Annotated in this window: 46 protein-coding genes, 3 tRNA genes and 1 pseudogene (1 of these 50 running past the window's edge); 37 read left to right on the forward strand and 13 right to left on the reverse strand. The window is 52.4% G+C overall.

Annotation, left to right across the window (positions count from 1 at the left end; translation table 11 throughout):
* Positions 1-282 precede the first annotated feature (282 nt).
* Positions 283-1,698 (forward strand): glutamate--tRNA ligase, encoded by a 1,416-nt coding sequence (gene gltX / locus IM313_RS17175; RefSeq protein ID WP_045631029.1) that lies wholly within the window; start codon positions 283-285, stop codon positions 1,696-1,698.
* Positions 1,699-1,750: 52 nt separating this feature from the next.
* On the opposite strand, the gene IM313_RS17180 is transcribed toward gltX, so the two are convergent.
* Positions 1,751-2,134, reverse strand: coding sequence for a YfeC-like transcriptional regulator (locus IM313_RS17180; protein ID WP_032644902.1), 384 nt, complete (start codon positions 2,132-2,134; stop codon positions 1,751-1,753).
* Position 2,135: 1 nt separating this feature from the next.
* Complete coding sequence (locus IM313_RS17185) at positions 2,136-2,498, reverse strand: YfeC-like transcriptional regulator (protein ID WP_047368054.1); 363 nt, start codon at positions 2,496-2,498, stop codon at positions 2,136-2,138.
* 217 nt (positions 2,499-2,715) lie between these two features.
* Between IM313_RS17185 and IM313_RS17190 the strand changes: the two genes are divergently transcribed.
* From IM313_RS17190 to IM313_RS17200, 3 genes are all read left to right on the forward strand, one after another.
* Positions 2,716-2,791, forward strand: a tRNA-Ala gene (locus tag IM313_RS17190).
* A gap of 41 nt (positions 2,792-2,832) precedes the next feature.
* A tRNA-Ala gene (locus IM313_RS17195) sits at positions 2,833-2,908 on the forward strand.
* Between the two features lie 214 nt (positions 2,909-3,122).
* Positions 3,123-5,312, forward strand: coding sequence for an EAL domain-containing protein (locus tag IM313_RS17200; protein ID WP_045631031.1), 2,190 nt, complete (start codon positions 3,123-3,125; stop codon positions 5,310-5,312).
* 42 nt (positions 5,313-5,354) lie between these two features.
* Here IM313_RS17200 and IM313_RS17205 read toward each other — a convergent pair whose 3' ends face one another.
* On the reverse strand, positions 5,355-6,542 hold the full coding sequence (locus tag IM313_RS17205) for a NupC/NupG family nucleoside CNT transporter (RefSeq protein ID WP_008501591.1): 1,188 nt from the start codon (positions 6,540-6,542) through the stop codon (positions 5,355-5,357).
* Between the two features lie 346 nt (positions 6,543-6,888).
* Here IM313_RS17205 and IM313_RS17210 point away from each other — a divergent pair, with 346 nt between their 5' ends.
* Complete coding sequence (locus tag IM313_RS17210) at positions 6,889-8,127, forward strand: Nramp family divalent metal transporter (protein WP_192971233.1); 1,239 nt, start codon at positions 6,889-6,891, stop codon at positions 8,125-8,127.
* Positions 8,128-8,158: 31 nt separating this feature from the next.
* On the opposite strand, the gene IM313_RS17215 is transcribed toward IM313_RS17210, so the two are convergent.
* Both IM313_RS17215 and mgrA read right to left on the reverse strand, forming a co-directional pair.
* Positions 8,159-8,497: a DUF2502 domain-containing protein gene (locus IM313_RS17215; protein ID WP_041908820.1), complete on the reverse strand. Its 339-nt coding sequence runs from the start codon at positions 8,495-8,497 to the stop codon at positions 8,159-8,161.
* Positions 8,498-8,624: 127 nt separating this feature from the next.
* A complete protein-coding gene (mgrA, locus tag IM313_RS17220) occupies positions 8,625-9,623 on the reverse strand; it encodes an L-glyceraldehyde 3-phosphate reductase (RefSeq protein ID WP_192971234.1) in 999 nt (332 codons plus the stop codon).
* A 185-nt stretch (positions 9,624-9,808) separates the two neighbouring features.
* On the opposite strand from mgrA, the gene ipdC reads away from it, so the two are divergent.
* The gene (gene ipdC, locus IM313_RS17225; RefSeq protein WP_028013983.1) at positions 9,809-11,467 is read left to right on the forward strand and encodes an indolepyruvate decarboxylase; all 1,659 of its coding nucleotides are present in this window, start codon (positions 9,809-9,811) and stop codon (positions 11,465-11,467) included.
* Here ipdC and IM313_RS17230 read toward each other — a convergent pair whose 3' ends face one another.
* Positions 11,468-12,703, reverse strand: coding sequence for an ion channel protein (locus tag IM313_RS17230; protein ID WP_041908826.1), 1,236 nt, complete (start codon positions 12,701-12,703; stop codon positions 11,468-11,470).
* A 205-nt stretch (positions 12,704-12,908) separates the two neighbouring features.
* On the opposite strand from IM313_RS17230, the gene glk reads away from it, so the two are divergent.
* Entirely contained in the window at positions 12,909-13,874 is a 966-nt protein-coding gene (gene glk / locus IM313_RS17235) for a glucokinase (RefSeq protein ID WP_028013981.1), read from the forward strand.
* Positions 13,875-13,912: 38 nt separating this feature from the next.
* Here glk and IM313_RS17240 read toward each other — a convergent pair whose 3' ends face one another.
* A complete protein-coding gene (locus IM313_RS17240) occupies positions 13,913-14,644 on the reverse strand; it encodes a LytTR family DNA-binding domain-containing protein (RefSeq protein WP_192971235.1) in 732 nt (243 codons plus the stop codon).
* A gap of 1 nt (position 14,645) precedes the next feature.
* A complete protein-coding gene (locus tag IM313_RS17245) occupies positions 14,646-16,352 on the reverse strand; it encodes a sensor histidine kinase (RefSeq protein ID WP_041908832.1) in 1,707 nt (568 codons plus the stop codon).
* Positions 16,353-16,738: 386 nt separating this feature from the next.
* Here IM313_RS17245 and alaC point away from each other — a divergent pair, with 386 nt between their 5' ends.
* Positions 16,739-17,977, forward strand: coding sequence for an alanine transaminase (alaC, locus tag IM313_RS17250; protein WP_028013978.1), 1,239 nt, complete (start codon positions 16,739-16,741; stop codon positions 17,975-17,977).
* A 50-nt stretch (positions 17,978-18,027) separates the two neighbouring features.
* On the opposite strand, the gene ypdK is transcribed toward alaC, so the two are convergent.
* Together ypdK and lpxP are read right to left on the reverse strand one after the other, a co-directional pair.
* A complete protein-coding gene (gene ypdK / locus IM313_RS22795; RefSeq protein WP_099458937.1) occupies positions 18,028-18,099 on the reverse strand; it encodes a membrane protein YpdK in 72 nt (23 codons plus the stop codon).
* A gap of 358 nt (positions 18,100-18,457) precedes the next feature.
* Positions 18,458-19,378, reverse strand: coding sequence for a kdo(2)-lipid IV(A) palmitoleoyltransferase (gene lpxP / locus IM313_RS17260; RefSeq protein WP_028013977.1), 921 nt, complete (start codon positions 19,376-19,378; stop codon positions 18,458-18,460).
* A gap of 12 nt (positions 19,379-19,390) precedes the next feature.
* On the opposite strand from lpxP, the gene IM313_RS17265 reads away from it, so the two are divergent.
* The 28 genes and pseudogenes from IM313_RS17265 (at position 19,391) to IM313_RS17395 (ending at position 55,192) form a co-directional block, all read left to right on the forward strand.
* The gene (locus IM313_RS17265) at positions 19,391-19,528 is read left to right on the forward strand and encodes a hypothetical protein (RefSeq protein WP_162196518.1); all 138 of its coding nucleotides are present in this window, start codon (positions 19,391-19,393) and stop codon (positions 19,526-19,528) included.
* Between the two features lie 643 nt (positions 19,529-20,171).
* Positions 20,172-20,669 (forward strand): type VI secretion system contractile sheath small subunit, encoded by a 498-nt coding sequence (tssB, locus tag IM313_RS17270; RefSeq protein WP_041908834.1) that lies wholly within the window; start codon positions 20,172-20,174, stop codon positions 20,667-20,669.
* Between the two features lie 32 nt (positions 20,670-20,701).
* Positions 20,702-22,246, forward strand: coding sequence for a type VI secretion system contractile sheath large subunit (gene tssC, locus IM313_RS17275; RefSeq protein ID WP_049000936.1), 1,545 nt, complete (start codon positions 20,702-20,704; stop codon positions 22,244-22,246).
* Between the two features lie 17 nt (positions 22,247-22,263).
* On the forward strand, positions 22,264-23,604 hold the full coding sequence (gene tssK / locus IM313_RS17280; protein WP_049000934.1) for a type VI secretion system baseplate subunit TssK: 1,341 nt from the start codon (positions 22,264-22,266) through the stop codon (positions 23,602-23,604).
* Positions 23,601-24,290, forward strand: coding sequence for a type VI secretion system protein TssL, short form (tssL, locus tag IM313_RS17285; protein WP_041908837.1), 690 nt, complete (start codon positions 23,601-23,603; stop codon positions 24,288-24,290). Before tssK ends, tssL begins: the two co-directional genes overlap by 4 nt.
* Positions 24,287-25,993 (forward strand): OmpA family protein, encoded by a 1,707-nt coding sequence (locus IM313_RS17290; RefSeq protein ID WP_048959739.1) that lies wholly within the window; start codon positions 24,287-24,289, stop codon positions 25,991-25,993. The genes tssL and IM313_RS17290 overlap by 4 nt, the downstream gene beginning before the upstream one ends.
* A 5-nt stretch (positions 25,994-25,998) precedes the next feature.
* Complete coding sequence (hcp, locus tag IM313_RS17295; RefSeq protein WP_192971236.1) at positions 25,999-26,490, forward strand: type VI secretion system effector Hcp; 492 nt, start codon at positions 25,999-26,001, stop codon at positions 26,488-26,490.
* A gap of 159 nt (positions 26,491-26,649) precedes the next feature.
* Positions 26,650-29,304, forward strand: a complete 2,655-nt coding sequence (gene tssH / locus IM313_RS17300; protein ID WP_049000925.1) for a type VI secretion system ATPase TssH — start codon at positions 26,650-26,652, stop codon at positions 29,302-29,304.
* Positions 29,301-31,020: pseudogene (vgrG, locus tag IM313_RS17305) on the forward strand (type VI secretion system tip protein VgrG); the annotation flags it as partial. The gene tssH and the pseudogene vgrG, both read left to right, overlap by 4 nt.
* A complete protein-coding gene (locus IM313_RS22800) occupies positions 31,017-31,673 on the forward strand; it encodes a DUF2345 domain-containing protein (protein WP_370528517.1) in 657 nt (218 codons plus the stop codon). The pseudogene vgrG and the gene IM313_RS22800, both read left to right, overlap by 4 nt.
* Before the next feature lie 9 nt (positions 31,674-31,682).
* Positions 31,683-32,543 (forward strand): DUF4123 domain-containing protein, encoded by an 861-nt coding sequence (locus tag IM313_RS17310; protein WP_192971238.1) that lies wholly within the window; start codon positions 31,683-31,685, stop codon positions 32,541-32,543.
* Between the two features lies 1 nt (position 32,544).
* On the forward strand, positions 32,545-35,133 hold the full coding sequence (locus tag IM313_RS17315) for a T6SS effector BTH_I2691 family protein (protein ID WP_192971239.1): 2,589 nt from the start codon (positions 32,545-32,547) through the stop codon (positions 35,131-35,133).
* A 1-nt stretch (position 35,134) separates the two neighbouring features.
* A complete protein-coding gene (locus IM313_RS17320) occupies positions 35,135-36,112 on the forward strand; it encodes a DUF6708 domain-containing protein (RefSeq protein ID WP_192971240.1) in 978 nt (325 codons plus the stop codon).
* Positions 36,113-36,294: 182 nt separating this feature from the next.
* Positions 36,295-38,892, forward strand: a complete 2,598-nt coding sequence (locus tag IM313_RS17325) for a T6SS effector BTH_I2691 family protein (protein ID WP_192971241.1) — start codon at positions 36,295-36,297, stop codon at positions 38,890-38,892.
* A gap of 2 nt (positions 38,893-38,894) precedes the next feature.
* Entirely contained in the window at positions 38,895-39,923 is a 1,029-nt protein-coding gene (locus IM313_RS17330; protein WP_049000916.1) for a DUF6708 domain-containing protein, read from the forward strand.
* Positions 39,924-40,034: 111 nt separating this feature from the next.
* A complete protein-coding gene (locus IM313_RS17335; RefSeq protein WP_192971242.1) occupies positions 40,035-41,075 on the forward strand; it encodes a hypothetical protein in 1,041 nt (346 codons plus the stop codon).
* Complete coding sequence (locus tag IM313_RS17340; RefSeq protein WP_192971243.1) at positions 41,072-41,338, forward strand: PAAR domain-containing protein; 267 nt, start codon at positions 41,072-41,074, stop codon at positions 41,336-41,338. The genes IM313_RS17335 and IM313_RS17340 overlap by 4 nt, the downstream gene beginning before the upstream one ends.
* A complete protein-coding gene (locus IM313_RS17345; RefSeq protein ID WP_192971244.1) occupies positions 41,338-42,549 on the forward strand; it encodes a hypothetical protein in 1,212 nt (403 codons plus the stop codon). Before IM313_RS17340 ends, IM313_RS17345 begins: the two co-directional genes overlap by 1 nt.
* Before the next feature lie 388 nt (positions 42,550-42,937).
* A complete protein-coding gene (locus IM313_RS17350) occupies positions 42,938-46,120 on the forward strand; it encodes an ImcF-related family protein (RefSeq protein ID WP_370528516.1) in 3,183 nt (1,060 codons plus the stop codon).
* On the forward strand, positions 46,120-47,721 hold the full coding sequence (gene tssA, locus IM313_RS17355) for a type VI secretion system protein TssA (RefSeq protein WP_049000907.1): 1,602 nt from the start codon (positions 46,120-46,122) through the stop codon (positions 47,719-47,721). Before IM313_RS17350 ends, tssA begins: the two co-directional genes overlap by 1 nt.
* 41 nt (positions 47,722-47,762) lie before the next feature.
* The gene (tssF, locus tag IM313_RS17360; RefSeq protein ID WP_192971245.1) at positions 47,763-49,517 is read left to right on the forward strand and encodes a type VI secretion system baseplate subunit TssF; all 1,755 of its coding nucleotides are present in this window, start codon (positions 47,763-47,765) and stop codon (positions 49,515-49,517) included.
* Positions 49,481-50,566, forward strand: a complete 1,086-nt coding sequence (tssG, locus tag IM313_RS17365; RefSeq protein ID WP_192971246.1) for a type VI secretion system baseplate subunit TssG — start codon at positions 49,481-49,483, stop codon at positions 50,564-50,566. The genes tssF and tssG overlap by 37 nt, the downstream gene beginning before the upstream one ends.
* Entirely contained in the window at positions 50,544-51,089 is a 546-nt protein-coding gene (gene tssJ, locus IM313_RS17370) for a type VI secretion system lipoprotein TssJ (protein WP_192971247.1), read from the forward strand. Before tssG ends, tssJ begins: the two co-directional genes overlap by 23 nt.
* Positions 51,089-51,544 (forward strand): type VI secretion system baseplate subunit TssE, encoded by a 456-nt coding sequence (gene tssE / locus IM313_RS17375; protein WP_049000899.1) that lies wholly within the window; start codon positions 51,089-51,091, stop codon positions 51,542-51,544. The genes tssJ and tssE overlap by 1 nt, the downstream gene beginning before the upstream one ends.
* Before the next feature lie 14 nt (positions 51,545-51,558).
* Positions 51,559-52,029 (forward strand): hypothetical protein, encoded by a 471-nt coding sequence (locus tag IM313_RS17380; protein ID WP_049000952.1) that lies wholly within the window; start codon positions 51,559-51,561, stop codon positions 52,027-52,029.
* A gap of 65 nt (positions 52,030-52,094) precedes the next feature.
* Entirely contained in the window at positions 52,095-52,493 is a 399-nt protein-coding gene (locus IM313_RS17385; RefSeq protein ID WP_186434848.1) for a hypothetical protein, read from the forward strand.
* Between the two features lie 75 nt (positions 52,494-52,568).
* Positions 52,569-53,813 (forward strand): GIY-YIG nuclease family protein, encoded by a 1,245-nt coding sequence (locus IM313_RS17390; protein WP_192971248.1) that lies wholly within the window; start codon positions 52,569-52,571, stop codon positions 53,811-53,813.
* 44 nt (positions 53,814-53,857) lie between these two features.
* Entirely contained in the window at positions 53,858-55,192 is a 1,335-nt protein-coding gene (locus tag IM313_RS17395) for a VasL domain-containing protein (RefSeq protein ID WP_192971249.1), read from the forward strand.
* 51 nt (positions 55,193-55,243) lie between these two features.
* Here the strand turns inward: IM313_RS17395 and IM313_RS17400 are convergent.
* Together IM313_RS17400 and IM313_RS17405 are read right to left on the reverse strand one after the other, a co-directional pair.
* Positions 55,244-55,315, reverse strand: a tRNA-Arg gene (locus IM313_RS17400).
* Between the two features lie 75 nt (positions 55,316-55,390).
* Entirely contained in the window at positions 55,391-56,320 is a 930-nt protein-coding gene (locus IM313_RS17405; RefSeq protein WP_192971250.1) for a formate/nitrite transporter family protein, read from the reverse strand.
* 315 nt (positions 56,321-56,635) lie between these two features.
* Between IM313_RS17405 and mlaA the strand changes: the two genes are divergently transcribed.
* On the forward strand, positions 56,636-57,388 hold the full coding sequence (mlaA, locus tag IM313_RS17410) for a phospholipid-binding lipoprotein MlaA (RefSeq protein WP_028013975.1): 753 nt from the start codon (positions 56,636-56,638) through the stop codon (positions 57,386-57,388).
* A gap of 44 nt (positions 57,389-57,432) precedes the next feature.
* Here mlaA and fadL read toward each other — a convergent pair whose 3' ends face one another.
* A protein-coding gene (gene fadL, locus IM313_RS17415) for a long-chain fatty acid transporter FadL (RefSeq protein ID WP_041908871.1) crosses the window boundary here: on the reverse strand, positions 57,433-57,671 show its 3' end. The gene runs 1,042 nt beyond the window's last position; only the last 239 of its 1,281 coding nucleotides appear in the window; its start codon lies off the right edge, out of view; its stop codon occupies positions 57,433-57,435.

Raw genomic sequence — 57,671 nt, forward strand, 5'->3', positions numbered from 1 at the left:
CTCTACCAACTGAGCTAATCACCCCCGCTGTGTGGAGTCGCATTATAGGGAGAGTTGAAAATGAGTCAACGCATTTTCTAAAGTTTTTATTCGTTCGTCGTAAAATTAAACAAAACGATCGCAAAACGGGCGGTGGCGCATGATTTCTAAACAAAAACAGCAAACTCCGCCACGATAAAGGGATCGACATTGAGGAATCCCCCCACAGTGATAGAATATTGCCCATCGTTTTTTCCCCGGGATTTGCCGATTGCCGGCATCTTTATAACGTAAGGCCATTTCATGAAAATCAAAACTCGCTTCGCGCCGAGCCCGACAGGCTATCTGCACGTCGGTGGTGCTCGTACTGCTCTCTATTCCTGGCTTTTTGCACGCCACAACCAAGGTGAGTTCGTGCTGCGTATAGAAGATACCGATCTTGAGCGCTCCACGCCGGAAGCAATTGAAGCCATTATGGATGGTATGAACTGGCTGAACCTGCAGTGGGACGAAGGCCCGTATTTCCAGACCAAACGTTTTGACCGCTATAACGCTGTTATTGATGAGATGCTGGTCGCGGGCACGGCGTATAAGTGCTACTGCTCCAAAGAGCGTCTGGATGCGCTGCGTGAAGAGCAGATGGCGAACGGTGAAAAACCGCGTTATGACGGCCGCTGCCGCCACGACCACAGCGAGCATGCCGCTGATGAGCCATGCGTGGTGCGTTTTGCTAACCCGCAGGATGGCTCGGTGATTTTCGACGACCAGATCCGTGGCCCGATCGAATTCAGCAACCAGGAGCTGGACGATCTGATCATACGCCGTACCGACGGTTCCCCAACCTATAACTTCTGCGTCGTGGTTGATGACTGGGATATGGAAATTACCCACGTTATCCGTGGTGAAGACCATATCAACAATACCCCACGCCAGATCAACATCCTGAAAGCGCTGAATGCACCTGTTCCGGTCTATGCGCACGTCTCCATGATCAACGGCGACGACGGTAAAAAGCTGTCTAAACGTCACGGTGCGGTCAGCGTCATGCAGTATCGCGACGACGGCTATCTGCCGGAAGCGCTGCTGAACTATCTGGTGCGTCTGGGCTGGGCTCACGGCGACCAGGAGATCTTCAGCCGCGAAGAGATGATCGAACTGTTCTCTCTGAGCTCTGTGAGCAAATCTGCCAGCGCATTCAACACCGACAAGCTGCTGTGGCTCAACCATCACTACATCAATACCATGCCGCCGGAATATGTGGCGACTTACCTGCAGTGGCACATTGAGCAGGCAAACATTGATACCCGCACTGGCCCTGAGCTGGCGGACCTGGTAAAACTGCTCGGCGAGCGCTGCAAAACGCTGAAAGAAATTGCCGAAAGCTGCCGCTACTTCTATGAAGAGTTTGATGAGTTCGACGCTGACGCCGCGAAGAAGCACCTCCGCCCGGTTGCGCGTCAGCCGCTGGAAGTGGTGCGTGACAAGCTTGCTGCGCTCACCGAGTGGACCGCTGAAAATGTGCATCACGCCATTCAGGCGACCGCAGACGAACTGGAAGTGGGCATGGGCAAAGTCGGTATGCCGCTGCGCGTTGCGGTGACCGGCGCGGGTCAGTCTCCGGCTCTGGATGTGACTGTCCATGCCATCGGCAAGTCACGCAGCGTGGCGCGCATCAACAAGGCGCTGGATTTTATTGCAGAACGTGAAAATCAGCAGTAATTAAGCCATCTATAAGAAAAACGGCAGGGTATCCTGCCGTTTTTTTTGCCTTTTATTCGGCAATACCCAGACGAGCAAGAAAACCGCGTATGCCTTCGCGCTTCAGTAAGGTATCCAGACGCTGCTGTTCAAGCTCAGTCATACTCTCCAGCGTTTCGATAATGCCCGGACGCAGACGTGAAGGCTGTTCATTGTAGGATGAGGCCACCTCAGCCAGATGATAAACCGCCTGGCGGTTACGGATAGCCGGGAGGCTCATAATATGTTCCTTCACGCGTGCATCAACGTGAATGAGCCGCGCCCGACCGCCTTTTACGCCATTGAGTCCTTCGGTTTTCCACCCCTGCTGCCGTATCCAGCGATTTACCGTTTGTCTGGCAACACCCAAATTCTCCGCCAGCTCTTCCGTGGTCATTTTGCTACGTAGTCTTTTCATATTAATTCTGGTCGCGAATCCCTAAACGTTGCAACAAACCGGTAATCCCTTCCCGCAATAGCAGCGATGTCAACTGCTTCTGCTCTTCCGGCGTCATTTCATTGGCCAGCGTCAGGAGTAGGGTATGAAGTGAACCGTCAGTGCTGATGCCGTCAGGCACAGCGGATGTTTCCGTTGCCCGGCGTGCGCTGCGGATAAAGTCACGCACCTTTTCGTTCACATGCACCAGACGCGCTTTACCCCCCTGGACACCGGGCTTAGGCGACGTTATCCAACCCTCTTTGCGTACCCATTTATTGATGGTCTGTCGGCTATAGCCAGTGAGCAGGGCTAACTCTTCCGGCGTCATTCGTTCCTTGATCATGCAATTTCCTGAATATTCGTGGGGTTAATTAACGGCTCATTTTATAGCACCGTTTTACGTGAAAACGTGACAGGCTTAACTCATGACTGCGAGCAGGCTCGCAAAGTGATTCATTTGCATGATTTTTCGGCGATTGAACCGCGGCTATTGATTTTGCCGTTGACACTCCGCGGCGGAATTCATATTATGCCGCCCGTCAACATGACAGCTTTACGATGGGGCTATAGCTCAGCTGGGAGAGCGCCTGCATGGCATGCAGGAGGTCAGCGGTTCGATCCCGCTTAGCTCCACCAAACTCTGAACCCAACAGAGTGCGGTTAGTAAAGTAACATGTGGGGCTATAGCTCAGCTGGGAGAGCGCTTGCATGGCATGCAAGAGGTCAGCGGTTCGATCCCGCTTAGCTCCACCAAAATTTTAAACCCTCGTCAAAAGACGAGGGTTTTTTTTATGTTTTTGTAACACCCCTAAACGTATTTTGTTGCCAAAATGGTTTTTTTCCATATCCCACCTCAACCGAAATCAATAAATCAGTCTATAAATAGACTTCAACTTGATTCGCGTAATTAATAAACCTATTATCCATGCGGTCAATGATATGAATGGATAATAATCTCCCCAGCTTAATGAATAGAAAATCGTATAATAATGTAAAGATATTTATAATTGCTCTGGCGATCTGTCTGATTGCGGTTCCCGTTTCCCGTTATCTCTCCCCGCGTGCAATTGTTAATGAACACGACGTTTATTTAGCGTGGCTCCCGTTAAGCGTTATGCTGGCGATTATGCTGTTATTGGGGCGCCGCGGTATTCTGCCTATTCTGATAAGTTTTATGGTTGCTAATATATTTAACGTTAATTTAGCACCGCTACAATATTCAGTATTACTGTTCTGTCAGACTTTCTCCGTATTCGCTGCCTGCGGTGTTCTGCGCCTTCTGCTGGGCCGGCGCTGGCGCTACTGTATGCCCAACAGGCACATTGGGTTACGCATATTTTGGCTCGGCTTTATGGTGCCGATAGGCATTAAAATGTCGATGTATCTCGCTGGCTATTTCTTTGATTTTCCGGTCACAATCTCAACTTTCTTCGGCGAAGGAACGGTAATTTATAACGTTGTTGATATTCAAAGCCTGATATGCGCGGCGATGATTTTTACCATGATGTTCTATTATCCTTTAAGAATGATTATTAATCCTCGTTATGCCATCAAGTTCTGGCGGCGAAGTGTGAAGCCCGTGTTTTTACACAAGAAATCATTATATATATTCGTCTGGCTGATGCTGTTAATCGCCATCATCGCAATTTTATGTGCGCCTTTTGAGTCGCCTGTTATTGCGGGCTATTTGATGCCGATTATTTTCATTCTCTTTACGTTAGCGATTAGCCGTCTGAGCTACGCGCTTATCTCTCTGCTGTGGGCCACCTCTGCGCTTCTGCTGTTGACCTACAACTACAACTTTCTAAACGGAGTGGAGTCGGGCCATTCGCTCTCCTTTATCCTGTCGGTACTGATCTCTTTTGCTATCTGCCTGCTTTATATGTCGCGTATCTATCAGCGAAGCGAATGGTTGAAGCAGGGCTGGCAGGACAGAGCGCTCACCGATCCGCTGACCGGATTACCCAACATTCGTGCGCTGGAAGATTTTCTCCTCGACCACCCGGATGCCAAAGTGTGTTGCCTGAGAATGGATAATCTGGAGTTTTTAAGCCGCCATTACGGCATTCTCATGCGGGTGCACTGCAAACGAATGATCACGTCCTCTCTCCAGCCGCTGTTGCAAAAAGATGAGACGCTTTTCCAGCTGCCGGGAAGCGAGCTGGTGCTGGTATTGCTTGGGCAGGGAACGGCCGAGCGCCTCCAGCATATGGTTGATCGGCTGAACAGCCGTAAGATTTTCTGGAACAATACCGGGCTGGATATCGAATTTGGCGCGTCCTGGGGAATGGTCGAAAACGGTGAGAAACTGCACCACACGCTGGGGCAACTGAGCTGGCTGGCCGAGCAATCCTGCGGAGCGCACAACGTTCTTGCGCTGACGAATAGCCTGGAAGCTGCATCAGGACAAACAACGGAGCGTGTCCTGATGCTGGCGCGGATTAAGCACGCCCTGGAGGCGGGGCAGTTCCATTTGTATGCGCAGCCGATCCAGAAGGCGGACGGTAGCGGGTACTACGAAATTCTGGCGCGTATGGAGAGCGAGGGCGAGATCATCACCCCTGACCGCTTTATTCCGCTGATTGCCCAATTCAACCTCAGCCACCGGTTTGATATGTGCGTCATGGAAAAATTACTGCTGTGGCTGCGCGATCACCCAGCGACGCAGGCTGGCGCCCGTTTCTCTGTCAATCTGATGCCGCTTACGCTGATGCAAAATGAGGTGGCGACTGAGATTTGTGCGCTCTTTGAACGGTACGGCGTTGCGCCTCAGGCTGTCGTGATTGAGATCACCGAAGAGCAGGCCTTCTCCAATTCCGGCTGCAGCATCCACAATATTCAGCAGCTGCGGGATTACGGTTTCAGGATTGCCATCGATGATTTTGGTACCGGCTACGCCAACTACGAGCGTCTGAGACGCCTGCAGGCAGACATCATTAAAATTGACGGCTGCTTCGTGAAAGATATTTGTACTGATGATATGGACGCAATGATCGTCCAGTCGATATGTAATCTGGCGAAGACGAAATCACTGTGCGTGGTGGCCGAATATGTTGAGACGCCAGCGCAGCGGGAGATGCTGTTACGCTTCGGCGTGGACTATCTCCAGGGCTACCTGATAGGCAAACCCAAACCGCTGGAAGAATTGCGGGCATAAAAAAACCGGGAGCAAGTCTCCCGGTTTTTTTTACGGTAAACGTTACAGAACCAGCGCAGCAATAGAAGCTGACAGGACGCTCACCAGGGTGGAGCCGTAAACCAGTTTCAGGCCAAAGCGAGAAACCACGTTACCCTGTTCTTCGTTCAGGCCTTTAATCGCACCGGCGATAATACCGATGGACGAGAAGTTCGCGAAGGAGACCAGGAATACGGACAGAATGCCTTCCGCACGTGGAGAGAGCGTGCTGGCGATTTTCTGCAGATCCATCATCGCAACGAATTCGTTAGAAACCAGTTTGGTCGCCATGATACTGCCCACCTGCAGCGCTTCATGAGCCGGAACACCCATCACCCATGCGACAGGGTAGAAGATGTAGCCCAGGATGCCCTGGAAGGAGATGCCCAGCACTGCGGCGAACAGGGCGTTCAGTGCGGAGATCAGGGCGATAAAGCCGATCAGCATCGCGGCTACGATAATCGCCACTTTGAAACCGGCCAGGATGTACTCACCCAGCATTTCGAAGAAGCTCTGACCTTCGTGCAGGTTAGACATCTGGATGTTCTCTTCGCTGGCGTCAACGCGATACGGGTTGATAAGCGACAGAACGATAAAGGTGCTGAACATATTCAGAACCAGCGCTGCAACCACATATTTTGGCTCCAGCATGGTCATGTACGCGCCCACGATAGACATGGAAACGGTAGACATCGCGGTTGCCGCCATGGTGTACATGCGGTTACGGGACATTTTGCCGAGGATATCTTTATACGCGATGAAGTTCTCAGACTGACCGAGGATCAGGGAACTTACGGCGTTGAAAGATTCCAGCTTGCCCATGCCGTTTACTTTGGATAACAGGAAACCAATGCCACGAATAACGAACGGCAGAACGCGGATGTGCTGCAGAATACCGATCAGCGCGGAGATGAAGACGATTGGGCACAGTACCTTCAGGAAGAAGAATGCCAGACCTTCGTCGTTCATTTTACCGAAGACAAAGTTTGTCCCTTCGTTGGCAAATCCGAGCAGTTTTTCGAACATTTCGGAGAAGCCTTTCACGAAGCCGAGGCCTACGTTGGAGTTCAGGAAGAACCACGCAAGTAAAACTTCAATGACCAGCAGCTGGACAACATAACGAATACGAATTTTTTTGCGGTCTGTGCTGACCAGCAATGCGAGTGCAGTAACGACAACAAGTGCCAGGACAAAATGAAGGACGCGGTCCATATTTGCTCCAAATATGAGGCAGGTTTAATTTTCGTGCACATTCTATGTAACAACCGAAAAGAAAACGAGATCAGGGACACACTATAGTTACATCCTGTGACGAGTCTCAAAATTAGTGATCCACAATACATTTTTGTTATGTTAGGTAAATGAGTGAAAAGTTAAGTTTGTGTGCTACGCTTCACAAATGACCGCGCATTTTCACATTCTGTGATGTCGCACCACCTGCCCATCTATTGTTCTTAGCTATCAGAGAAATCATTTTAAACTCTCTAAATGATCTTGATAATCATTATCACTTTGATAGCATTAAACATAGCAAAGGCTATATTTCCAGAGGCAGATAATGACAAACAGTCGCGTAGAGGGTAGCAGTGGTAGAGCCGCGCGCAAGTTGCGGTTCGCATTAATGGGACCTGCTTTTATTGCTGCCATCGGCTATATCGATCCGGGTAATTTTGCGACCAATATTCAGGCCGGGGCCAGTTTCGGCTATAAGCTGCTGTGGGTGGTCGTCTGGGCAAACCTGATGGCGATGCTGATTCAGATGCTCTCTGCAAAACTGGGGATTGCCACGGGTAAAAACCTGGCGGAGCAAATTCGCGACCATTATCCTCGTCCGGCGGTGTGGCTCTACTGGGTTCAGGCGGAAATTATCGCCATGGCAACCGATCTCGCTGAATTTATCGGGGCAGCGATCGGCTTTAAGCTGATTCTGGGCGTGTCGCTGTTACAGGGAGCGGTGCTGACCGGGATTGCCACATTCCTGATCCTGATGTTACAGCGTCGGGGGCAAAAACCGCTGGAGAAGGTCATTGGTGGCCTGCTGCTGTTTGTTGCTGCGGCGTACATCGTCGAGCTGATTTTCTCACAGCCGAATCTGGCGCAGCTCGCAAAAGGCATGGTGATCCCAAGCCTGCCAACCTCGGAAGCGGTTTTCCTGGCCGCCGGGGTACTTGGGGCGACCATTATGCCGCATGTCATTTATTTGCACTCCTCGTTAACCCAGCATCTGCACGGCGGGACGCGTAAAGAACGCTACTCGGCAACCAAATGGGATGTGGCAATCGCCATGACCATCGCGGGTTTTGTGAATCTGGCGATGATGGCCACCGCAGCCGCCGCTTTCCACTTTAACGGTCATACTGGTGTCGCCGATCTCGACCAGGCTTACCTCACGCTGGAGCCGTTACTGAGTCATGCTGCTGCCACGATATTTGGTCTGAGCCTGGTTGCAGCCGGTCTCTCCTCCACGGTGGTGGGGACGCTGGCAGGGCAGGTGGTGATGCAGGGATTTGTTCGCTTCCATATTCCATTGTGGGTGCGTCGTTTTATCACCATGCTTCCGTCGTTTATCGTGATTCTGATGGGGCTCGATCCAACGCGAATTCTGGTGATGAGCCAGGTGCTGCTGAGCTTTGGTATTGCGCTGGCGCTGGTGCCGCTGCTGATTTTCACCAGCAATAAAACTCTGATGGGCGAACTGGTTAATACGACGCTGGTGAAACGGGCCGGGTGGGCCATCGTGGTGGTCGTCGTGGCGCTGAACTTGTGGTTGTTGGTGGGAACCGCGCTGGGTCTTTAACAAAAAAGGAGCCGCAGGGGCTCCTTTTGGATTAGTGATGATGGCCGTGACCATGACCTTTGCCGCGACCCCAGCCGCGACGGTCGTCACGATCCCGCCAGCCTTCACGGTAACCGCGCTCATAGGCGTTGTCTTTATACCAGCCGCGGTGTCTGCCGTTGTCATGTTTCCACCAGCGATCGCCGCGCCACTCATAGTGACGATGCCAGTAATCACGGTCGCGCCAGTAGCCACCGTCCCAGTATCTGCCGTAGTCGTCACGATCGCCAATTTGTAATTTTACTGATGGCAACAGGGTGATTTCGCCAGCAGTGGCGACCAGCGGGGCTGAAGCCAGTAATACCGCTGCAAGAATCAGTGACCTGAACATACTCTTTCTCCTTCACGATCGGGGCCTTCGTGGGGCCTGTTAACGCAATATTACGAGTTGGTAAAGGCTCGTTTCATCGCCTCAACTCCGAATTCCCGAGGAAGAGCACTTTTTGCTAAAAGTGGTTTTATTTTGAACTGCTCAGGATCTGGTCAATTAGAGAAAGTTCTTCTGCGGTAAACTGGCGGTTTTCCAGCATACCCACGGCATCATCAATCTGAGCCGTTTTGCTGGCCCCGATTAGCACCGACGTGACCTCCTCATGGCGTAACACCCAGGCAAGCGCCATCTGCGAGAGTTTCTGGCCGCGGCTTTCTGCCAGGGCGTTTAGCTGGCGCACCTTCTCAAGCTTCTCTTCGGTGATCTGTTCAGGGTTAAGGAATTGACTGCCGCTTGCCGCACGGGAATCGGCGGGAATACCATTAAGATACCGGTTGGTCAACTGTCCCCCTGCCAGCGGCGAGAAGGGAATACAGCCGACCCCTTTTTCCTGCAGAACATCCAGCAAACCCTCTTCCGGCGCACGTTCGAACATCGAGTATTTCGGCTGGTGGATCAGGCAGGGCGTGCCCAGGTCATTCAGGATATCAATCGCTTTTCGCGCCAGCTCGGCAGGATAGTTGGATAACCCGACATACAGGGTTTTGCCCTGGCGCACAAGATGGTCAAGCGCTTTCATGGTTTCCTGCAGCGGCGTTTCCGGGTCAGGACGGTGATGATAGAAGATATCGACATATTCCAGCCCCATGCGCTTCAGGCTTTGATCGAGGCTTGCCAGCAGATATTTGCGCGATCCCCAGTCGCCGTAAGGGCCGTCCCACATGGTATATCCCGCTTTCGTGGAGACGATCAGTTCGTCGCGCCAGGGCAGGAAATCCTCCTGCAAAATACGGCCGAAATTACGCTCGGCAGACCCCGGCGGGGGACCATAGTTATTGGCAAGGTCGAAATGCGTAATACCCAGATCGAACGCGCGCTGTAAAAGTTGACGGCTATTTTCGATAAGCGTAGCGTCACCAAAATTATGCCACAGCCCCAGCGAGACCGCGGGCAACCTGATTCCGCTTCGCCCACAGCGGCGATACTCCATTGTCTGATAACGATTTTTGTCCGGCTGATAACCCATTTGTATGACCTCTCGTGCTGAAGAGAAAAATCAGTGTATACGTTTACATTAACGTGAAAAAAAGCAGCATAGCCCAGCATTTTTTGTAAAGCATTCTTTCCATAGCCTTCTTATCGCCAATTCTGGACAGCCATCACGCTTATTTAATACTCAAAGTGAGGTCAACATCAGAAGGATACCTGTTTATGCGTACCCCGTACTGCGTCGCCGATTACCTGCTGGACCGTCTTACAGATTGTGGAGCCGATCATCTGTTTGGCGTGCCGGGCGACTATAACCTGCAGTTTCTCGACCACGTAATAGACAGCCCGGACATCTGCTGGGTGGGCTGTGCCAACGAGTTAAACGCCTCTTATGCCGCTGACGGATATGCCCGCTGTAAGGGCTTCGCCGCGCTGCTGACGACGTTTGGCGTCGGCGAATTAAGTGCCATGAACGGCATTGCGGGCAGCTATGCCGAGCACGTTCCGGTGCTGCATATTGTTGGTGCGCCGGGGATGGCGTCTCAGCAAAGGGGGGAACTGCTGCACCATACGCTGGGCGATGGTGAGTTCCGTCATTTTTACCATATGAGCGAGCCGATCACCGTTGCACAGGCGATCCTGACCGAACAAAACGCCTGTTATGAAATCGACCGGGTACTGACGACGATGCTCCGGGAACGTCGCCCCGGCTATTTGATGTTACCTGCCGATGTGGCAAAAAAAGCCGCTACGCCGCCTGTAAACGCTCTCACGCTTCGGCATGCCCATGCCGATAGCGCCTGCCTGAAAGCGTTCCGGGATGCTGCGGAGCGTCAACTGGCAGCGAGTAAGCGTACCGCGCTGTTAGCGGATTTTCTTGTCCTGCGCCATGGGCTGAAGCACGCGCTGCAGAAGTGGGTGAAGGATGTGCCGATGGCGCATGCCACGATGCTGATGGGCAAAGGCATATTCGACGAACGTAACGCCGGTTTTTACGGCACCTACAGCGGTTCGGCCAGTGCCGGTCCGGTAAAAGAGGCGATAGAGGGGGCGGATACGGTGCTGTGCATCGGCACGCGTTTTACCGATACTCTGACGGCCGGGTTTACCCATCAGTTAACGCCTGCACAGACGATAGAAGTCCAGCCTCATGCCGCCCGCGTCGGCGATATCTGGTTTACCGGCATCCCGATGGCCCAGGCCATTGAAGCGCTGCTGGAGCTGTGCAAACAGCATATTCACGATAAGCCTGTTCCGGCATCGCACAGCGCGATGAATTTCCCTCAGCCGGACGGCTCACTTACGCAGGAGAATTTCTGGCAAACGCTGCAAACGTTTATTCGCCCGGGAGACATCATCCTGGCCGATCAGGGCACCTCGGCCTTCGGCGCGATTGACCTGCGTTTGCCTGCCGACGTGAATTTTATCGTCCAGCCGCTGTGGGGCTCGATCGGCTACACCCTGGCCGCGGCGTTCGGTGCGCAAACGGCATGCCCGAACCGGCGGGTGATTGTGCTGACGGGGGATGGCGCGGCACAGCTGACCATTCAGGAGCTCGGGTCAATGTTGCGTGATAAACAACATCCCATCATTCTGGTGCTCAACAACGAAGGATACACGGTTGAAAGGGCAATTCACGGGCCTGAACAGCGTTACAATGACATTGCGCTATGGAACTGGACGCAAATCCCGCAGGCCCTGAGCCTCGATCCTCAGGCCCAGTGCTGGCAAGTCAGTGAAGCGGAGCAGCTCGCGGACGTGCTGGAAAAAGTGGCGCACCACGAGCGGCTCTCGCTAATTGAGGTGATGCTGCCAAAAGCGGATATCCCGCCGCTGCTGGGAGCGATTACCAAAGCGCTGGAAGCGCGCAATAGCGCCTGATTATTTGTCGTTTCGCCAGGCCATCATCATCGGTTTGCCCGCCAGCAGGAGCCAGGCGGGCAACATCACGATGCAGAGCAGCGGGAACAGCGTCGAATCCGGCACCACCACCGCCGCCATAAACAGGCTCAGCCATGCATCGCGCGTCACCACCAGTACCAGCCCCAGAATAGAGCAGGATACGGTAATCGCCGCCGGAACCGCGTCGACATGCTCGTGCAGCATCAGCCCCAGCGCCACGCCGACAAACACCGCCGGGAAGATACGCCCGCCGCGGAAACCGCACGCTGCAGCAACGACAAGCGCCGCCAGCTTGATGACGGCAAACAACAGGTAATCGGACACGCTAAACACCTGGCTGAAGGCCAGCTGCTGCATCTCGTCCAGACCTTTGAACAGGGTCACCGTTCCGCCAATTGCCCCTAAAACACCCAGGATTAGCCCCCCTGTTCCCAGAATCAATACCGGATGTTTGAGTTTATGCACCAGCCGGTGCAGGCGCGGAAGACACCATACCGCCACCATGCCCAGCGCGATGGCGATCGCGACGACGATGGCGCCGCTGAATATATCTGCAATCCGCATCTCTCCGTAGTGCGGCAGAGAGAGGGAAAAATGGGGATGGAAAAACAGGCTTGTCGTCAGCGCGCCGGCAGCCGCGGCCATCAGTGGAGCGAACAGCTTATCCCAGAGTGGGACGTCGTTATCACTGGCCAACGTCTGAGAAAAGATCAGGGCAGCAGCGACAGGCGTGCCAAAAAGCGCCCCGATGGTGCCTGCGGAGGCGAGGATGGTCCAGTCCAGCGCGCCGACGCGAGGCAGAATGCGTGCGCCGAGGAACACCGCCAGGCCAATATTCACCGCCATAATCGGATGCTCGGGCCCCAGGCTGACGCCGCCCGCCAGGCCCACGATCAACGCGACGATCAGCCCCGGCAGTGCAGAGGGGGGAACCGGAGCGCCAATCAGAGGTTCCAGCGCCGGGTCCGGTCCGGCGTGGCCGGGACTGAAACGGATCGCCAGACCCACCGCAATACCGGTTAACGTCAGCATCAGGATGATCCACGCCGAAGAATCCGCGGTGACCCCCAGTTTTGCCGGAAGCGCTGTCCATAAGAGAGTTTGCAGCACCGACGCGATTTTCATCACGACGATAAGGACCAGGCTTGAGGCCACGCCAATGATCAGCGCCGGAATTGCCAGCAACAGCATGGTTCTGGCTCGCGGGTGGAGCATGATGATTTCCTTGTACAAAATGCAATGACGTTACTTTGCATATTAAGCCTTATGGCAATAGTGCAAAAGGTGCTGAAACGGTAAAGTTATTCTGTGACGAAGATCGATAATCCACGGGCATTCACCTTCCGGTCGTTGTTGTTATCACGCCTTGAATTTACAGTGTCCGAAAGATTTATTCTGACTTTAGCGGAGCAGTAGAAGAATGACAAAGTATGCTTTGGTAGGCGATGTGGGCGGCACGAACGCGCGTCTCGCATTATGCGATGTAAGTAGCGGTGAAATTTCCCGGGCGAAGACCTACTCAGGGCTGGATTACCCAAGCCTTGAGGCCGTTGTTCGCGTCTATCTGGAAGAGCATCAGGTGAGCGTCGAAGACGGCTGCATCGCCATTGCCTGCCCGATAACCGGCGACTGGGTCGCAATGACCAACCATACCTGGGCATTCTCCATCGCAGAGATGAAAAAGAATCTCGGTTTTGCGCATCTGGAAATCATCAATGACTTCACCGCGGTGTCCATGGCGATCCCGATGCTGAAGCCGGAGCACCTGATTCAGTTTGGCGGCGCTGAACCGGTCGAAGGCAAGCCGATTGCGGTTTACGGCGCCGGTACCGGCCTGGGCGTGTCGCACCTGGTGCATGTTGCTCAGCGCTGGGTGAGCCTGCCGGGTGAAGGCGGCCATGTGGACTTTGCGCCAAACAGCGAAGAAGAGGGCATTATCCTCGAAGAGTTACGCGCGGAGATCGGCCACGTTTCCGCCGAGCGCGTCCTGTCAGGGCCGGGGCTGGTGAACCTGTATCGTGCGATTGTGAAATCGGACGGTCGTCTGCCGGAAAACCTGCAGCCGAAAGACGTCACTGAACGCGCGCTGGCGGACAGCTGCATCGACTGCCGTCGCGCTCTTTCGCTGTTCTGCGTTATTATGGGACGGTTCGGCGGCAACCTGGCGCTAACGCTGGGCACCTTTGGCGGGGTCTATATTGCGGGCGGGATCGTGCCGCGCTTCCTCGACTTCTTTAAAGCCTCCGGTTTCCGCGGCGGGTTTGAAGATAAAGGGCGTTTCAGAAGCTACGTACAGGACATTCCCGTTTATCTCATCGTGCATGATAACCCAGGCCTGCTGGGTTCGGGTGCCCATCTGCGTCAGGTTCTCGGTCAAATTCTCTGATGTATCATTACCCTCTCCCGCGGGAGAGGGCTCTTACGTTACAGGTGCATCAGCTGGCGGAACTCTTTCACTTTGCTGCGGCTCACCGGCACCTGAAAATCCAAATCCTTAAGGCGCAAAATATAGGTGTTGTTAAACCACGGTTCGATCTCGCGGATCTTGTTTAAATTGACGCAAAACGAACGGTGGCAGCGGAAAAAGTGGGCTGCCGGAAGCTTGCTGCAGAATTCGGTAATGTTCATCGCCATGACATACGATTCCCGCCGCGTATAGACAAACGTCATCTTTTCGTGCGCTTCGGCGTAGTAGATATCTTTGACCGGGGTCACGATGATGCGCTCATCTTTGACTAGATTAATGGTGTCGTTTTCCCGTATCGTCGGGCTGGCGGTAGCCGGAGCGCTCTGTTGCTGCCATGCGGCCTCCAGCTTTTGCAGCATGCTGACAATTCGCGACTCCTGGTAAGGCTTCAGAATATAGTCAAATGCCTCCAGCTCGAAGGCTTCCACGGCATGCTCTTTCCATGCGGTAACGAACACAATAAACGGCTTATGGGCAAACTGATTGATATTTTGCGCCAGCAGTACGCCGTCCAGCGAGGGAATATTGATATCCAGAAAAATCGCGTCAACCCGGTTATGCTGCAGAAACTTCAGCACGTCCAGACCATCATCAAACGTACCCACAATCTCCATCTGGCTGTGGGTTTTGATAAGCCAGGTTAGTTCCTGTTGAGCCAGGAATTCATCTTCAACGATGATGACTTTCATATTACTCACCCTGAGGTAATAAAGATGTCGCCGCATGAACAGGGGAGCGCTCATTCGGGACGTAAAAAGCGATTTCAGTGCCTGGTTCAAGACGATGAATATGCAGCCCGTCGCCGTAGAGAAGCTTGACTCTGTGGTGCACGTTCAGCAGCCCGATTTTATTCCCGGGCATCTCGTTAGACTCCACGCGCTCAATGACTTTTGGGTCAATCCCGTGGCCGGTATCGCGTACCGCAATTCGCACACGGTTGCCGCTTTCGGTGATGCTGATGGTGACCACACCTTTGCCTTTACAGGGCTGAATACCGTGAACAATCGCGTTTTCAACCAGCGGCTGGATCAGCAGGCTCGGGATCACGCAGTTGACCTCTTCATCTATATCGTAAATCACCGTGAGCTTGTCGCCAAAGCGCGCCTGTTCAATCGCGATATAGTCTTTGATCTGATAGAGCTCTTTTTTAATGTCGATCTGCTCGTCATCTTTCAGTTCGATGTTGTAGCGCAGATAGCGCGACAGGTTAAAAATCAGCTGGCGCGCGGTGTCCGGATTCAAACGAATGGAAGAGGAGATAGCGTTGAGCGCGTTAAACAGGAAATGGGGATTAATTTTGCTCTGCAGCGCGCGCAGCTCTGCCTTATTTGCCATCTCACGCAGCTGTTCTGCCCGGGAGACCTCAAGCTGAGTAGAGATAATCTGCGACAGGCCAATGGCCATCTCCTGCAGCGTGGAGGTGATCTGATGCGCGTGGCAGTAATAAATTTTCAGCGTGCCCGTCACAACGCCTTTTTCCCATAGCGGGATCACCAGCATCGAGTGAATTTCCGGCGTTCGGTGAGCTTCATCATTGTTTTTAATGATGATTTTTCCGTAGTTAATCGCCTGTCTGGTGGTCGGACTAATGGTGTCATCACTGTCGCGATAGTTGTGCTCCCCGACGCCTACGTAGGCCAGCACGTGGTCGATATTGGTGATGGCGACGGCGTCAGCGTGAATGTCGTGGCGGATAATCTCGCAGACCTGGCGCAGCGACTCCGCGTTAACGTGGCGAAAGAGCGGCAGCGTTTTGTTGGCAATATCCAGCGCCAGCTTGGCCTGACGGGCGGCGCTGGCCTCTTTTTCCCCTTCAACGCTCTGCACCAGCAACACGATAAAACCGATGCAGACGCTGCCCAGGATCATGGGAATACCGATTTTCGAGACGATATCCAGCCCCAGCGCGGTGGTGGGGGCCCAGACGACGACCAGGATCATGGTCAGCGTTTCGCACACCATGCCCGCAGCAATCCCGGCGCGCCAGCGCTGTTTTTTGGGGATCTTGCGGCCGATCCAGCCGGAAAGCACCCCGGCGATAATGCTGGTGATAAAGCATGGCACTGCCGTTACGCCACCGATATCAATCAGGTAGCGATGGGTCCCGGCAATCACGCCGGTGATGACACCCACCCACGGGCCAAACAAAATTCCGCCGGACATGACGGCGATAATGCGCACGTTAACCAGCGAACCCTCTACCGGCACCCCGGACCAGGTGCTGAACAGTGCGAACAGGGAAAAGATGGCGGTAACCGCCAGCAGCTCTTTCGGCGAGTGTGCGGATTTATGCAAAAGCTCGCGAAACAGGCGAATGCGAATCAGGAAGAACAGGCAAATCAGCATTAATGCCGCACGGTCAAAAACCGCCAGCAGCATAGTGAATATCTCGTGCACGGAGCAGACCTGGGCAAACGGGAAAGAACCATGATAAAAAACCTGGGGCGTATTGACCAGCTATCCGTCGGGTTTATCAAATGAGGAAAAACCATAGTTTACAAAGGGGATTGTCAGGTGAGGATTGATGCTACCCGATTTTTTCTCAGCGCCAAATCACCAGGTAACTGTTTTGATATCATTGTGTTAAATAACGGCTAACGGAAAGCCAATATCAGAACCCTGTTTCCATTTTCAGGCATTGCAGTGTTCCGGTTTTCACGCGGGCGCTTTTTTTTCATTTCCCTCTCGACAGGGTGTTTTTTTTCAGGTTATTTTCTAAGCACGCCACATCGGTGGCAGCGTCGCTCGGACGGTCCGGGCGCTAACGTTAATCTGAGGAATCTATGGCTGAATTCAGTCCTGAACGCCGTTTTACGCGTATCGATCGTCTCCCCCCTTATGTTTTCAATATCACTGCTGAACTGAAGATGGCTGCGCGTCGGCGCGGCGAAGATATTATCGATTTCAGCATGGGTAACCCTGACGGCCCAACGCCACCGCATATCGTTGAAAAGCTCTGCACGGTTGCCCAGCGTCCGGATACGCACGGCTACTCAACCTCGCGCGGTATTCCCAGGTTACGTCGCGCGATCTCGCGCTGGTATCAGGATCGTTATCAGGTTGATATCGATCCTGAAAGTGAGGCGATTGTCACCATCGGCTCGAAAGAAGGGCTGGCACATCTGATGCTGGCCACGCTGGATCACGGTGATACGGTGCTGGTACCCAATCCAAGTTACCCAATCCATATCTACGGCGCGGTGATTGCCGGGGCGCAGGTTCGCTCTGTTCCGCTGGTGGAAGGCGTCGATTTCTTTAACGAACTGGAACGTGCCATTCGCGAAAGCTACCCGAAACCCAAGATGATGATCCTCGGTTTCCCGTCGAACCCAACGGCCCAGTGCGTGGAGCTTGATTTCTTCGAGAAAGTTGTCGCTCTGGCCAAGCGTTATGACGTGCTGGTGGTTCATGATTTAGCCTACGCCGATATCGTCTATGACGGCTGGAAAGCCCCGTCGATAATGCAGGTTCCCGGGGCGCGTGACGTGGCGGTGGAGTTCTTTACCCTGTCGAAAAGCTACAACATGGCGGGCTGGCGTATTGGCTTTATGGTGGGTAACAAAACGCTGGTAAGTGCACTGGCGCGCATCAAGAGTTACCACGATTACGGTACCTTCACGCCGCTGCAGGTTGCCGCTATTGCCGCTCTGGAGGGCGATCAGCAGTGCGTTCACGACATTGCTGCTCAGTATAAACGTCGCCGCGACGTACTCGTAAAAGGGTTACATGAGGCTGGCTGGATGGTGGAGATGCCGAAAGCGTCCATGTACGTCTGGGCGAAAATTCCGGAACCGTACGCAGCGATGGGTTCGCTGGAGTTTGCTAAAAAGCTGCTGCAGGACGCGAAGGTGTGTGTGTCCCCGGGTATCGGCTTTGGTGATTATGGCGATACCCACGTGCGCTTTGCTTTAATCGAAAACAGCGACCGTATTCGTCAGGCGGTGAGGGGCATCAAGAGTATGTTCCGGGCCGATGGCCTGCTCTCAGCAAAGAGCGTTGCTGAAAACCCCGTGTCCTCATGACAAAAAAACAGGAGCCAAATGGCTCCTGTTTTTTTGACTGCATGTTCTCACTAGATCATCAGGGCAAAGGTTCCGGCCCAGACTAAAACGATCACCGAAATGCCCATAAAGAAATATTTCACGTTTCATCGCTCCGCGTATCTTGTGGTACGCATTTAAAAACAGAGTCCAACTGATTATAGAGAACTGAAATCCCGGCTAAACAGAAATGAGAATTTTCCCGTTACGCCGATGATTCCCGCTCAGAATTCTGTGCTTTCCTGGTGCCAGACGGCGCTAATGTACGCTTAAAAATGAGGGGTGACAAGAGGGATTTTTTTAAATAATTTCCGCCACTTACGAGTGTCGTGGAACGGCGACAGTTTGATTTCACAGCGCAATAAATTCACTTTGGGCGACGCCATCAAAGACGGTTTTGCAGTGAGATGACAGGTGGTTGAAAAGGCTAGTTTCTTAGCGAAACTAACCTTCATGCAGGGCTTAAATATAGAGGGAGGCTTCACCAAGAGGACGCGTTTTGAAACGGCGATGCATCCAGAGATATTGCTCCGGTGCGCGCATGATTTCAGTTTCGATGACCTTATTGATAAACGCTGCCGCTTCACACTCGTTTTCCGGATAGTTAGCCATTTCCGGAGAGATGTGCAGACGGTAGCCTGACTTATCCGCTTTTCTCACCATCGTCACGGTCAGCATGGAGGCACCTGACAAACGCGAAATGACGAAAGTCCCGTTGGTCGTCGCTACATCCTTCACGGCAAAGAAGGGGGCAAAGCTGCTGCCTTTGCGTCCGTAATCCTGGTCAGGAGCAAACCAGACGGCCTCACCTTTCTTCAGGGCACCGACCATACCGCGCAGGTTGTTACGGCTGATCATCGCTTTATTGGAGCGCATGCGGCCTCGCGTCTGAACCCACTCCATCAGTGCACTGTTGTGCGGTCTGTAGGTCGCCATCATCGGCTGACAAAGGCCCATCACGCGCCCGCCCAGCTCCAGCGACATAAAGTGCACGCCAACAACCATCACGCCGCGTTTTTGCAGCTGAGCGCGTTTAAGGTTGTCCAGTCCTTCTACATCAAACCACTTGCGGACGCGTTCATCCGGCCAGAACCAGGCCATGCCGGTTTCAAGCAGCGCCATGCCGATGGATTTAAAGTTTTCAGAGATCAGTTTTTCGCGCTCTTCAGCATTGTACTGAGGAAAGCAAAGCTCGATGTTTTTACGCGCGATAGATTCGCGACGCTTCAGGAAATAGCGGGATGCGCTGCCCAGTTTCGACCCCAGCATACGCAGCACAGGGTAGGGGAGCTGTACCAGCAGCCAGAGAACGCCAAGACCAAACCATGTAAACCAGTAACGCGGGTGTAAAAACGCGCGTTGAAATTTGGATTGAGACAAAATAGAGAAACCTATGTGAAGCCTGTAAAGGTAGCGCAGCGTGTGCGATACGACGTGCCGATAAGACCGTTCTTCAAGGTGATGGTTGCAGGCTTTACCGAACTTTACGGCGTTACCTGGCCACTGCTGATTTGGGTGGGCGGCGTAATGTAGCACCGTTATACGTTATGTGCTATGACTCGTTTTTGATTAAAAAAGCGACGATTCAGGAGGTGTTTGATTTTACAGATTTTATAAACAGCCGCATTGAGAGCACCCCTCCTTCTTGCGCGGCGAGCAGAAGCCTCTGCGCAAGGATAAAGTCAATTCACGAACAAGCACGGTATTAATGATTGACGACTCCTTAAGTATCCGAAAATGAATTTTTTACTACATATAATAAATAAGAATTTTCATAAGGAAAAATCTTATATATTATTCATGCCATCAATAAAATATTCACTTTTCATACTTCTTTCGTCTCTTCTTTTTTGCGTCCCTCAATAGCTTCTTTCAGTTAATTCATGCTTTTTTGACAAAGTGTCGTGATGCAAATCAAAATAAGTTGTTTTTATAAGTATCTCACTGGCTGCGATCCTTTTAACGACATAAATATTTGGTTTGCTCGTAAAGAGTAGTTTCTTTTTCTGGCTTGGCAGGGCATTACACAATAATGGTTTAGCGGAAAATTCTTAAGAAATTTCTCATTGCGGGTTAATGATCTGCGTATTTGATTTTCTGTCGATCATTATTCTATGATTGCGCATCAACGCGATACCGTGAAGTTGGCATAGCAAAACCAAAGAGGGATGATGAGATGGCTGACAGTTTTCAGAATGAAGTGCCTAAGGCACGTATTAACCTAAAGCTTGACCTGCATACTGGCGGAGCAAGCAAGAAAATGGAATTACCATTGAAATTGCTTGTTGCGGGTGATTTTAGTAATGGGCAGGACACAGCGCCAATATTTGAGCGCGAAAAGGTTAATATCACGAAGAACAATTTTGATAGCGTTCTTTCCGAATATTCCCCAAAAGTTAATCTGACCGTTAAAAATACGCTGGCTGATGATGGCGGTGAGGACAACATTCAGCTGACTTTCCAGAGCATGAAAGATTTCACGCCAGAGCAGGTGGCAGCTCAGATACCGCAACTGAAGGCGATGCTGGCGATGCGCAACTTGCTCCGTGATTTGAAAGCCAACCTTTTGGACAACCAGACTTTCCGAAAAGAGCTGGAAAAAATCGTTCTTGACCAGTCGCTTAGCGCTGAGTTGCGAAATGAATTATCCGCACTGGCGTCAAAAAAATCCTAACCATCAGGCTGTTTTAACGGATTAATCAAGGAATGCTCATGTCTGTACAAAATAATATTACTGGCGGTGAAAGCGTGGTGCTGGAGCGCCCAGCAGCGGGTGGGGTTTACGCTTCCCTGTTTGAGAAAATCAATCTGAGCCCGGTCTCTGAGCTGAGCGCGCTGGATATCTGGCAAGATGCGCAGGCGATGTCGGATGCCACCGCCGATGAACGTCTGACTGCAGGTATGCAGGTCTTTCTGGAGTGTCTGACCAAAGCAGGCTCGAAAGTCGAAAAACTGGATAAAAGCCTGATTGATCACCATATCGCTGAGCTTGATTTTCAGATCAGCCGCCAGCTGGACGCTGTAATGCACCATGATGAATTTCAGGCGGTTGAGAGCCTGTGGCGCGGTGTGAAGTCGCTGGTGGATAAAACCGATTTTCGCCAGAATGTGAAAATTGAGCTTCTGAGTATGTCTAAAGAAGACCTGCGCCAGGACTTTGAAGACTGTCCGGAGGTGATCCAGAGTGGTCTGTATAAACACACCTACATCGACGAATATGATACCCCGGGCGGCGAGCCGATTGCGGCGCTGATTTCCGCTTACGAGTTCGACGCTTCAGCGCAGGATGTCGCTCTGCTGCGCAATATCTCTAAAGTCTCTGCTGCGGCACATATGCCGTTTATCGGCTCGGCAGGCCCGAAATTCTTCCTCAAGGAGTCAATGGAAGACGTTGCGGCGATTAAAGATATTGGTAACTATTTTGACCGCGCCGAGTACATCAAGTGGAAATCGTTCCGCGATACGGACGACGCGCGCTACATCGGTCTGGTGATGCCCCGCGTACTGGGTCGTTTGCCGTATGGTCCGGATACCGTTCCGGTTCGCAGCTTCAATTATGTCGAAGAAGTCAAAGGTCCGGATCACGACAAATACCTGTGGACCAACGCATCGTTTGCTTTTGCGTCCAACATGGTGCGCAGCTTTATCAATAATGGCTGGTGTGTACAGATCCGTGGGCCACAGGCTGGTGGTGCGGTTCAGGACCTGCCTATCCATCTGTACGATCTCGGTACTGGCAATCAGGTAAAAATCCCGAGCGAAGTGATGATTCCTGAAACCCGTGAATTCGAATTTGCGAATCTGGGCTTCATTCCTTTGTCCTACTACAAAAACCGCGACTATGCCTGCTTCTTCTCGGCTAACTCCACGCAGAAACCGGCGCTGTATGACACCGCAGATGCAACGGCGAACAGCCGCATCAATGCGCGTCTTCCGTACATCTTCCTGCTGTCGCGTATCGCCCACTACCTGAAGCTGATTCAGCGCGAAAACATTGGCACCACTAAGGATCGCCGACTGCTTGAGTTGGAACTGAATACCTGGGTCCGCAGCCTGGTGACCGAAATGACCGATCCGGGCGATGAACTTCAGGCGTCTCACCCACTGCGTGACGCGAAGGTAGTGGTGGAAGACATTGAGGACAACCCGGGCTTCTTCCGCGTGAAATTGTACGCTATCCCGCACTTCCAGGTGGAAGGGATGGACGTCAATTTGTCGCTGGTTTCCCAGATGCCGAAAGCGAAATCGTAAAAACAGGCAGGAAGCCGATGAAAACGGAACAACCGTTATGGGGTAGGGGCATTATGGTTTCTCCCCAGCATTTTCAGCAACAGGTCGCGTATGCGGCCTGGTCTGCCGAATGTATTGCCCGGCTGGGACTCATCTCACCCTGGGGGGTCATTGACGCCACTTTCGAACCGGAATCTCTCAAGCTTGGACGTCTCCAGGCCCGTCATCTGCATGTCCGTTTTCAGGACGGAACGCTGATTGATACAGACAATGCAGATTCTCTGCCGCCTGTGTTGTCGCTTGAAAGTGAATCGCAGGAAGTGACGGTGATGCTGGCGCTTCCGCTTCTGCGGGCGAATGGCGGTAACTGCCTTAAACCCGATGAAGTGGCCGAGCGCCCGGTGCGTTATCGCCAGCGCTGGCGGGATGTGCGCAATGCATTTGGGGAAGACACCCGTCAGATTGCGGTGATGCAACCGGAACTGACGCTGCGTTTTGACCATCAGAACAACAGCGATTATCTGACTTGTCCGGTCGCCCGCCTGCAGCAAGATTCGCAGGGTGCATGGCAATTAGATGAGACGTTTCTCCCCCCTCTGTTGACCATTCATGGCAGCCGCTGGCTGGTGACGCAACTGGAACAGCTAATGACCCAACTGCGGGCTCGACTCTGTCGTCTGATGGCAATGCGGCGCGAAAGCAATGAGCGTATGGCTGACTTTGCCGTGGCAGATGTATCGCTTTTCTGGCTACTCAACGCGCTGAACAGCGCAGAGCCCGTGCTTGGTCAGTTCCAGCGTAACCTGCAAAGCCCACCGGAACGTCTGTATCCGGAGCTTTCTCGCCTGGCGGGGAGCTTGCTGACATTTTCTCTGGAGCACCAGGTGAACGCCATTCCGGTCTGGCATCATGAGCAACTCAACGCGGTATTTCCGCCGTTGTTTGATTTACTTAGCGATCTGCTTGAAGCCAGTCTGCCGTCCCGCGTGGTGGCTCTGACGCTCGACTATGACCCACGACTGCACTTCTGGCAGGCTCGCCTGCATGACCCGCGTCTGCGCGAAGGAGCGGATTACTATCTTTCTGTACGGTCGCCGATACCGGTGGCGCAGTTGCAGGAACAGTTCCCGCGCCAGTGTAAAGTGGGCAGTCCTGACCATGTGCGTGGGATCGTCAACTCATCCCGCGTGGGTGTACCGCTGATGCCGCTGCGTCATGTGCCAGCCGCCATTCCGCTGCGCCTGGAAAATCAGTATTTCAGTCTCGACCTCTCGCATCCTTTGGCGGCCGAAATGCTCCAGAGCGGGACATGCATGTTTTACGTCCCGGGCATGCTTGGTGAGCCTGAACTTGAACTCTTTGCGGTACTGAGAACATGAGTGAGCGTAAACGCGGCATTGCCGTGCCTGTTGATATTGACGCACTGCTGCAGGATACCTGGCTTCAGGTCATCAGCCTTCGCCATGGCCCGCTGTTTCAGGAAGGTGAAGGTCGGGTCTTATGGGAACGCTGTATCGCTGATGTAGAGCGCGTTCAGCGTGAACTAAAAGCGAGTGAGCTCGATGAAGCCAGCTGTAGGCATATCCTCACTGCACAATGTGCATTGCTTGATGAAGCGGTAAAAGGCCGCGGTGTAGAGGATGATGCCTGTGTGCAGTGGTATGACATTCCTTTGCAGGGACACTTCCTCGGCACGATGGATGCCGGTGACACCTTGTGTGACAGGATGCGCGATGTGCTGCGTGAACCTGCACCAGACAATGCCGTACTGACCTGCTTTCAGCGGGTAATGATGCTCGGTTTTCTGGGTAGTTACCGCTCGCTAAGCGATCCTGAGCGTCAGAAGCTGGTCAGCGCCCTCAATGAACGTGTTACGCCGTTCAGCTATCCGCAGACTCACCCTGTTCTGGCAGAGAGTCGCACCGGACGGGGGACGGGAGGCTGGCTGGCGTCATGGCCCGCTCGTATCGGCCTGAGCGTGATTGTTCTTGCCGCGCTCTGGTGGGGACTGGATCAATGGCTCGATCAGATGCTGCTGACCCTGTTGCCGGGAGTCATAAAATGAGTCCTGTACAACAGCGCGGGCTTGCGCTGTGGGCCGCCCTGCTGAGTGCTGTGGTATGCCTGGCTTTTTTGCCGTTATCCCGGCTGGCTTCAGTGCTCGTTCTGCTGGCGATGATCGGGGTTATCGTCGCGTTCTGGTATATCGCCAGACCTCGTGCGGAGCATGACGCCAGCCTGCGTCTGGATGACCTTCCTGAAACCACTTACCGTCAACCTGTGGTGCTGGTTTGTGGTGATATGCCTCTGACCTGGCCGCAACAGTCACCGGTACTGACCGTCACGCAGGGATGCTGGATCCGCGTTGAGGATCATCAGGATCTGGAGCAGGTGGCCCGTCAGGTACTGTTGCAGCGCCCGGACTGGGGGCGTCAGCTGTCGGTGATGGTCAGTGTCTGTCCGCAGAAACATGTCGACAGCGAAGCCCTGACAAGTCGTCTGTTGGCTTTGCGCTGGCAAATTAGTCAGTTGCGTAAAGAAACGGGACATTCTGTGCCATTGATTCTGAATGGTCAGATAGGCAGTGCGATGACGGATGACATGCTCTGGCAGGCCGCTATTCCGGGTGAAGGGTGGACTGTCTGGCGTGAGTCGAATGCGCCTTGTTCAATTGCCGCATGGGTCACCACCGGCGGTGCGCCTGTGATGCAGCAGCAGGTGCTGATGAATAGCCTGATGAGTTGGTTCCATCAGCATGTCCAGGCGGTATTCATCGATGATAATCCTGATGTTCCGGCCATTGCACCTGCAGCAATGCTGTGGGGAATGGGGCCGATTCTTGCCGGAAGCCTTGCGTCATCGGCCTGGACGGCGTGGTTGTCGCGTCATACCGCCATGCAGCAGGTGTCTGGCTGGCACCCAGTGGGAACGGACAGTACGGTGATCTCCCCACTTCCGGATTTCATCCTGCCACAGCTACCGGAAGGGGGAGGACTCACTCCCCGTGCCCGGACCTGGCGCTGCGTCCTTGGCATTTTCACCCTGGCTGCTATCACCGCGCTGCTTTGTAGTGGCTGGAATAATCGCCAGCTATTGCATCGCGTGAGCTTCGATATTGTCCGTTACGATCGCATTTCTATGGATGACTACGGTCCGAAAGCCGACGCCGTTGCCGTCCTGCACAAGGATGCGGCATTGCTGGATGACCAGGCGCGTAACGGCGTACCGGCCCGATTAGGCCTGGGGCTTTATCAGGGGGAGCGACTCCGGATGCCGGTGCTGGAGGCCATCCGTTCGTATGTTCCTCCGCCCCCCAAACCTCAGCCGCAGCCCAAACCAGTACCGAAAATTGTGCGCCTCGACAGCATGTCGCTGTTCGATACCGGCAGATACGACCTTAAACCCGGTTCGACGAAGCTGCTGGTCAATTCCCTGGTCGGTATCAAAGCAAAACCGGGCTGGCTGATTGTTGTGTCAGGGCATACCGATAACACCGGCAATCCACAACTGAACCAGACGCTGTCCCTGAAACGTGCCGAAGCGGTACGCAACTGGATGCGTGACACCGGCGACGTGCCGGAAAGCTGTTTTGCGGTACAGGGCTATGGCGAAAGCCGTCCTGCCGCAACCAACGACACTCCGGAAGGGCGGGCGCTCAACCGTCGTGTCGAAATCAGTCTGGTACCGCAGGCCAATGCCTGTCAGATACCCGGCAAACACCCGGCGTCATCGCAGGATGATGGCGTCTCAGAAAATAAAACGGAGTAATTAACATGGCAATTCCTGTTTATCTTTGGCTGAAGGACGACGGCGGCGCGGACATTAAAGGGTCTGTGGACGTTCAGGATCGTGAAGGCAGCATCGAAGTGGTGGCACAGCAGCACAACCTGTACATCCCGACCGATAACAACACCGGCAAGCTGACCGGGACCCGTATCCACACGCCGTTCCTGTTCACTAAGGAAATCGACTCCTCCAGCCCGTACCTGTACAAGGCGGTGACCACGGGTCAGACCCTGAAATCCGCTCAGTTCAAGTGGTACAAAATCAACGATGCGGGCCAGGAAGTGGAGTACTTCAACACCAAACTTGAAAACGTCAAGGTGGTGAAAGTGAACCCGGTAATGCACGACATCAAGGATCCTTCTTTCGAGAAGCATAACCACCTTGAGCAGATCGAGCTGCGTTACGAAAAAATCACCTGGACCTACAAAGACGGCAACATCATTCATTCCGATTCCTGGAACGAACGCGCCACCGCGTAATCCTGATGCGGGCAGGTTTTTCCTGCCCGCAGTTTTTTGCTGAGCGCCTGAGACGCGGGCGCTCAGCAAAGAAAATACAACCTGCCTGCCTGACCTTATGCGCTTTGGTGAACAGCGAGGGGCGGTAGCGTGTCCAGGAACCGACAAAGAGAGAATCTCATGGAAAATCCAGCCATCCTGTTACGTCGTCTGAACCCTTACTGCGCCCGCGCGATGGAAGGGGCGGCATCGCTCTGCCAGACCCGTGCCCATGCCGAAATTCTGCCGGAGCACTGGCTGCTGAAGCTGCTGGAGCAAGGCGAGGGGGATCTCACTGTGCTGGCACGCCGCTACGAGTGGGATATGGATGGCATCTGGCAGGATCTGCTCGGCTGGCTGGATAAACAACCTCGTTCCGTGCGCCATCGGCCCCAGCTCTCAGAAGACATCCAGACTCTGATGCAGCAAGCCTGGCTACTGGCCTCACTCAATGGTGAAGAGCACATTCGCAGCGTCCATCTGCTGATGGCGCTGGTGGAAAAACCAAAACTGGCTCGTTGTGACGGCCTCTGGCCGTTGTTAACGCTTGGGCAGAGCCAGCTGGAGCGCCTGAGACCGTTGCTGGATGCGCAATCGGATGAGCGTCCGGAAATGCAGCGCGAAGCTGAACTGGCACAGAACCACGGCGGTGAGGTGGAGTTTGTCGGGCGTCCGGCTGGTGAGGAAATGGAAGAGGGGGAACTGAGTCCTGCGCTGCAGAACGCGCTGGATAAATTCACCCTTGATGTCACCGCCAAAGCGAAGGAAGGAAAGATCGATCCTGTGTTTGGCCGTGACACAGAAATCCGCCAGATGGTAGACATCCTCTCTCGTCGCCGCAAAAACAACCCGATTCTGGTCGGCGAGCCGGGCGTGGGGAAAACCGCACTGGTTGAAGGTCTGGCATTGCGTATTGCCGAGGGCAATGTGCCTGAATCCCTGAAAACGGTCACTCTGCGTACCCTCGACCTGGGCCTGCTACAGGCCGGCGCGGGCGTGAAAGGTGAGTTTGAACAGCGCCTGAAAAACGTCATTGATGCTGTGCAGCAATCGCCTGTGCCTGTCCTGCTCTTTATTGATGAAGCGCATACCATCATTGGCGCAGGCAACCAGGCAGGCGGCGCCGATGCAGCGAACCTGCTGAAACCAGCGCTGGCGCGTGGCGAACTGCGGACCATCGCGGCCACCACCTGGAGTGAGTACAAGCAGTACTTTGAACGCGATGCCGCACTGGAGCGCCGCTTCCAGATGGTAAAAGTGGATGAGCCCGACGATGACACCGCCTGCCTGATGCTACGCGGTCTGAAATCCCGCTACGCCGAGCACCATAGCGTGCACATTACCGACGATGCGGTGCGCGCGGCAGTTACGCTTTCTCGCCGCTATCTGACGGGTCGCCAGCTGCCGGACAAGGCAGTTGACCTGCTCGACACCGCCGCAGCGCGCGTCCGCATGAGCCTCGACACCGTGCCGGAGCAGCTGACCTGCATTCGCTCGCAGATCACCTCTCTTGAAATGGAGAAGCAGGCACTGCTGGAAGATATTGCTGTCGGCAATCAGAGCCATGGTGAACGCCTGACCGTCATTGAGCAGGAAGAGAACGATCTTATCGTTGTTCTCGACGAGCTTGAAACTCAATACGGGCAGGAACTGAAACTCACCGAACAACTGCTGGAAAGCCGCCAGGACATCTCCCGTCAGAGCGAGACGCACGCGCTGCAGCAGGAACTGCACGGCATGCAGCACAGCAACCCGCTGCTCTCGCTAGATGTGGATGTGCGCACCGTTGCCAATGTGATTGCTGACTGGACAGGCGTTCCGCTGTCATCACTGATGAAAGATGAGCAGACCGAACTGCTTACCCTGGAAGATGAAATTGGCAAACGTGTGGTCGGGCAGGATGTGGCGCTCGCGGCCATCGCGCAGCGCCTGCGTGCGGCAAAAACGGGTCTCACCTCCGAGAATGGCCCTCAGGGCGTGTTTCTGCTGGTGGGCCCGAGTGGGGTGGGGAAAACCGAAACCGCCCTGGCTCTGGCGGACGTGATGTACGGCGGTGAAAAATCACTGATTACCATCAACTTGTCCGAGTACCAGGAGCCTCATACTGTTTCCCAGCTGAAGGGCTCCCCTCCGGGCTACGTTGGCTACGGTCAGGGCGGTATTCTCACCGAAGCCGTGCGTAAGCGACCGTACAGCGTGGTGTTGCTGGATGAGGTGGAGAAGGCGCACCGCGACGTGATGAACCTGTTCTACCAGGTGTTCGACCGTGGCTTTATGCGTGATGGCGAAGGGCGTGAAATCGACTTCCGTAACACCGTTATTCTGATGACCTCCAACCTCGGCAGCGACCATCTGATGCAGCTGCTGGACGAACAACCTGAATCCACCGAAGGCGATCTGCACGAACTACTGCGTCCGATCCTGCGTGACCACTTCCAGCCCGCGTTGCTGGCCCGCTTCCAGACCGTGATTTACCGTCCGCTGGCGGAAGCGGCCATGCGTACCATCGTGGAAATGAAGCTGTTACAGGTTAGCAAGCGCTTGCATCGCCACTACGGCCTGACCACGCAGATTAATGAGAGCCTGTATGACGCCCTGACCGCCGCCTGCCTGCTGCCGGATACCGGGGCGCGCAATATCGACAGCCTGCTGAATCAACAAATTCTGCCGGTGCTGAGCCAGCAGTTGCTGACCCGTATGGCCGACAGACAAAAACCACGGTCGTTACACCTGAGCTGGAGCGAAGAAGAGGGCATTGGCCTGGAATTTGACGTTCAGGAGGGAGTGGACGCATGAGTAATAATCCTCCGTTAAGGTTCAGCCATAACCACCACCTGCTGGCGGTGAAAGGCTGTGAGTCCGCGCTCGACGTGCTGGCGTTTGAAGGCGATGAAGCCCTGAGCACACCGTTCCGCTACCGTATTGAATTCACCAGCGGTAACCACGCCATCAGCAAAGAGATGATGCTGATGAAAGGGGCTTCCCTGACGCTGCAGGCCCCGGTAGACCAGGGTTACGGCATCAGAGTGCAGCAGGCCGTGCGCACCCTTCAGGGGGTGGTGACCGGCTTTGAACGCCTCAGCACATCAAAAGACGAAACCCGTTATGCCCTGACGCTCCGGCCACGCCTGGCGCTGCTCGACCGCTCGCACCAGAACGCCATTTACCAGGACATGTCGGTCCCGCAAATCGTGGAAAAAATCCTGCGCGAACGTCACGGTATGCGCGGCCAGGATTTTCTGTTCTCGCTCACTAAAGAGTATCCGCGCCGTGAGCAGGTGATGCAGTACGGCGAGAATGACCTGCACTTTATCACCCGCCTGCTGGGTGAGGTCGGTATCTGGTTCCGCTTCACCACCGACATGCGCCTGAACATCGACGTGGTGGAGTTTTACGACAGCCAGCAGGGGTACGAGAAAGGCCTGACCCTGCCGTCGGTGCCGCCGTCAGGCCAGCACTCGCATGGCGTGGATTCGGTGTGGGGGATGGAGAGCCATCACAACGTGGTGCAGAAGCAGGTCAGCACCCGGGACTACAACTACCGTCAGGCCACAGAGGATATGAATACGCTGGTTGACGTCACCCGGGGGGACGCGACCACGTACGGAGAAGCGTATCACTATGCCGACAATTATCTGACGCCGGGTAGCGCGTATGAGCGTAATCCGGCACCCGAGTCCGGGGCGTTTTATGCCCGCATCCGGCACGAGCGCTACCTGAACGGCCAGACGCGGACCCGGGCCATCACCAGCAGTCCGGCGCTCTCTCCGGGGATGCTGCTCAAAGTCACCGGCGGGTATGAAGTGGCGGAGGTATTTGCGCAGGGCGTGGTCATCACGGCGATGCAGACCCACGCGCGGCGGGATGAAGACTTCAGCCTTCGTTTTGACGGTATTCCGGACAGCCCGGATTTCAGCTTCCGCCCCGAGCCGGGAGAACGTCCGGTGATGGCCGGTACGCTGCCGGCCCGCGTCACCAGTACCACTGAAAATGACACCTACGGCCATATCGATAAGGACGGGCGCTACCGCGTCAACATGCTGTTTGATCGTGACAGCTGGGAGACGGGATTCGAAAGCCTGTGGGTGCGCCAGTCACGCCCGTATGCCGGGGACACTTACGGCCTGCACCTGCCGCTGCTGGCGGGCACCGAGGTGGCGATTGGCTTTGAGGACGGTAACCCGGACCGGCCGTACATTGCCGGCGTGCTGCATGACTCGGCGCACGGCGACCACGTCACCATCCGGAACTACAAACGCAACGTCCTGCGCACCCCGGCGAACAACAAAATCCGCCTCGACGACGAGCGCGGAAAAGAGCACATCAAGGTCAGCACGGAGTACGGCGGCAAGAGCCAGCTGAACCTCGGGCATCTGGTTGACAGCGAAAAACAGCAGCGCGGCGAGGGCTTTGAGCTCAGAACGGACAGCTGGGGTGCGATACGGGCGCAGAAAGGGATATTCATTTCGGCGGACGGTCAGACGAAGGCGCAGGGCCAGGTGCTGGATATGGCAGCGGTTAAGCGCCAGCTATCCGACGCCCTGTCTTTGGCTGAATCACTCTCCAGTCTCCTGGAAACTGCAAATATCGATTCACTGGATAATGACACACAACAAAGTTTCTTACAGCAAAGTGTGGATACCCTGCAACAGCCAGTGATTGTGGCGGGTGCACCAGCGGGAATTGCACTTTCCACGCCTCAGCATATTCAGTTCAGTGCTAACCAGAATCAGATATTAACTGCAGGTGGGAATACGGAAATATCAGCGCTAAAACGTATTGCCTTAGTTGCTAAAAAAGCAGTGGTGGTGTTTGCACATGAGATGGGAATGAAACTGATTGCGGCGGCAGGGAAAATCGAAATGCAGGCCCAAACTGACGGGGTTGAAATTACAGCAGCGAAAGGATTAACCATTACCAGTACAGAAGATGAAATCCTTATCTCGGCGAAAAAGAAAATTACCGTGCAGTGCGGTGGTTCTTATCTGACGATTGAACCGGCCAAAATTGAACATGGTACCAATGGTTGCTTTAAAGTAAAAAGTGCTGATTTTGACTATGCGGGACCAGCGAAACTGGATGTTCCCTATCCGAAATTTACCGCCTGCGAATCCATGGCTTCAGAAGCTTCAGGCAAGGGTGATGCGACCATACCGTTGAGCTAAGGACGACTGATGATTAATTACCTGGAGCAGCCTTTGCAACTGGCGGACCATCAATATGCAGTTATTGACCGTATGCGGGTGCCAGAACTGCCGGAAAGCTGGCCGCTTATCGAACTGGTTTCGCCGATGCTGGCACCACAAGCCCATCTTTACCCGTGGCTGATACCGTTGCATGAGCTTCCATCTGTTGAGTGGAAGACGTTGATGGCTGACCTTTCGCGATGCGCAGATCCAACTTCACCGCCGACGAGTGTCCTTTTACTGTCCAGCTCACGCCCAACAAATATTGTACGTAATCTGCTGGTGAATGCGCTGTTTTTAAAGGATACAAACCAACAGGGACATATCCTGCGTTATTACGATCCACGAGTGTTGTTTCATCTGCACTGGATGTTGAGCCCATGGCAATTGTTTAACCATCTACCAGCCCAGGAAATACCGTACTGGACATTCTGGCTGGAGGGAGAGTGGCACACACTGGCTTTCCCGGCTCGAGTTTCTTGCCAGCCCGGAGACCAAACAGAAATTCCGCTGGCGCAATTACAGCGTTGTGGGCAGATAAACCTTGCCCTGGAAAAATTGCCACCCAATCTCGATATGGCGCAGCGCCAGCAAAGTTGTCGAAAAATAGATGCATTGCTTGTGCAGGCAATGATATGTGGACTGCCCACTCAGGAAGATCGTATTGCATTTGCGCTGCATGGATTAGTGCAGCCAGAAGGTTTCTGGATGGCTCCGAAGATGGCTGCATTCCTGGCACTGTCCCAACAGGCTCCTGACTATTATCGTGATGTAACCAGTAACTGGGATGAAAATCTCTGGCAGGAGATGACCCAAATGCAGCCCTATAATAATGCATGGAACAATTAATATGAGTACACAAAAAGGCTGTAAATTCTGTATTCGCTATGGGTTGCCAATTTTACCCGTTCGCCCGGCGGTTGTGGCAAAGGATGATGCATTACCACTTTTGCCAGGTAGCGTCACCCTACCTGCAGTAGCAAAGGGCGAAACTGCATGGACGGGACGCTTGCTGCGTGAGGGCTATTTATACATCTGGTCTGAGTCAGGTAACCGCTGGATAAATTATTTTGTCACTTGCGAAGGATATTATTACCCTCTGCCTGAAAATGGAGATGTGCCTCCTGATATTGCAAATGGCAAGTCTAAGCCATGCGTTACTCAGCCAGAAGAACTGGCGAGTGCATCACTGATAACGCTACCGGTAAAGCCCTTAGGTATGAAAAACGGCGTGTTCTGGTTCTGCTGGTCCGAAGTGGAATGGACACCTGCGGTTCGCACAAAACATGAAGATGTGTCATATCGCATCCAGTATATGCAACGTTTTGACATGGATGCCTGGATTAATAGCGGCAAGGCTGACCAGACTATTGCAATGTCAGCGCTGACAGAAACAGTGGCGGAATACAGTAAATCAGGAGAAAGCTGCAGTGCCAGAATATGGTCCCGCGCCCCCTGGAAAGCGGCCACGACATTTGAAGCCCGTTTAATCAAAAAATTGGCGGACAAGCTTTACCCAAATAAAGGCGTAATGATAGTGCTGCAGGATCCACCTGCAGTGTTGCAGGATCTCTCCGCCCTTATAGACTATGAGCTGCAAAAAAATATCTATAAAAATGCGAAATATCAACGGGAGCTTGCTCTGGCTTCTGCAATTACTGGTTTGAAAGAATCGATGAATCGCCAGTTTGAGCGGGACTCTATAGAGAAGAGTGAGAGCGAAGAGCGTGTGGCGCTTTATGGTCCCTTTGGCTACGCCGGGAATAGCGATGTTCCGGATAATATGTACACTTCGATCGGCGACAAAAAAATGAAGTCTGAAGCAGCCAGGAAGTGGGCGAAGTATGAACAATACTATGAACCATCAAAAGTATCTGACTTTCAGAAGAAATTTAATAAAATTTTACAGCAGTATAACGACAGTGTCGTAAGTCCACGCACCGAAATGTATCTTGAGTGGATAAAGGGCAGCGTATTGCTCGAATATTTTAAGCATAATTTTGATACCCAGGAATTGAAAAGCGGTATTGAATATGTCCAGACGCTGAATTACTGCATTGCCGGGATGCAGGACAAAGTGGGGGTCATTCGTCATTTTAATGATTTGTTGTCAGGGACACCTACAGATGTAACAAATATACTGGCTCGTGCTTTAATATTAAATCAGGATGTTCTGGCTGAAAAGTTAGCTAAAGCTACTGAAGGCTTTTCGGACTGGTTTGCCATTCCCTGGAATGGGATCGCCGATGCCTTTAAAGATGGTATCGAAAAAATGCGTGATAATGCTGCCGGAGTGGCAGGAATATTCATTGGGTTACTTTCAGGTATATTAACAAAACAGATCGCACAGGCATTAGAATCAAACAAAGTCTACGGCTGTTTAGTTGCGATGGGTGCAATAACAAATAAAGCACTGGTTCCTTTAGAAAAAACAGGGAAATATAAAGAGTTTGTTTCTGAAGTGGTCACGCAATTGGCTAAGGAAAGCGGACTGGACAGCAGAGCAAATAAAGACAGCTTACGACATTATGTCAGACGGGAGTTAAGACGACTCAGAATCGACGGGTTGCCAATGGAAGTTGAGGAAACAAAAAAATTTCTGGTCATGGTTGATATTGACAAAGTACACGAGATGGCATCGCTGCCACCCAAAGAGCGTGCTATTGCATTGAGTAAATTACTTCGAACCTCGGCAGATGTTGAGGCTCAGCAATTTAGCCGCTGGCAGGGGGCTGTCCAGCGTGGAGTCACAAAAGCCGGACAGGCTATGCCATTTACATTGGGGGTATGTTCCGGGATTCTTCAGGTTGCAGCACTTTTTATTTCTGCTGATATTCACAATAAAAAAACGCTCACTGCCGATCAGGGAGAAGCGCATTCCCGATTTTGGGCGGGCGTATTAGGTCTTGGAAGCACGACATTAGGCATTATCGAGACCGGTATTAAACAGTTTCAGTTATTTGCCAATGCTGCGTCGAGGCTCCGGGTTTTCAGCTCCGAAACCTTTCGTAGATGGGTGTTTGGTTACCTGGGGAAAGCGTTAGGCGTGGTGGCAGGTGTGATTGCTGTAGGATATGACTTATATCATGCCCTTAACGAATTTAATAAAGGACATACAGGGTTGGCTATTGCTTACGGTCTTTCCGCAGCGGCTGGTGTCTGGTTAGCGGTGGCAGTAGTTGCCGCTATACCTGTCGTAGGAACGTTTATTGCAGTTGTGTTTTTAATTGGTACAGCACTTTATCTGGCATTTCACAATCGCGATAACATTCAAAAATGGCTGGTGCAGTGTTTATGGCGAAGAATACCTGTTGATATAGATGAACCAAAGGTAGAACAAGAAAAATATAAGATGATAGAGGCTGCCGAACTGCCTATATGGCCAACCATGAAAATGGAAATGGATGAACTTAAATTAGCGTTGGGAGTGGAGGGATAAAATGGATTATTACGGTCTTTTCCCTAAATTTAAATTAAACCGGTTTCTTAGTGATGAAGAGAGAACGCATCAGCTAAAAAAAGACGAGACAACTGAACTGGATGGACAATCTTTAGTTCCTGATATGAAAGTGATAACACTAAATTCCCATTATCTGGAGTTGGTTGACAAATATTACTCAGCAAAAGGATTTCTTAGTTTAATCGCTGCATTTGCTTTTTTTGGATTTTCATTGCTCTATGTTACTGTGCTAATTAAGAGTGTTCCCTATATTGATTGGAAATTTTCGACTAGTGAAAAAATGTTTCTGTCGATGAGTTTGATTTGTATTCCAACCATTATAATGACATTCAAAGTCCTTAAAACAGAATGGTTTGCCTGGACACATTACCCCATTCGCTTTGACAGAAAAAACAGACTGGTGCACGTATTCCGGTTAAATGGTTCAGCCTACAGCGTTCCCTGGGATAGCGTTTTTTTCACCACAGGACTGAGCCACAGAAAAGATGCGAACAAAGACTACTACATCAGCGGTCATGTGCTGGCGGATGATAATGAAACCGTGATTGACACCTTCTGTCTGCCGGCCACGCATTCGGACAGGAAACAGCTTGAAAGGCACTGGGAGTTTGTCCGACGTTACATGGAGGAAGGGCCCGAGTCCGTCATTGGGGTTGTTGATTTTTGCCTGCCCATCGCAAAAAAACGCGAGGGCTATCGCTTTGGTCTGCTCTATCTTTTATCCGGCTTTAACGGCGCACCGTTATTTCTGTTCCCGCTCCTGTTTGTGCTGTCCTTTATTTTCAGCGTTCCGCGCTACCTGGCGATGGTGACAAGCAGGTTGCCCGTCTGGCCCGAGAGTATTGAGTCACTGTGCCGGGTTGATAAAGATGACCCTTATCGGGTCGATGCTTCTGGTAATCCTGAACATCTATGGCGGAATCTTTTCAGGAAACCATCAGCAAACAACAGGAAATAAAGATGAAAGGTATAGTGGAAATGGATGACCATAACTTAGCTCCGGGAGCTATGAAGGATAGTGCTGTTCCTGTGCTTTTCATGGCTATAATTATAGTTGCAAGCTAACATCATTACTGAATGATGCAACAACAAATAAATAATGAGTTCTGTATAAACACTGGCGAATGGCTGTAACCAAAAATGAAAACACAAAAAGGCTGCAAATTCTGTATACGCTATGGGTTACCATTTTTACCCGTTCGTCCGGCGGTTGTAGCAAAGGACGACGCATTACCTCATTTGCCTGACAGCATCACTGTACCTGTAGTAGCAAAAGGTAAAACTGCATGGACGGGGCGCTTGTTGCGAGAAGGCTATTTATATATCTGGTCTGAGTCAGGTAACCGCTGGATTAATTATTTTGCCACTGGTGAGGGATATTATTACCCGCTGCCAGAAAATGGAGATGCGCCTCCTGATATTGCAAATGGCAAGGTTAAGCCATGTATTACTCATCCAGAAGAGCTGGCGAATGCGTCACTGATAACGCTGCCGGTAAAACCCTTAGGTATGAAAAACGGTATATTCTGGTTCTGCTGGTCCGAAGTGGAATGGACACCTGCGGTCCGCGCAAAGCATGAAGACGCGTCTTATCGCATCCAGTATATGCAACCTTTTGACATGGATGCCTGGATTAATACCGGTAAGGCTGACCAGGTTATTGCAATATCAGCGCTGACTGAAACTGTGGCGGAATACTGCCAGGGTGCGGACAGCAGTGGTGTCCGCCACTGGTCCCCATCGTACTGGAAGAGGGCAAAGGCGCTGGACGGTTCGAATCTGGTGCTGGCAGCAGAGGCGCTGTCCCCGGGTAAGGGCGGGATTATTATTTTGTCAGACCCAGTGGCGGTAGCGCAGGAACTGAGTGCGTTAGTCAACTATCGCCTGAAAACCCGCTTTGCCGAAGATCCTGAATTTTCCCGTGGCCTCGCGTTATCTGCAACGTTGTCTGGTCTTAAACAGGCCATGACCGAACAATTCAGAAGAGATCTAATTGCTGAAGATAAAACAACGGAACAATGGCCAAAGACGGTGGGAAGCAGGGTTATCGCAGGTATCCCGGTGCCATCGGAAAATGCTGAACAGGAAGCAGAAGAGGCGAAAGACTGGCATAACCGCACTTTTGATGAACGGTTTGAAGTCCGGGCGAAGCAGCGATGGGATAATTATGAAAAATATATTGACCGGGATAAAGAGAAAGCGTTCCTGACGAAATTAGATGCGGCCGTAAATACATACAACGAAAGCGTCATTATTCCGATGACAGAAATGTATCTTGCCTGGCTACAGAGCGAAGCACTTCCCACTTACTTTGAACATAACTTCGACACAAAAAATATCCCATGCGGGGCATTCTATCTGCAAAGCGTAACTGACTGTCTGGAAGGTATGCAGGATCAGAAGTTGGTGTCACAGTGGCTTTATAGTCAGCTCGTTGCGGAGGCTTTCAGTGCTAATAACTATATACTCCAGGCTCTGGTTTTTAATAACGATGAAATAGCGAAGCAGATCCAGGAAAAAGTCAGCAAGGTTTCTGTGGTTGATGCTATTTCGTGGGAAAATCTGATGGATGGCATCAAAGACGCCACTGAGGATTACAGTAAGGTACTGTCTGTAAAGATGGAGAGCTACCTGAGCTGCATCAGTAGTGGTTTTGTGCGCCTCTTGCAGGATATGGCATATAGCAAACCAGCAATCAGTATTGTCGCGATGGTTGCGAACAGCGGCTATGGGTTAAAAACGGTGGTGCTGACGGGTAAGCGCAAATATTTTCTTCGGGCGACTTTGCGTGAAGTCGCCCGGATGACAGATATTCATGATCGTGTTTCACAGGACAAGCTGCACCATCATCTGGATACGGCAATGCGGCGAATGGAGCTGGATGGGGTTCCGATGGAGGACACGCAGGAGCGGCGATTTATGGTGCTGATAGACCGTAATGAAGCCAGAAGAATCAGCGCATTGCCAAAAGATGTGCGTATTCAGGAAACTACCCGGTTTCTTCGTTCTGCTGACGATGTGACAGGCAGTGTGTTCCCTCGTTTTTACAGTACGAATATGTCGGGTCTGAGAGGGGCTACGGTGAATCGCCTTGCGGACACGGCGGGAGGAAGCATCCCGTTTGCAGGGTGTATGGCTTCGTTGATTTTTCAGGGGGGCGCATTAATCGGCGCGGCAGGCGAAAAAGATCTGCTGACCTGGGAAAAAGGTACACGCTTTGGTGCGAATGTGGTGGGGGCATTTGGGACTTCGCTGGAGGTGGCGGAGCGGGCGCTGAATGATCTGAGGGTGCTGAGGCTGAAGGCGATTATACGCAGTAACTTGGGAGCAAATGCGCTCAGAAAGACGACCGGGTTTATTAGTCAGGGGATTAAGGTGTGCTCAAGGGCGGCAATGATTGGTGTTTTTTGGGATGGATTAAATGGTATTAATTATTTTTTCCAAGATAATTATGGAATGATGATAGCCAGTTTTGGTTCTGCTATTGGTGGAGCGTTATTGTCTGGTATTATCACCGGTTTAGTTTTGGGGCCATTAGGAATAGCCTGGGCGTTGGTGCTGGTTTTTGGTTGTGCTATTTATATGGCGTTAAAAGGGGTTAACGATATTCAGAAATGGCTGAAAAGTTGTCTCTGGCGGAAAGTCCCGGAAGGGTTGTATGGTGCCCCAGCTATTTATCCTACCGGGATAATGGAAATGGACGCATTTAATGATGCGATTAAGTCAGAGGATGACTGAATATGACAATGTATGGCCTGTATCAGCCTTATAAAGTAAATCGTTTGTTGACTAGAGAAGATAAAAATAACCGGCTCAGGCAGGGGGGGGGCAAAAAAGTTAAATATTTTAACTGCGCGAGGTCTGTAATTCGCATGAATTCGACTTATCTTGAAACTGTGGATAAGTTCTATAAAAATAAGGGGGTGGACAGTCTTTGGGCTCTGATGATTTTTGTGGGGTTTATTGGAATTCTACTATATGTGATTTTTAGAGGGGTTACAGATTTAATTGCTATACATGGACTGGGTAAATTTTCTCTTGCTTGTTTGATGGTTCTTCCGTTTATAGCTTTTGGTGGTTATTTTGTCTTTAAAGAATGGTTTAAATGGACACATTATCCCATTCGTTTTAACCGCTGGAATGGAATGGTTTATGTATTCCGTACAAACGGAACGGTGTTATGTGCTCCCTGGAAGGAGATATTCTTTACTCAGGAGAAAGAACCGGGTCCCCTGCGTGAATGGTGCATCCGTGGGCACATTCTGGACAAGGATGGGGAAACGGTACTGGAAACCTTCAGTCTGGGATTTTGTGAAAATAAAGCATCATTGCCGGAGTATTGGGAGTTCATCCGTTGTTATATGGAAGAAGACTGCGTTGAGGATCTGGCTGAACTGGTAGTCATTTGCCCACCAGTCGAGAACAGAAAAGAAGGTTTTGTCTTTGGTCTTCAGAATCTGTTTTATATGGAGTCCCGGCTGGAGTGGTTATTTTTGCCCGTAACGCTGCTTCTGAATATTGATGGCAGCGTTGCTCGTTATATTGCGATGCAGACCAGTAAAATCCCGCAATGGCCGCAGGAGGTACAGGATGCCTGTAAGCCTGATATTGATGACTCCGTGAATGTCAGCGCTGATAACAATCCGAAAGATATGTGGCGACTGATATTTGCGAATCAGAAGTATGAAGACTGGAAAACACTGTATGACAAAATGGAAAGTGCAACGAACAGAATTCATGCGGCGCTGGCGGAACGTTATAGCGTGTGAATAAATTTTATAAAAAAATGACAGGATAATGTAGAGCGGGAGTATGGATTTCATTCTACCCTCCTGAAGAGGGGATAAAAGCAATGCTGACTGCATATTATGAGGGAAGAAATGGATAATGATATAATTGAACTATGGGAAAAAATAGAACAGCATTCTGTCAATGATAAAGAAAAGTCAATTAATGACTTCCTTGAAAAATTTACACTTACGGAATTCTGGGTTGAGTGTGAAGAATATGGTGAGAAGTTAGGTTTTGCGCTTAATGAAGCAACTGAAGATGATCTGAAATCGTTGCTATTTGTATATCCAGTGGATGGAGAAGAACCGCCGGATATGTTAACTAATGCAATAAATAAAGGAGGTGGAAAATTTCATAAATTTGATGGCGCTTCATTGTTGGGGATTTTACATGGTATTGGATGCTCTTTGATGATTGTATCCTCGGCACGGAAATTTGTTTGTATTAAGAAAGATATTATAAATAAATTTTATATTACTTTGACCGGTAATGTGAATTCTGGAAATAGTACTGGTGGTATACCCAAGAAATGGTTTTGGGTTGGTGTCGCTGCAATTGTATTGCTGTGTATCCTGGGGGGGAGGTTTTATCAGAAAAATTACTCCCAGGTATCAATGACTAATTTATCTGAGATATCGTGGCGAACAGTAAAAATTGACATTGCAAAAGGTAATTTCTCGGTAGATCTACCATTTAATTATGAAACTGATAGCTGGAAGAAAGATTTGGCTTATGAACTTCAGTCAGGAAATGTCTTTAGAGTCTATAAGAGCAACGATGCTGTCTTTCGTAATCATATTATTAATATTGGTTTTATCCCCTCCGGAACATCACTTTCTGAATCAATGACTGATTTGGATGCTGAAACCAGTTTGATGCTGTCTGCAATGCAGAAAAGATTGGGAGAAATAAAAATAAGCAGCAGAGAACATGTTGATATTAACAATAAAGATATGCTTATGGTTAAGGGGAATATGAAAGTAAACGGCGATGATGCGAGACTTACTACTGTTGTTGCGTTAACAGGGATGGGGGTTATGTGGATACAAGTGATCTCTACAAGAGGAGATTCTGAAGAACATGACTTTTTTGCAAATAAAATAATTAACAGTGTTGAGATAATGAAATGAAAGGCATTATCCGTAAAAACGACAAACTTTCCAGCGGTGGTTATGTCGCAGTAGGTTCTGAAACTATGACATTTGGTGGTATCGGTGTGGCGCATAAGGACGACCCGGTGAGTTGCCCACTGAAGGGGCACAGTCCTTCTTTTATTGCAGAAGGCCATCCGACATTTAGGGATAATGGCAGACAGGTTGCCTTTCACGGCTATAAATGTACCTGCGGATGTACACTGATCGCTTCTTTAAGTAATGCTACTACGAGTAAATAATGCCCGTTGATCTTACCTGTATTCCACCACGTGCAAAACGACGATCTGCACCTGCTTTTAAGCGCTGGGTGATACTCCTGGTTGTACTTATTATGGCCGGAGCGGGGATCACCGCCTTTTTCTGGCCTACCAGTTCGCCCACTCATACGGCTACGTTCTGGTTTTGTTTTCTTGGAATCCCCTCAGTCATTGGTGGGGTTGCATTTGCGTTTCGCTGGCTGATTTATCTTGCTGGGGAATGGCTGGCAGATGGCTGGGATGCGGCCAGGGAGTGGGATCTTGCTCAGGACATTCGGTCCGGTCAGCGTAGTCTCGGTATGTTAGGTTACGTAGTTCACCTGCCGCATGTCATTTCCTCTGAATCCATTTCGCAACAGATGCAAGTACCTGAAGGTATTATATTGCCTACAAAGGTGGACGAGAATAGCGAGTTGCTTATCCACCACGCCAGTTTTAGCGATATGGGATTGCCTGTACTGGTGAGAGTAAAAGAACGGATAAACTCCTTGCTAAGGGAGACTGCGCTACAAAACGTATTTCAACGTATGCCCCAAAAGTCCCCCCTGGCTGTGTTATTTCAGTTCAGCCCGGATATATCTTTATTACCCGAAGAGCTCGCCGTGATAAAGCAATTGGTGCAAAACAGCATTGGTTTCCCTTTCAATATTACTTTTATCAGCGGGGAAGGATTACAGGCGATTGATGCGTGGCTTGATAGGCCAGATGCGATGCAGACCCTGCTTGTTATTACTCTGAACCTTACTGAAAAAATCATAGATGGTACCGGGGAAGCGGCGGCAGCACTATTGATGAGTTCACCTGAAAGACCTGAGGTAAACCGGAACGTTGTGGCTCAGGTCCATCGACCTGAACAGATGAAGACTACGCAAGATATGAGTAGCGCGCTTATGCAGTCATTACACTGGGGAGAGTCTGCTCCAGAAGAGATAAAACACGTCTGGTTAACGGGCACGGGTGTCAGCAATAAAGCAACAGCCTTGCTCTCAACCTCTGGTGTTCGATTTCCTGTTGCCGGACAACCATGTGATATTGATTTAAAAACAGGACTGACGAGGAATGTTTCACCCTGGCTTGCGATAGCTGTTGCCGCTGACCAGGCTGGACAGTCTGAATCATCACAGCTTGTTATGTACGTTCCGGACGAAAGTAAATATCCCTGGTTTATGATTGTTTGCCCTGTAGCGAAATAACTCACCAGCATTATCCATTGTCTGTGAACCGATGAGTTTACTTTCGGTTCCAGTTTTCCCACGACTGATAAAACTGCCATCAGCTTTTTGATCGGAGTGCACTGAAGTGACGCGTCTTTTGGCAATATTTAAAAATACAACGTTCCAGCTATGGCTGATTCTTTTGTTTCTTTTTGTAGTGGGAACGACAGTTTTCTGGTTACTTGAATTCTCTCCCGAAACGCTGGGAGTGACGGACGGCTCTGTACAGCAAGGATATTGGCTTTTTACCTGTGCGTTGCTGACTGGTGGTTTGGTGTTATTTATTATTCTATTTTTTATTGTCACTCGCCTGTTCGGTGAGAAAAACTATAAAGCTATTAAGGCTGCTTCAACCGGAAAAGAAGTAATGGCTCAGGTTGAAAAGAAAAAGGATAATACATACTGGAATGAGTATTTAACTCTCAGAACCTCCCTCCGCCGTAGATATACCTTCTTCTGGCACCATAAAATCCGTCTCTTGCTAATCTCTGGTGATGATGCCGCGATCGAACAGCTTGTTCCAGGCCTGCAACAGCAGCAGTGGCTTGAAGGCAACCGTACCGTGCTGATTTACGGCGGAAGTCTGACCTCTGAGCCTGACCGAGAGAAATACACCGCGCTACGTAAACTGCGCCGCGGACGCCCGCTGGACGGGATTGTTAGGGTGATGCCCCAGTCGCTTAATCTGACTCCACAAATCAGCGATAACGATTTACGCGGGCTTGAAAAAATCAGCGAACTGCTGCGCTATTCCGCGCCGGTTTGGTTATGGCAATTTTGCGACAGTAAATGGTCGCAGGCTAAACGCACTGAACAGCCGGTCGGGGCCAGTTTCCCGATCCGTGCCAGAGCCGACGACATTACCCGACAGCTTGAAATGATGCTGCCCGAACTGCGGGCGCAGGGCGTGAACCAGATACTGGAGAATAACAACCACGATTTCCTGCTGCGTCTTGGCCAGCATCTCAAAGACGGCGGTATCGCCCGCTGGGCTCAGCAACTGCTGCCATGGCTCTACGACGCTCAGCAGCGCGTTCCGCTGCGCGGCCTGATGTTCAGCCTGCCGGAGAATAAATCTGCTGATACGTCAGGGGGAAAAGCCGACGCTGAGAAATATGTTCCGGAGTCACAACGCCATGCCCTGACTCTGCCGGTGACATGGCAGGGGATCGTTGACGACTGCACCCGTATACGTGGCCGCCGGGTCGGTATGGCATGGGAACAGACGCTCGCCTGGACGCTGGCGGCCATCATTGGTCTCTGGGGGGCGGGGCTGTTGATCTCGTTTATGCTGAACTATGGACAAATTAACTCTGTAGCAGGAAAAGCCCGCAACCTGGTTGAACATCCTTCGGTATCCGACTATCAGCTGACGGCGCTGCATGCACTGCGAAACGACGCCGGGCGCATGTTGCACAATATTCAGGAAGGCACGCCCTGGTATCAGCGCTTCGGTCTTGACCATAATCAGCAACTGCTAAACGCGATGCTGCCCTGGTACGGCGTGGCGAACAACCGGCTCATAAGCGACCCGGCAAATGCTGCCCTGGCGCAAAAGCTCACAGCGCTGGTCAGTTCAGCGCCAAACAGCGACCAGCGGGCGCAGCTGGCGAAACCGGGCTATGACCAGCTGAAAGCCTGGCTGATGATGGCTCATCCGGATAAAGCCGACGGTGCATTTTACGCGCAAGCGATGAAAACCGTGCAGCCGACGCGTATGGGCATCTCAACCGGGCTATGGCAGAGTCTGTCGCCGGATTTATGGGCCTTCTACATCTCTGAACTGCCAAAGCAGCCACAGTGGAAAATCACCCCTGAGGCGCAGCTGGTCAGCCAGAGCCGTCAGGTGCTATTGCAGCAGATTGGCCGCCGCAACGCAGAAAGCACGCTGTACGAAAACATGCTCAAATCTGTACGCCGTAACTTTGCCGATGTGTCTCTGGAGGACATGACCGGCGGTACCGATGCCCGTCGCCTGTTTACCACCGATGAAGTCGTACCGGGCATGTTCACCCGCCAGGCATGGGAGGGGGGGATTCAGCAGGCCATTGAGAAAGCGGCAAGCTCGCGCAAGGATGAAATTGACTGGGTATTGAGCGATTCCCGCAAAGCCGTATCGGCGGATCTCTCTCCGGAAGCGCTCAAAGCGCGCCTGACAGAGCGTTACTTTACTGACTTTGCCGGCAGCTGGCTGAACTTCCTCAACAGCCTGCGATTAAATCCAACAAACAATATTGCCGATGTCACCGACCAACTGACGCTGATGAGCGATGTCCGCCAGTCGCCGCTGATTGCCCTGATGAATACCGTCGCCTGGCAGGGGCAGACCGGCCAGAAAAGCGAAGGCCTTTCGGACTCCATCATCAAATCGGCTAAAGACCTCGTAGGCGGGAAAGACAAACCGGCGATTGACCAGTCAGCGTCAGGCTCACAGGGACCTCTGGATGAAACCTTCGGCCCGCTGCTTCAGCTTCTGGGTAAAAACAACGGCAGTAACGTCATGTCGGCTGACAACTCTCTGAGCCTGCAGACCTATCTGACCCGTATTACCCGCGTGCGCCTGCGCCTGCAGCAGGTGGCCAGCGCCTCAGACCCGCAGGAGATGATGCAGACCCTGGCGCAAACCGTATTCCAGGGCAAAAGCGTGGATCTGACCGACACCCAGCAGTACGGCAGCCTCATTTCGGCAAGCCTTGGCGAAGAGTGGAGCGGTTTTGGCAGCACGATGTTTGTGCAGCCTTTGACCCAGGCCTGGGAGACCGTGCTTCAGCCGTCGGCAGCAAGTCTGAATGACAAATGGAGTCGCTCAGTTGTGGCTAACTGGCATACGGCATTTGACGGGCGCTTCCCGTTCGCCGCGAGCAAGAGTGATGCCTCTTTGCCCATGCTGGCCGAATTTATACGTAAGGACAGCGGGCGTATTGAACGCTTCCTGACGACTGAACTCAGCGGTGTGCTGCATAAAGAGGGCAGTCAGTGGGTACCGGATAAGGTTAACAGCCAGGGGTTGAGCTTTAACCCAACGTTCCTGCGGGCGATTAATCAACTGAGCGAGCTGTCAGACATTCTGTTTACCGATGGCAGTCAGGGCATTAGCTTCGAGCTGCAGGCGCGCCCGGCACCGCAGGTAGTGGAAACTCAGTTGACCATTGATGGTCAAAAGCTGCACTACTTTAACCAGATGGCCGACTGGCAGTCCTTCCGCTGGCCGGGAGACACATACAAACCAGGAACAATGCTGACCTGGACCTCGGTCAACGCCGGAGCGCGTCTGTTTGGGGATTACAGCGGGACCTGGGGCTTTATTCGCTGGCTGGATCAGGGCAAGCGGCAGCAGCTTGACCGCAGCCAGTGGATGGTAAGTTTCACCGCCCCGGATGGTCGTACTCTGCAATGGGTACTGCGTTCACAGCTGGGCAGCGGGCCGCTGGCATTACTGGCACTGCACGGCTTCACGCTGCCGGATCAGATCTTCAGCGTCGACAGCGCGGCTACGGCTCAGGCGCTGATGGCCAACACGGAAAATAGTGACATGGATGGAATCGAATAATGAGCACTCTTCAGAATCTGGTTGCCGCCTGTCAGGCGGACGAAATTGAACTACGACAGCAGGCGCAGGTACGAACAGAAAGCTGGCGGCCCTGGCTTGTCCCTGTCAGCGACACCAATCCTACAGGGGAAGATCCGGGTTATGACGATGATTTCCAGCGTATCAGAGAGGAGGTGAATAAACTCTCCGGCATCGATACCGGGCTAATTTGTACGCTTGCCGAAAAATTGCTGACCACCACCGCCAAAGATATCCGGATTGCCACCTATTACTGCTGGGCGCGTCTGCACCAGGACGGGGAAACCGGCTTTGCCGAAGGGCTTGAACTGCTGGCAGGATTGCTGCAGCGCTACGGAGTGCAGCTTCATCCGCAGCGGGAGCGAAGCCGTAAACCGGCGCTGGAGTGGCTCGCAGGCTCTCGTCTGCTCGACAGCCTCTCCCTCTGGCCGGAAGTAGTGCGCAGCGATGCTCAGCGCACTGCCGGTGCGCTGTTGCTCATCCGCGACAGTCTGGAGACAGAGCCGGAAACGTCACGGCCAGAACTGAATGCGCTGTTCTGCGCGCTGGAATCCCGCCTGATGAAAGCCGGTGGCGTGGATGCTGTGGTTCCTCAGAACGCCAGTGACTCGTCTCAGCCACAGATCTTATCGCACGTGACAGAACATGATGCGCCCGTCCTGAGCCGCATTTCGTCCGGTCAGGATTTATTAGCCCAGGCACGTACCCTGACGGGATATCTGCGTGAGCAGCCCGATGGATGGCTTGCCGCACACCGGCTGATGAAAAGTCTGCGTCATGACACGCTGAGCGCTATCCCGGCTCCTGATGCAGAAGGGAAAACGCGCATCGAACCGCCGCGGGCTGACCAGCGGGCCATGCTCAAACGCCTGTATTTGCAGCAGAGTTGGCTGGAGATACTGGAGCACGCGGACAGCACCTTCTCGCGTGGCGCCAACCACCTCTGGCTGGATTTGCAGTGGTATATCCATCAGGCCCTGGTGAAATTGGGTCAGAATGTGTTGGCCGACATCATCGCCTCCGACCTGAAAGGGCTACTGCGTCGCCTCACCGGGCTTGAAACGCTGGCCTTTAATGACGGTACGCCGTTTGCTGATGAGGTCACGCTGAACTGGATAAATCAGAGCGTGCTGGACGATATGTCCGGCTGGCGTGATGAGCGAGTCAGTACTGCCGGTGAGACGGACAACGATATTCTGGCCCTCGAGCAGGAAGCGCTTGAGAAGGCGGACACGGATGGCCTGGATGCCACACTTCACTGGCTGCAGACTCTCCCGGGCAACGACTCCACGAAAGACAAATGGCTGCTGCGCCTGCTAATGGCCCGCGTGGCGGAACAAAAGGGTAAGAACGAACTGGCTCTGCATCTGCTGGGGGAACTCGATGGCGCTGCACAGTCCATCACCCTCACGCAGTGGACCCCAGCGCTGCTATTTGAAGTCAAATCGCGCCGTCTCAGACTGCTGCGCATGAAAGCCACCCGCAGCGAAACCGATAAATCTCGGCTTCAGCCCGAGATGGATCAGCTTCTGGCCGGTCTGATTGCGCTTGACCCGGCAGGCAGTGCGGTGCTTTGCGGGTAAAACGCCTGGCCTACCTTTAAAATTCATTTATTCAGGTTTTTATGGACGATTTAACTCTGCGTTACTACGACGCTGAAATGCGCTACCTGCTTGAAGCCGGCGAAGAGTTTGCCCGCGCGCACCCCGAGCAGGCAGCAATGCTCAACCTCGATAAAGCGGGCGCGCGCGACCCGTACGTGGAACGCCTGTTCGAGGGCTTTGCCTTCCTGATGGGGCGATTGCGTGAAAAGCTTGATGACGACCTGCCTGAACTGACAGAAGGGCTGGTCAGCCTGCTCTGGCCGCATTACCTGCGCACCATTCCGTCGATGTCGGTGGTGGAGTTCACCCCTGACTGGCGCGAGATGAAAGAGCAGATGCGTATCGTCAAAGGCTTTGAGGTGAACTCAAGGCCGATCGGTGAGAAGGGCACGCGCTGCCGGTATACCACAACCAAAGAGATTACTCTCCAGCCGTTGTCGCTTGAGCACGTCCGCCTGTCGACTGACCCTGACGGACGTTCGGTTATTAGTCTGCGGTTTAACTGCAGCCATCTCGCCGACTGGAGCCGTATCGATCTCAGCCAGCTCCCGTTCTACTTCAACGCAGACGCGCCGCTCGCCTGCGCCATGCATGAAGCCTTTACTATGAACACGGCGCGCCTGTGGCTGCGGATGCCGGGTGATATAGACAGAAGACCGTTTGACGGCTATTTCGCCGTGCTGGGATTTGACGATGATGACGACCTTTGGCCGAAGGGGAGCAGTAGTTTTAGCGGCTATCAGCTGCTGCTGGAGTACTTCACCTTCCGTGAGAAATTCATGTTTACCGGCCTGCGTGGGCTGGAGACCGTAGTCTTTCCGGCTGAACTCCCCTGGTTTGAAATCGACGTGGTGCTGGCAGAACGCTGGGAGCATGATTTCAGCTTTACCGAAAAGCATCTGCGCCTGAACTGTGTGCCGGTGATCAACCTGTTCCCGCTGGAATCTGACCCGCTGACGCTCAACTCCCTGCAGACCGAATACATGCTGCGACCGATGCGGGTGCAGGACGGCCATACTGAGATTTACTCTGTGGACTCGGTAATGTCATCCAGCCAGCATACCTACGTGCCGTTCTCGAGCTTCCGTCACAAAGGCGGCATGATGCGTCATGAAGCCCCGGAATATTATTATCACACTCGTGTGCGGCGCGGCCCGTCAGGTCTGTACAACACCTGGCTCATTCTGGGCGGTGAAGCCTTTGATAACCACACAGTACCAGTAGATGAAAGTCTGTCCCTGACGCTCACGGGCACAAACGGCCAGCTCCCGCGGCGAGCGCTGCAGAGCACCGTGCTCGATACAGTGATGAAAACGACTTCAGCCAGTATTGCCGTGCGCAACCTGTGTGCGCCAACGCTGCCCTGTTATCCCCCGGCACAGGACCGTTTTCACTGGCGTGTGCTGAGCCACCTCGGCAGCGGGTTCCTGTCAATGATGGATAACGCCGACGTGCTGCGCGGCACGCTGGCGCTGTACGAGTGGACTGACAGCGAGATGAACCGCCGTCGTCTGGAGGCGATTATCGACGTGAAGCACAGTGAAACGGAACGCTTTGAGCAGGGGTACCTGGTACGCGGGGTGCAGATTGAGGTGACGCTGGACAGCCACGGTTTTGCCGGGCGCGGCGACATCTGTCTCTTCGGCGAGATGCTGAGCCGCTTCTTCGCGCTCTACACCGATATCTATCTGTTTAACCGCCTGATTATTATCCTGCAACCGACCGGAGAACGCCTGGAATGGGAAGAGAAGCACAACCGCCGTATTCCCGGCTGACCCCGCGGCTGGAGGCCGATCTTCATCGCATTAACTTTTACCGTTTATGTCAGCTGCTGGAGAAACGCAATCCTGGAAGGCCGCTGATGGGCTCAACCAGTCACCCCTCCGATGACCCGGTACGCTTTGCGCCGCATCCGGGGATGGGGTTTCCGGTTAGCGAACTGAGGGCTGTCGAGTATGACGAAGACGATGACGGCAAGCCGCCGGTTATCCGCACCACCTTTATGGGGATGTACGGCGTCGACTCACCACTGCCGACAGCCTATCTCGATGACATCACCCAGCGCCGGGAAGGGCATGAGGCGCTGCAGGGCTTTCTGGATATTTTCAGCCATCGCATCCTGACGCAGTTTTACCGCATCTGGCGCAAATACTCCTATCCCGCAACGTTTGAGCCGGGAGGAACAGACACCATTTCGCAGTCGCTGCTGGGTCTGGTGGGGCTGGGCATACCGGGCACTGCGAACCACATTGCCACACCGGTGTCCCGCTTTATGGCGCTGCTGGGTGTGCTGCAGCAGCCGGGCAAAACCCAGGAGGGAATGCAGGCCCTGGTGACACTGCTGGCCCCGGATACTCTCGTGAAGGTCAGTCCATACTGCCTTCGACCGGTGGAGGTCAGTCAGCAACTGGGCTTCTACGGTGATGACGATTTTCAACTGGACGGCAATACCCCGCTGGGTGACGAAGCAATGGATGCCAGCAGCCAGCTGCTGATTGCCCTGTCCACCGAAAACGAACAGGAATCGCAGGGCTGGAAACCGGACGGTCTGCTGTATCAGGACTTTCTGGTGATGCTGCGTGTCTACCTCGGCTGGCGTTTTAAGGCAAAGATCACCCTCACCACTCTTACCCGCCTGCTGGCCGCTCCTCCGCTCGGCGAAGGACCTTTCTGGCTGGGTATGAACGGGGTGCTGGGTGCAGAGGGGCAGAGCCTTCCGGATGATATACCTGAAACCTTTACGACAGAGCTGGGTTATTACAGCGGGCTGGAGCCTGCGAAACCGCAACAAGGAAACCGACGTGTTACGTACAAGTTTAAATAAAGCCACGCGCTGGCTAATGCCTCTGATGGCGCTCACTTTGACAGGCTGCGGGGTGACCCAAAGCGTCACCGACGGCACCAAATCGGCGTTTACTTCCGTGTTCTATAAAAAAATTAAAATCCTGCATCTGGATTTCACCGCGCGTGAGGCGCTGAACACCGACTCCCGCGAAAATAACTCACTGTCTGAGCCTGTTGTGGTGCGGGTTTATCAGCTTAAAGACTGCAAAAACTTTGATAAGACGGTTTACCAGCAACTGCTACAGGATGATGCCAGCATTCTGAAAGACGACATGCTGGCCAGTCGTGACGTCGTGGTGAAGCCGGGCGGGGATGCAAGCCTTGATATGCCGATGGAAGAAGAAGCGCAGTTTGTTTCGGTAGTGGGACTGTTCCGCCATCCGGACATGACTAACGACACCTGGAAGCAGGTTATCAAGCGCAGCGATCTGGATCCGGATAAACCGCGCATTCTGGAAGCCGGCGATAACCATCTGACGCTGCAACCGCTTAAGGACGACTGATGCCCCAGGAACATAACACACCTTCGCTCTATGAAATGCTAACCGGAAATTTTACCGGCGGCCTCGAGCTTAACCAGGTCAGTGAGCAGAACCAGGTGATTTTATCGGTACTTGATAACATGCAGCGCGTTCTCAACTGTCGCGCCGGCACGCTGGCGCATCTGCCCGACTACGGGCTGCCTGATATGACGAAAATTCTGCAGGGTATGCCTGGAACGGCCCATGAGCTTATGGGCACATTGTCTGCCGTCCTGCTCAAATATGAACCCCGACTGAAAAAAATAGATGTGGTTCTGCTGGAGCAGGACGTACCCGGCGAACTGCGCTATGCCATTGACGCTGAACTTAAAGGGGTTGGGCTGGTGCGCTACGGCACCGAGTTTATGCCCGAAGGACGGGTTCTGTTGAGGCACCTCAGGCAGCAGCAGTATCTCGACACGTCAACGCGTATATGAGGTCAGTTAGCACAATGTCAATAAAATCACAGTTCCTGAAAAAATTGCAGGCCAGACAACCTGCGCCGGCTTTGCCTTGCAGCAAGAGTCAGATAGACATAGCTGAGTTTCGCCAGCGAATGGAGCGACTTCAGACGCAGATGGATGAGTGGCTGACAGGTACCGGACTGAACGTGGAGCCGCTGGCGGCATTCGTTTCGGACCTGCTGGTGGAGGGAGGGGCTTTCGAGATTTCCGGTATCGTTCTGCGTTATGACAACCGGGCAGTAAAATTTATGCCGGTATTTTTGTATGGTCAGGGCGTGGCTGGCTGTGTCGAGATAACATTCTGTTCCGGGAAAAATGTTATTTCTCAAGGCCGCCTGTTCATGCGGGTTAGGGGAGTGAGTAACTGGACTTATAGTCCCCCTGATACATCGCCTGAGTCTGGACAACGATTTGATGAAGCGATTTTTTTCGGTCTGATTTTAGCGCTGTTGCCATAGCGTTAATATTCATCCCCTTTATTAGTTACTCAGCACTGGACCGCGAAACAATCATGGAAGCAATAATGAAAAAACTCAGCCTCTTTCTAATGTTGAGTGTGTTTTTTACCTTACAGGTTGAGGCTGCACGAGGAAGACAGCCCTGTTCAGGTTCAAAAGGAGGAATTGCACATTGCACCTCGGATGGTCGTTTTGTCTGTAACGACGGCAGTTTTAGCCAGTCGAAGCGATTCTGCTCCGGGTACGGTAACGCCATAACTCACCAGCAGGAAAAGCCTTCCCTTCCCGCCAGTAAAACACGGACGAAAAAGACGGTAACTCAGAAAAAGAAGGAGCAACAGGCCCTGGCAGAAAGCGACGAGCCGGTCAGTACGCAACCCCGTCAGCCCACATGCGCTCCTCTCTATATGGCAAACAAGCCCGGCTTCACCCATTTACCGATTTGTTCAGGGAATCAGTATTAATCCATGTGAAAGAGATTCTTTGCCACGGTGTGGATTGAATAAACTGGATTGCAAGAAGAAAGGAAATAAATAAAAATGGCACGAAGAAAAAAAGATAACAATGCCGCGGGAATTATTCTGGTTATTATTGGTGTAATTGCGTGGGGTATTTATGTCGCAGTAAGAGCATTAATTAATTTGAATGAGCGATTTATTGAATCTGTGTCGAATCCAGCAGGGATAATCGCTCTGTTCTTTGGCTTGCTGATAGCCGTTGCATTGATAATACGGATTTTCATTTACCGAGGCTTCCGTAATAGAACAGCGGAGCTTGAACGGGCCGTGTTTGACCTGGCACAGAAAGAGAAAGCCTTTGAAGAAACGGTCAGTACTGAAGTGGCTCGCGGCCTGTATCAGGAAAAGAAACAGCTTTCGGGTCAGTGGGAGGAATTTCACAATGCCAGAAAAAAAGCCTCTCGGGCACTGCAGCGTATTGTGGACACAGCATATAAATTCAAAGTCAAAACACTGCTCTCCGGCACCACGGTAAATAACTGGCAAAGCAAGTACGACCAGCTCAGGAAGGAGAGAGAGGCTTACTCAGCTATCAGTGAAAAAATCAATTTTCTCGAGCTTGAGGATAACGCCGACTGGGAAAGCGTAAAACAGCAATTTCTGGATAAGGTCGCCCTGCTGGAAAAAGCGCAGGAAGAAAAAGAATTTCAGGCCGAGCTCAACCGTCAGATGCGAGAAGAAAAGCAGCGTCAGGACGAACTGGACAGGAAGCAGCACGAAGCGGAAGAGGAAGAGCAACGCCTTGCTGAACAACAGCGTTTACTGGAGGAAGCTCTACTTGCCGCTGAAGGTGCTCATAGGGAAGAACTGGAAAGACAGCGCCTGGAGTTGGAGCAGAAAATTCAGGACGTCCACCAGCAGTATGAACGCGCCAAATCCATGGCCCAGCTTACAAAACAGGGACATGTGTATGTGATTTCGAATATCGGCTCTTTCGGTGAAAACGTCTTCAAAATCGGTATGACCCGACGACTGGAGCCCATGGAGCGCGTAAAAGAACTGAGTGGTGCCGCCGTGCCTTTTGATTTTGACGTTCACGCCATGATTTCCTGCGATGACGCCCCCGCGCTTGAAAAGACGCTGCATGACCATCTGGAAAGCTACCGGATTAACAGAATTAACCTGCGTAAGGAGTTTTTCCGTGTCGAGCTCAGCAAAATTATCGATGAGGTAGAACGTCACCATGGTCAGGTTGAATATATTGCAGACCCTGTTGCCCTACAGTATCTGCAAAGTCTTGAATATGCAGAAAGCGAAGCAGCATAAACGATAATTCGCCATAGTTCCTCAAGTAAAAGGAATACCTGGTCATGAATGACATCACCCCGCGTAAAATAAAAACCGGCGGCGACCCGCGCACGCTTCCGGAATATACCTCCCTTCGTAATGAATTGAATAAACTAAGCCATCCAGCGCGCCCGGATGTGAACTGGGTATACGTTGAAAAACGCTGCCTTTCATTATTCGAGCAAAACGGCGTTGAGTTGCAGACCGCAGCCTGGTACACCCTTGCCCGTACGCACCTGTCTGGATTAGCTGGTCTGAATGAAGGGCTCGCTATCCTGGAGGCGCTGATTAGTCGTCAGTGGGATGTTCTCTGGCCGCAGTCGCTGCAGGTTCGTATGGAAATCCTTAGCAGCCTGAGCCAGCGACTGCAGCAGCACATGCGTATGCTTCCATTAAATAACGGTAATCTTCGCGAACTTTATAGCGCTGAAGCGTTGCTTACACGCCTGGGCGAGGTGCTTCAGCGCCTTGAGCTCAAACACCTTAGCCAGTTTGATACGTTACGAATGGTGATACATTCAAGCGCAGCAAGGCTGGAAACCAGTACAGGCATGACAGACTTGAATGGGAGCGGGCCCGGCAGTGAATCGCCTCCGGAGAGGACAGAGCCGATCGAAGCGGTGAAATGGGTCTATGTTGCGCAGCAGGAAACCGAGCCGAAGAGTGAGGACCGTATGGCGGCTCACGGGTCTGTCAGACCATGGAAACCTTTTGTCGCTGGGGCGTGTTCTGCGCTGCTGGCCTGCGTCGCCGTAGCGTGGGGTGGGGGTTTTCTCTCCAGACCCGATCCCTTAACGACCCAGGCCATTGCCTCGCTGGCGCCGTTACCTGAAGTGCTCACACCTGTTCAGCAAGACGCGTTAGCACAGCGAGGGACTTTACCGTCCACGTTTATCGCAGAAACGCAACAGCAGCTTGCCCGACTGGATAAGCTGCCCCCTGACTGGAATATTTCCTACAGCCTTCAGTTGTTAGCGCAACTCCAGACGGTGCGGCCGGAGGAAGCGAAGCCGCTCGCCGTGCAGTGGCAGCAAAAATTTAACGCGACGGCGTTGCCTGTAGACGCAATGAACAGCTGGTATCAGGGGATGATGACGCTTCAGCAACTGAATAATCGACTGAGTAGTCTGGATGAGCAAAAAGGAAAATATATAACAGTGAGTGAGCTTAAATCAGTGGTTTTTTCGGCTATACAGTCATTTAACCATGCGATACCCGCTGAAGAGCAGCTCAGGCACCTGTCGCAGTATCCTGCAGGAAGTGCGCTCCCAGAAGCAGAAAAGACCCAACTTGAGCTTCACCTAAAGCAACTGGCAACGCGTTATGCTCAAATAAAGCAGGATGCTTCTGCTCAATGAGTTTTTGCAGCGAACAGACTAATTTGGGTTAAAAACAGAGGAAGAGAAAAGTGTCCCCTGCAGGAATCGAACCTGCAACTAGCCCTTAGGAGGGGCTCGTTATATCCATTTAACTAAGGGGACGAGGCGGCACGAGTATAGCGTTATTTACACTTTGCGTTAAGCGCGTTGCCGCCTGACTGCTCAAAGAGTCACCATTCAGGTTGATTTTTTTGCTGCTTTATCCTTTTCTGCCTGAGCCTTAAGCTCGGCTTTGCGTTTATTCGACATGTCGTTACGGATTTGGGCATGGCTTAACAGCGCGAAGATAAACGTTCCGCCGCAGATATTCCCCGCCAGCGTCGGAATGGCGAACGGCCAGAAAAAATCGCTCCAGTGAAGCGTGCCATTAAAGACCAGGTAAAGTATCTCAACGGTACCGACCACGATATGCGTGGTATCCGCCAGCGCAATTAGCCATGTCATGAGTATGATCACCACGATTTTAGCGCTACCGGCAGAAGGGAACATCCACACCATTGTGGCGATAATCCACCCAGAGATAATGGCATTAGAAAACATTTCGACCGGCGTGTTTTTCATCACATCCATGCCAATTTTCACAAACGCGTCCCGGGTGGGTTCATCAAATATCGGCATATATTCAAATGCCCAGGCCGCGATGCCCGTGCCGATGATATTTCCCAGCAGAACCACGCTCCAGAGCCTCATCAATAAACCAAAATTGCCGAGGGTAGGGTTTTGCATCACCGGCAGTACGGCGGTCACCGTGTTCTCCGTAAATAGCTGCTGGCGGGCCATGATGACGATAATAAAGCCGAAGGTGTAGCCGAGGTTCTCCAGTAAAAATCCGCCGGGCACGCCCTCCAGCTGCACATGAAATATCCCTTTAGCAAGCAGCGAGGCGCCCATTGACAGTCCAGCCGCGATAGCTGACCAGAAGAGGGCCATGGCATCGCGCTCCATCTCCTTTTCCCCGTCCTGGCGTATATGTTCGTGAATTGCCATCGCGCGGGAGGGGAGGCGATCCTCATCAATCACTATCTCCTCCCCGCGCGCTTTCTCCTCGCTTTCAATTTCATGTTCCTCATTACTTTCGCCAATTTTGTCTTCACCCACTTCTTTCATATCTGCTCCCGGAGGTTGATCTTTCTTTTAAGCGTAGCGGCTTTTATCGGGATGCCTGTGGGGATGCTCTTAAATTGGCGGGAATGACAACAAAGGTGATAAATCTTGTTCAAAGACATTATAAAATTGCCAGCGAAACGAATTCCAAAAGTCAGGCTATGCTGAGATCAGAGTCACGGTGATTACTGCCCGTAACTGTACTCATAGACATCGGTAAACGTGCTGTTACAATCACTTGCACGTTTTCAGACGGAGCGCCAGATGCTCCGTTACGGATGGCAATCAACGATAGCCATACTGAACAGGGAGATATTTATGAAACTTCGGCTGTCGGCGCTTGCGCTGGGCGCGACGATGCTTGTGGGCTGCGCCAGCTCCGGGGAGCAAACGGGACGCTCCGATCCTCTCGAAGGATTTAACCGCTCTATGTATAGCTTCAACTACAACGTGCTGGACCCGTATGTGGTTCGCCCGGTGGCAGTAGCATGGCGCGATTACGTTCCACAGCCCGCGCGTAACGGGTTAAGCAATTTTACCAGCAACCTCGAAGAGCCTGCGGTGATGGTGAACTATTTCCTGCAGGGCGATCCTTATCAGGGGATGGTGCACTTTACCCGCTTCTTCCTGAACTCCATTCTGGGGATGGGTGGTTTTATTGATGTTGCAGGTATGGCAAACCCGAAACTGCAGCGTGAACAGCCGCACCGTTTCGGCAGTACGCTGGGGCATTATGGTGTCGGTTACGGTCCTTACGTCCATCTGCCGTTCTATGGCAGCTTCACCGTGCGTGATGATGGCGGCGATATGGTCGATACGCTGTATCCGGTTCTGTCGTGGCTGACCTGGCCGCTGTCGGTGGGTAAATGGACGGTGGAAGGGATTGAAACCCGTGCGCAACTGCTCGATTCAGACGGTCTGCTGCGCCAGTCGTCCGATCCGTACATTATGGTGCGTGAAGCGTACTTCCAGAATCATGACTTTATCGCCAACGGCGGCAAGCTGAAGCCGGAAGATAATCCAAACGCGAAGGCAATTGAAAACGAACTCAAAGATATTGATTCGGAATAAATAAAAAAGGTGAGCAACGCTCACCTTTTTTGATCCCTGCGCGATTAGAACGCGTAGTTGAAGTTAGTACCGAACAGCCAGGCTTTACCTTCAGAGGTAAATTCGTACGGGCCTTCCTTGAAGGTCACTTTCTGGCCATGCATATAAGATACGCCCGCATCGACAGAAGCATTCTCGTTGAACGCGTAGGTTGCACCAGCACTCACCCAGAAGCGGTCCTGATCCGGAATGGAAATGGAGCGCTTATCAGCCGGTACCGGGCTGTCATCGAATGCGATACCGG

Origin of the sequence: Enterobacter cloacae complex sp. P2B, assembly GCF_014895985.1 — a bacterium.
In the GTDB taxonomy this organism is placed as follows: domain Bacteria; phylum Pseudomonadota; class Gammaproteobacteria; order Enterobacterales; family Enterobacteriaceae; genus Enterobacter; species Enterobacter bugandensis.

Coding starts and splice junctions, on each gene's coding strand:
- gltX (WP_045631029.1), top strand. CDS start 283: ATGAAAATCAAAACTCGCTTCGCGCCGAGCCCGACAGGCTATCTGCAC.
- IM313_RS17180 (WP_032644902.1), bottom strand. CDS start 2,134: ATGAAAAGACTACGTAGCAAAATGACCACGGAAGAGCTGGCGGAGAAT.
- IM313_RS17185 (WP_047368054.1), bottom strand. CDS start 2,498: ATGATCAAGGAACGAATGACGCCGGAAGAGTTAGCCCTGCTCACTGGC.
- IM313_RS17200 (WP_045631031.1), top strand. CDS start 3,123: ATGAATAGAAAATCGTATAATAATGTAAAGATATTTATAATTGCTCTG.
- IM313_RS17205 (WP_008501591.1), bottom strand. CDS start 6,542: ATGGACCGCGTCCTTCATTTTGTCCTGGCACTTGTTGTCGTTACTGCA.
- IM313_RS17210 (WP_192971233.1), top strand. CDS start 6,889: ATGACAAACAGTCGCGTAGAGGGTAGCAGTGGTAGAGCCGCGCGCAAG.
- IM313_RS17215 (WP_041908820.1), bottom strand. CDS start 8,497: ATGTTCAGGTCACTGATTCTTGCAGCGGTATTACTGGCTTCAGCCCCG.
- mgrA (WP_192971234.1), bottom strand. CDS start 9,623: ATGGGTTATCAGCCGGACAAAAATCGTTATCAGACAATGGAGTATCGC.
- ipdC (WP_028013983.1), top strand. CDS start 9,809: ATGCGTACCCCGTACTGCGTCGCCGATTACCTGCTGGACCGTCTTACA.
- IM313_RS17230 (WP_041908826.1), bottom strand. CDS start 12,703: ATGCTCCACCCGCGAGCCAGAACCATGCTGTTGCTGGCAATTCCGGCG.
- glk (WP_028013981.1), top strand. CDS start 12,909: ATGACAAAGTATGCTTTGGTAGGCGATGTGGGCGGCACGAACGCGCGT.
- IM313_RS17240 (WP_192971235.1), bottom strand. CDS start 14,644: ATGAAAGTCATCATCGTTGAAGATGAATTCCTGGCTCAACAGGAACTA.
- alaC (WP_028013978.1), top strand. CDS start 16,739: ATGGCTGAATTCAGTCCTGAACGCCGTTTTACGCGTATCGATCGTCTC.
- tssB (WP_041908834.1), top strand. CDS start 20,172: ATGGCTGACAGTTTTCAGAATGAAGTGCCTAAGGCACGTATTAACCTA.
- tssC (WP_049000936.1), top strand. CDS start 20,702: ATGCTCATGTCTGTACAAAATAATATTACTGGCGGTGAAAGCGTGGTG.
- tssK (WP_049000934.1), top strand. CDS start 22,264: ATGAAAACGGAACAACCGTTATGGGGTAGGGGCATTATGGTTTCTCCC.
- tssL (WP_041908837.1), top strand. CDS start 23,601: ATGAGTGAGCGTAAACGCGGCATTGCCGTGCCTGTTGATATTGACGCA.
- IM313_RS17290 (WP_048959739.1), top strand. CDS start 24,287: ATGAGTCCTGTACAACAGCGCGGGCTTGCGCTGTGGGCCGCCCTGCTG.
- hcp (WP_192971236.1), top strand. CDS start 25,999: ATGGCAATTCCTGTTTATCTTTGGCTGAAGGACGACGGCGGCGCGGAC.
- tssH (WP_049000925.1), top strand. CDS start 26,650: ATGGAAAATCCAGCCATCCTGTTACGTCGTCTGAACCCTTACTGCGCC.
- IM313_RS22800 (WP_370528517.1), top strand. CDS start 31,017: ATGGCAGCGGTTAAGCGCCAGCTATCCGACGCCCTGTCTTTGGCTGAA.
- IM313_RS17310 (WP_192971238.1), top strand. CDS start 31,683: ATGATTAATTACCTGGAGCAGCCTTTGCAACTGGCGGACCATCAATAT.
- IM313_RS17315 (WP_192971239.1), top strand. CDS start 32,545: ATGAGTACACAAAAAGGCTGTAAATTCTGTATTCGCTATGGGTTGCCA.
- IM313_RS17320 (WP_192971240.1), top strand. CDS start 35,135: ATGGATTATTACGGTCTTTTCCCTAAATTTAAATTAAACCGGTTTCTT.
- IM313_RS17325 (WP_192971241.1), top strand. CDS start 36,295: ATGAAAACACAAAAAGGCTGCAAATTCTGTATACGCTATGGGTTACCA.
- IM313_RS17330 (WP_049000916.1), top strand. CDS start 38,895: ATGACAATGTATGGCCTGTATCAGCCTTATAAAGTAAATCGTTTGTTG.
- IM313_RS17335 (WP_192971242.1), top strand. CDS start 40,035: ATGGATAATGATATAATTGAACTATGGGAAAAAATAGAACAGCATTCT.
- IM313_RS17340 (WP_192971243.1), top strand. CDS start 41,072: ATGAAAGGCATTATCCGTAAAAACGACAAACTTTCCAGCGGTGGTTAT.
- IM313_RS17345 (WP_192971244.1), top strand. CDS start 41,338: ATGCCCGTTGATCTTACCTGTATTCCACCACGTGCAAAACGACGATCT.
- IM313_RS17350 (WP_370528516.1), top strand. CDS start 42,938: ATGGCTCAGGTTGAAAAGAAAAAGGATAATACATACTGGAATGAGTAT.
- tssA (WP_049000907.1), top strand. CDS start 46,120: ATGAGCACTCTTCAGAATCTGGTTGCCGCCTGTCAGGCGGACGAAATT.
- tssF (WP_192971245.1), top strand. CDS start 47,763: ATGGACGATTTAACTCTGCGTTACTACGACGCTGAAATGCGCTACCTG.
- tssG (WP_192971246.1), top strand. CDS start 49,481: ATGGGAAGAGAAGCACAACCGCCGTATTCCCGGCTGACCCCGCGGCTG.
- tssE (WP_049000899.1), top strand. CDS start 51,089: ATGCCCCAGGAACATAACACACCTTCGCTCTATGAAATGCTAACCGGA.
- IM313_RS17380 (WP_049000952.1), top strand. CDS start 51,559: ATGTCAATAAAATCACAGTTCCTGAAAAAATTGCAGGCCAGACAACCT.
- IM313_RS17385 (WP_186434848.1), top strand. CDS start 52,095: ATGAAAAAACTCAGCCTCTTTCTAATGTTGAGTGTGTTTTTTACCTTA.
- IM313_RS17390 (WP_192971248.1), top strand. CDS start 52,569: ATGGCACGAAGAAAAAAAGATAACAATGCCGCGGGAATTATTCTGGTT.
- IM313_RS17395 (WP_192971249.1), top strand. CDS start 53,858: ATGAATGACATCACCCCGCGTAAAATAAAAACCGGCGGCGACCCGCGC.
- IM313_RS17405 (WP_192971250.1), bottom strand. CDS start 56,320: ATGAAAGAAGTGGGTGAAGACAAAATTGGCGAAAGTAATGAGGAACAT.
- mlaA (WP_028013975.1), top strand. CDS start 56,636: ATGAAACTTCGGCTGTCGGCGCTTGCGCTGGGCGCGACGATGCTTGTG.